Source organism: Curtobacterium sp. BRD11 (assembly GCF_031844345.1).
Classification (GTDB): domain Bacteria; phylum Actinomycetota; class Actinomycetes; order Actinomycetales; family Microbacteriaceae; genus Curtobacterium.
This window is the reverse complement of record NZ_JAUZUZ010000001.1, coordinates 1-57,671: the sequence shown is the minus strand read 5'-3', so window position 1 is coordinate 57,671 and position 57,671 is coordinate 1. Positions and strand designations below refer to the sequence as shown.

General features: G+C 70.1%; 41 protein-coding genes (1 of these 41 running past the window's edge). 14 read left to right on the top strand and 27 right to left on the bottom strand.

The window, feature by feature from the left end:
• The 6 genes in view from Q9R28_RS00205 to Q9R28_RS00180 are tightly spaced (at most 2 nt apart) and all read right to left on the bottom strand, a layout consistent with a single transcriptional unit that may run on beyond the window.
• Positions 1 to 1,977, bottom strand: partial view of a DEAD/DEAH box helicase gene (locus Q9R28_RS00205; protein ID WP_311205224.1) — the 5' portion only. The gene continues 114 nt to the left of window position 1, outside the view; the window shows 1,977 of its 2,091 coding nt (coding positions 1-1,977); the start codon lies at positions 1,975 to 1,977; the stop codon falls past the left edge of the window.
• Positions 1,970 to 3,280, bottom strand: coding sequence for a BREX system ATP-binding protein BrxD (gene brxD, locus Q9R28_RS00200; protein WP_311205223.1), 1,311 nt, complete (start codon positions 3,278 to 3,280; stop codon positions 1,970 to 1,972). Before brxD ends, Q9R28_RS00205 begins: the two co-directional genes overlap by 8 nt.
• Positions 3,280 to 5,958: a BREX-2 system phosphatase PglZ gene (gene pglZ, locus Q9R28_RS00195; protein WP_311205222.1), complete on the bottom strand. Its 2,679-nt coding sequence runs from the start codon at positions 5,956 to 5,958 to the stop codon at positions 3,280 to 3,282. The genes brxD and pglZ overlap by 1 nt, the downstream gene beginning before the upstream one ends.
• Positions 5,959 to 5,960: 2 nt before the next feature.
• Positions 5,961 to 9,545 carry a hypothetical protein gene (locus Q9R28_RS00190; RefSeq protein ID WP_311205221.1) on the bottom strand — a complete coding sequence of 1,195 codons (3,585 nt, stop codon included), beginning with the start codon at positions 9,543 to 9,545 and terminating at the stop codon, positions 5,961 to 5,963.
• On the bottom strand, positions 9,542 to 13,105 hold the full coding sequence (gene pglX / locus Q9R28_RS00185; RefSeq protein WP_311205220.1) for a BREX-2 system adenine-specific DNA-methyltransferase PglX: 3,564 nt from the start codon (positions 13,103 to 13,105) through the stop codon (positions 9,542 to 9,544). The genes Q9R28_RS00190 and pglX overlap by 4 nt, the downstream gene beginning before the upstream one ends.
• Positions 13,102 to 17,157, bottom strand: a complete 4,056-nt coding sequence (locus tag Q9R28_RS00180; protein ID WP_311205219.1) for a protein kinase domain-containing protein — start codon at positions 17,155 to 17,157, stop codon at positions 13,102 to 13,104. The genes pglX and Q9R28_RS00180 overlap by 4 nt, the downstream gene beginning before the upstream one ends.
• 923 nt (positions 17,158 to 18,080) lie before the next feature.
• Between Q9R28_RS00180 and Q9R28_RS00175 the strand changes: the two genes are divergently transcribed.
• The 4 genes from Q9R28_RS00175 (at position 18,081) to Q9R28_RS00160 (ending at position 24,827) form a co-directional block, all read left to right on the top strand.
• Positions 18,081 to 20,171: a UvrD-helicase domain-containing protein gene (locus Q9R28_RS00175; protein WP_311205218.1), complete on the top strand. Its 2,091-nt coding sequence runs from the start codon at positions 18,081 to 18,083 to the stop codon at positions 20,169 to 20,171.
• Between the two features lie 75 nt (positions 20,172 to 20,246).
• Positions 20,247 to 22,925, top strand: a complete 2,679-nt coding sequence (locus tag Q9R28_RS00170) for a DEAD/DEAH box helicase (RefSeq protein WP_311205217.1) — start codon at positions 20,247 to 20,249, stop codon at positions 22,923 to 22,925.
• A gap of 91 nt (positions 22,926 to 23,016) precedes the next feature.
• Positions 23,017 to 24,213: a hypothetical protein gene (locus tag Q9R28_RS00165; protein WP_311205216.1), complete on the top strand. Its 1,197-nt coding sequence runs from the start codon at positions 23,017 to 23,019 to the stop codon at positions 24,211 to 24,213.
• On the top strand, positions 24,210 to 24,827 hold the full coding sequence (locus Q9R28_RS00160) for a GIY-YIG nuclease family protein (RefSeq protein ID WP_311205215.1): 618 nt from the start codon (positions 24,210 to 24,212) through the stop codon (positions 24,825 to 24,827). Before Q9R28_RS00165 ends, Q9R28_RS00160 begins: the two co-directional genes overlap by 4 nt.
• An 80-nt stretch (positions 24,828 to 24,907) precedes the next feature.
• On the opposite strand, the gene Q9R28_RS00155 is transcribed toward Q9R28_RS00160, so the two are convergent.
• The 5 genes from Q9R28_RS00155 to Q9R28_RS00135 all read right to left on the bottom strand — a co-directional run bounded on the left by Q9R28_RS00155 (position 24,908) and on the right by Q9R28_RS00135 (position 28,461).
• Positions 24,908 to 25,435 carry a DUF6998 domain-containing protein gene (locus Q9R28_RS00155; RefSeq protein WP_144411271.1) on the bottom strand — a complete coding sequence of 176 codons (528 nt, stop codon included), beginning with the start codon at positions 25,433 to 25,435 and terminating at the stop codon, positions 24,908 to 24,910.
• Between the two features lie 78 nt (positions 25,436 to 25,513).
• Entirely contained in the window at positions 25,514 to 26,023 is a 510-nt protein-coding gene (locus Q9R28_RS00150) for a hypothetical protein (RefSeq protein WP_311205214.1), read from the bottom strand.
• Between the two features lie 56 nt (positions 26,024 to 26,079).
• Positions 26,080 to 26,823: a hypothetical protein gene (locus tag Q9R28_RS00145; protein WP_311205213.1), complete on the bottom strand. Its 744-nt coding sequence runs from the start codon at positions 26,821 to 26,823 to the stop codon at positions 26,080 to 26,082.
• A gap of 26 nt (positions 26,824 to 26,849) precedes the next feature.
• Positions 26,850 to 27,341, bottom strand: coding sequence for a hypothetical protein (locus Q9R28_RS00140; RefSeq protein ID WP_066653513.1), 492 nt, complete (start codon positions 27,339 to 27,341; stop codon positions 26,850 to 26,852).
• A gap of 133 nt (positions 27,342 to 27,474) precedes the next feature.
• Positions 27,475 to 28,461, bottom strand: a complete 987-nt coding sequence (locus Q9R28_RS00135) for an AraC family transcriptional regulator (RefSeq protein WP_311205212.1) — start codon at positions 28,459 to 28,461, stop codon at positions 27,475 to 27,477.
• A gap of 122 nt (positions 28,462 to 28,583) precedes the next feature.
• On the opposite strand from Q9R28_RS00135, the gene Q9R28_RS00130 reads away from it, so the two are divergent.
• The 4 genes from Q9R28_RS00130 (at position 28,584) to Q9R28_RS00115 (ending at position 32,017) form a co-directional block, all read left to right on the top strand.
• A complete protein-coding gene (locus tag Q9R28_RS00130; protein ID WP_311205211.1) occupies positions 28,584 to 29,357 on the top strand; it encodes an SDR family oxidoreductase in 774 nt (257 codons plus the stop codon).
• Between the two features lie 157 nt (positions 29,358 to 29,514).
• Positions 29,515 to 29,766 carry a hypothetical protein gene (locus Q9R28_RS00125; protein ID WP_311205210.1) on the top strand — a complete coding sequence of 84 codons (252 nt, stop codon included), beginning with the start codon at positions 29,515 to 29,517 and terminating at the stop codon, positions 29,764 to 29,766.
• Between the two features lie 95 nt (positions 29,767 to 29,861).
• Complete coding sequence (locus Q9R28_RS00120) at positions 29,862 to 31,508, top strand: alpha/beta hydrolase (protein ID WP_311205209.1); 1,647 nt, start codon at positions 29,862 to 29,864, stop codon at positions 31,506 to 31,508.
• 122 nt (positions 31,509 to 31,630) lie between these two features.
• A complete protein-coding gene (locus Q9R28_RS00115) occupies positions 31,631 to 32,017 on the top strand; it encodes a hypothetical protein (protein WP_144411268.1) in 387 nt (128 codons plus the stop codon).
• Positions 32,018 to 32,057: 40 nt separating this feature from the next.
• Here the strand turns inward: Q9R28_RS00115 and Q9R28_RS00110 are convergent, their stop codons facing one another.
• Positions 32,058 to 32,273 (bottom strand): DUF1653 domain-containing protein, encoded by a 216-nt coding sequence (locus tag Q9R28_RS00110; RefSeq protein ID WP_311205208.1) that lies wholly within the window; start codon positions 32,271 to 32,273, stop codon positions 32,058 to 32,060.
• 219 nt (positions 32,274 to 32,492) lie between these two features.
• Here Q9R28_RS00110 and Q9R28_RS00105 point away from each other — a divergent pair, with 219 nt between their 5' ends.
• The 3 genes from Q9R28_RS00105 to vsr all read left to right on the top strand — a co-directional run bounded on the left by Q9R28_RS00105 (position 32,493) and on the right by vsr (position 34,370).
• On the top strand, positions 32,493 to 33,245 hold the full coding sequence (locus tag Q9R28_RS00105) for a hypothetical protein (protein ID WP_311205207.1): 753 nt from the start codon (positions 32,493 to 32,495) through the stop codon (positions 33,243 to 33,245).
• A gap of 50 nt (positions 33,246 to 33,295) precedes the next feature.
• Entirely contained in the window at positions 33,296 to 33,817 is a 522-nt protein-coding gene (locus Q9R28_RS00100) for a hypothetical protein (protein WP_311205206.1), read from the top strand.
• Between the two features lie 103 nt (positions 33,818 to 33,920).
• Complete coding sequence (gene vsr / locus Q9R28_RS00095) at positions 33,921 to 34,370, top strand: DNA mismatch endonuclease Vsr (RefSeq protein WP_311205205.1); 450 nt, start codon at positions 33,921 to 33,923, stop codon at positions 34,368 to 34,370.
• A gap of 28 nt (positions 34,371 to 34,398) precedes the next feature.
• Here the strand turns inward: vsr and Q9R28_RS00090 are convergent, their stop codons facing one another.
• The 5 genes from Q9R28_RS00090 to Q9R28_RS00070 form a co-directional block, all read right to left on the bottom strand.
• On the bottom strand, positions 34,399 to 35,043 hold the full coding sequence (locus tag Q9R28_RS00090; protein ID WP_311205204.1) for an ATP-binding cassette domain-containing protein: 645 nt from the start codon (positions 35,041 to 35,043) through the stop codon (positions 34,399 to 34,401).
• Positions 35,037 to 36,923, bottom strand: a complete 1,887-nt coding sequence (locus Q9R28_RS00085; RefSeq protein WP_209683262.1) for a hypothetical protein — start codon at positions 36,921 to 36,923, stop codon at positions 35,037 to 35,039. The genes Q9R28_RS00090 and Q9R28_RS00085 overlap by 7 nt, the downstream gene beginning before the upstream one ends.
• Positions 36,924 to 36,952: 29 nt before the next feature.
• Positions 36,953 to 37,333 (bottom strand): lactococcin 972 family bacteriocin, encoded by a 381-nt coding sequence (locus tag Q9R28_RS00080; RefSeq protein ID WP_066653484.1) that lies wholly within the window; start codon positions 37,331 to 37,333, stop codon positions 36,953 to 36,955.
• A gap of 174 nt (positions 37,334 to 37,507) precedes the next feature.
• A complete protein-coding gene (locus Q9R28_RS00075; RefSeq protein ID WP_209683268.1) occupies positions 37,508 to 38,440 on the bottom strand; it encodes an NADP-dependent oxidoreductase in 933 nt (310 codons plus the stop codon).
• Between the two features lie 74 nt (positions 38,441 to 38,514).
• Positions 38,515 to 39,333, bottom strand: coding sequence for a hypothetical protein (locus Q9R28_RS00070; RefSeq protein WP_311205203.1), 819 nt, complete (start codon positions 39,331 to 39,333; stop codon positions 38,515 to 38,517).
• Between the two features lie 106 nt (positions 39,334 to 39,439).
• Between Q9R28_RS00070 and Q9R28_RS00065 the strand changes: the two genes are divergently transcribed.
• Positions 39,440 to 39,904, top strand: coding sequence for a hypothetical protein (locus Q9R28_RS00065; RefSeq protein WP_209683273.1), 465 nt, complete (start codon positions 39,440 to 39,442; stop codon positions 39,902 to 39,904).
• Positions 39,905 to 39,928: 24 nt separating this feature from the next.
• Here Q9R28_RS00065 and Q9R28_RS00060 read toward each other — a convergent pair whose 3' ends face one another.
• Positions 39,929 to 40,252 carry a hypothetical protein gene (locus Q9R28_RS00060; RefSeq protein ID WP_251154867.1) on the bottom strand — a complete coding sequence of 108 codons (324 nt, stop codon included), beginning with the start codon at positions 40,250 to 40,252 and terminating at the stop codon, positions 39,929 to 39,931.
• Entirely contained in the window at positions 40,227 to 41,069 is an 843-nt protein-coding gene (locus tag Q9R28_RS00055; protein WP_311205202.1) for a hypothetical protein, read from the bottom strand. Before Q9R28_RS00055 ends, Q9R28_RS00060 begins: the two co-directional genes overlap by 26 nt.
• A gap of 215 nt (positions 41,070 to 41,284) precedes the next feature.
• Between Q9R28_RS00055 and Q9R28_RS00050 the strand changes: the two genes are divergently transcribed.
• Entirely contained in the window at positions 41,285 to 43,720 is a 2,436-nt protein-coding gene (locus Q9R28_RS00050) for an excinuclease ABC subunit UvrA (RefSeq protein ID WP_311205201.1), read from the top strand.
• A 188-nt stretch (positions 43,721 to 43,908) separates the two neighbouring features.
• On the opposite strand, the gene Q9R28_RS00045 is transcribed toward Q9R28_RS00050, so the two are convergent.
• From Q9R28_RS00045 to Q9R28_RS00025, 5 genes are read right to left on the bottom strand one after another with little or no spacing between them, the layout of a single operon-like run.
• Entirely contained in the window at positions 43,909 to 44,820 is a 912-nt protein-coding gene (locus tag Q9R28_RS00045; RefSeq protein ID WP_311205200.1) for an ATP-binding cassette domain-containing protein, read from the bottom strand.
• Positions 44,817 to 45,674: an ABC transporter ATP-binding protein gene (locus tag Q9R28_RS00040; protein ID WP_311205199.1), complete on the bottom strand. Its 858-nt coding sequence runs from the start codon at positions 45,672 to 45,674 to the stop codon at positions 44,817 to 44,819. Before Q9R28_RS00040 ends, Q9R28_RS00045 begins: the two co-directional genes overlap by 4 nt.
• Positions 45,671 to 46,693 carry an ABC transporter permease gene (locus Q9R28_RS00035; protein ID WP_311205198.1) on the bottom strand — a complete coding sequence of 341 codons (1,023 nt, stop codon included), beginning with the start codon at positions 46,691 to 46,693 and terminating at the stop codon, positions 45,671 to 45,673. The genes Q9R28_RS00040 and Q9R28_RS00035 overlap by 4 nt, the downstream gene beginning before the upstream one ends.
• A gap of 12 nt (positions 46,694 to 46,705) precedes the next feature.
• Positions 46,706 to 47,695, bottom strand: coding sequence for an ABC transporter permease (locus Q9R28_RS00030; RefSeq protein WP_311205197.1), 990 nt, complete (start codon positions 47,693 to 47,695; stop codon positions 46,706 to 46,708).
• A 28-nt stretch (positions 47,696 to 47,723) separates the two neighbouring features.
• Complete coding sequence (locus tag Q9R28_RS00025) at positions 47,724 to 49,412, bottom strand: ABC transporter substrate-binding protein (RefSeq protein WP_311205196.1); 1,689 nt, start codon at positions 49,410 to 49,412, stop codon at positions 47,724 to 47,726.
• A gap of 106 nt (positions 49,413 to 49,518) precedes the next feature.
• On the opposite strand from Q9R28_RS00025, the gene Q9R28_RS00020 reads away from it, so the two are divergent.
• Positions 49,519 to 52,029: a glycosyl hydrolase 2 galactose-binding domain-containing protein gene (locus Q9R28_RS00020; RefSeq protein ID WP_311205195.1), complete on the top strand. Its 2,511-nt coding sequence runs from the start codon at positions 49,519 to 49,521 to the stop codon at positions 52,027 to 52,029.
• Positions 52,030 to 52,149: 120 nt separating this feature from the next.
• Here Q9R28_RS00020 and Q9R28_RS00015 read toward each other — a convergent pair whose 3' ends face one another.
• The 3 genes from Q9R28_RS00015 to Q9R28_RS00005 form a co-directional block, all read right to left on the bottom strand.
• Positions 52,150 to 54,303, bottom strand: coding sequence for an alpha-galactosidase (locus tag Q9R28_RS00015; RefSeq protein ID WP_311205194.1), 2,154 nt, complete (start codon positions 54,301 to 54,303; stop codon positions 52,150 to 52,152).
• Entirely contained in the window at positions 54,300 to 56,339 is a 2,040-nt protein-coding gene (locus Q9R28_RS00010) for a beta-galactosidase (protein WP_311205193.1), read from the bottom strand. Before Q9R28_RS00010 ends, Q9R28_RS00015 begins: the two co-directional genes overlap by 4 nt.
• A gap of 65 nt (positions 56,340 to 56,404) precedes the next feature.
• Positions 56,405 to 57,568 carry an ROK family transcriptional regulator gene (locus tag Q9R28_RS00005; RefSeq protein ID WP_311205192.1) on the bottom strand — a complete coding sequence of 388 codons (1,164 nt, stop codon included), beginning with the start codon at positions 57,566 to 57,568 and terminating at the stop codon, positions 56,405 to 56,407.
• Positions 57,569 to 57,671 lie beyond the last annotated feature (103 nt).

Below are 57,671 nucleotides of genomic sequence, written 5' to 3'. Positions count from 1 at the left end.
CTCCGGCAGTGCCGCCGAAAACTTGAGACCCTCGACCGCGCGTGGGTCGACGTACGGGAGTACCCCGTCGAGGTCGGTGAGACGCATCGCAGTGAGATCGAACACCGCAGTAAAGCGCATGTATTCGTTGGTGGATCGTGTCTCGAACTCGACCGGGAGAGCGGCGGCGAGGGTCTCATGCGCGCGGAGTCCCGCCATGCTCCAGTAGGTCACCTCGACCTCTCCGCGCTCGAACACGAAAGCGGACGGGTCGACACGCTCCGACCACGTCGAGCGAATCGTCTCCAGAGCGGTGACCGCACGCTGGGACAGCTCTGCCGGCGGATCAGACCCGAGTAGCACGTCCCGCCGAGCACGCATCATCTCAAAGGACTCCGGCAAGGATGACGATGCCCAGCGGACCCTGCCTCGCGAACTGTGTGCTTCGACGTCAACGATGTGGCGCTTCCAATCGACACTGCGCACCCTCCAGGCGCGCCCGGCGAGGAGCAGCGGCTTCGCACCGCGCTGCACGTCGGCATCCAGCGAAATGGGCGAGATCGAGCCAATTTCTTTCCGCCCCTCGTGAACGACAAGTTCGAGGTCGGTGAGAAAGGTGCTGAGCAGCTCCATGAAGTTGCGACCGCCGAACTCTCGCTCCGCGCGCGGCCCGATGAACAGCCATCCCGATTCCTCTGCAAGGAATTCCTCGTCGACTAAGTACGCGAGCACCTCGCCGCCGTCGGCCATCACGGGGCTGCCACCCCACCATTCCCGCCAGGTCGTTCGGGCGAATCGGCCCTCCTGCAGAGCGAGCGCGAGGAACTGCTGCGCCGCGATGTGCCGCGGCGATGGCGGCGGTGTTATCGGCTCGACGAAGCCGGTGCCCCAGAGCTGGAGCAGCCCGGCAGCGCGGAGAAAGGTCTCCTGCTCAGTCGCCAGGAACAGCGCATTGCGCGAAGTTCCGGCACGGCGTCCTGTGCGTCCCAGTCGCTGAAGGAAGGAGCTCACCGACCTAGGCGCGTCAAGCTGAATCATCCGGTCAAGGTCGCCTATGTCGATGCCGAGTTCGAGGGTTGATGTGGAAACGATGACGCAGTCGCGCGCCTCAGCGAAGGCGCGCTCGCTTTGGCGGCGCTCGTCGAGCGACAGCGACGAGTGCGAGATGAAGGTGGTGACGCCCTCGGCGCGGAGACCATACGTGAGCTGCTCTGCCTGCGCACGCGACTCGCAGAAGACGAGCCGCTTCTCACTGGCATGGAGAGCCGCGATGACGACCGCGGCGTTTTCAACGGAGCCGACGTAGTCTAGGGCGAGCTCGGGCTCAGCTGGTGGGTCGCCTGCCGACACGACGGAGGCGACGACACCCGCACCGGCGTTTGAACCCTGGTACCAGCGAAGCACCTCGTCTGGGTTGCCAAGGGTCGCGGACAGCCCGATGCGTTGAATGCGGTGCTCGGCGATGCGCTGGATCCGTTCCAGCACGGCGACAAGATGCCAGCCGCGGTCGCCCGCGGCGAAGGAGTGAATCTCGTCAGCGACCATCGCGCGCAGCCCGCGGAACAGGAGCCGGTGGTCGACGCGGCGCGAGACGAGCATCGCCTCGAGAGATTCCGGTGTGGTGAGCAGGATGTCGGGTGGTTCGCTGAGGATGGCTCGCCGGGCACTGACGCCGATGTCGCCATGCCAGAGTGCGACGCGCCGTCCGAGCCAAGCCGTATACTGCTCCAAGCGCGGCAGCAAGTTGTTGAGCAATGCTTTCAGCGGAGCGACATAGACGACGGAGAGTCCTGTCCAGCCTTCCTCCGTCATCCGGGTAAGCAGCGTGAACGTCGCGGCCTCGGTCTTGCCGCCTGCGGTCGGCGCGATGAGCAGGCAGTCTGCCCCGGAGCGCAGCGGCGCGACGGCCGCCCGCTGGAGCGGCCGCAGGTCCGGCCAGCCGAGGGTATTCGCGACGTGGTACTCCAGCGTCGGGGCGATGCCGGTCGGTTCAGACATCGATCTGGATCGCGTCCAGGCCACCGAGGGCGGCACGCTCGTCGTCGTTGAGCCCATCGGCGGCGACCTGCACAGCGCCGGCCGCGTCGGGCACGAAGTCGGGGAACTGCTCGACCTTGTCGAGCAGATCGACGAGCTTACGCAGGAACACGCGCGGCGCAATCCCGACCCGCCCGCCGAGCTGTCCGGCTACCGCAGTCGCGTACCCGCCGAGATAGTTGTCGGTGATCAACGCCCCTATCCGATCTACCGCGGGGCTGCCGTTCGCATAGATGTCGCGAATGCGCTGTCCGAGCTCGACGAGGCTTGCGTGCTGGAATCCGAGCAGGCGGACCTGCGGCGCACGAGGGTTGTCCCACTTTGGGTCACTCGAGAAGTCGACGCCCACGCGTGCCGCGAGTGGTGGGAGCCGCTGGACGCCCTGGGTCCCGTCGAAGAACGCGGGTGTGCCGGTGATGACGACGTACAACCCGGGGAATCGCCCTGCGTCGACTTCGTCGATGAGCTGCCGGAGCGCGTTGAGCGACTTCTCGCGTACGTCGCTGCGTACCCGCTGTAAAGTCTCGACCTCATCGAGGACGAGCACGAGTCCGCGGTAATCCGAGTCGCGGAGCACGGCGAGGAGGCCCTGGAGGAATCCGAAGGCCGCGAAATGGTCGATGTCCCCACGGACGCCGGCCACGCGACGAATGGTGGCGGCGACGGACGGCTGCCCGCCGAGCCAGGCGACGAGTCCGTCGGACGTCGGGACGTCGCCTAATCGGACGGCACTGTGGTAGCCGCGGAGTGCTGCGGCGAATGCGGGGGCGGCGCGGCTTACAACGGCAAGCCGCTGCTCCAGGAGCGCATCCGTGCGTGTTGCAACAGCGGAGGGGTCGCGCGGGTCGGCCCCGGCCGCGATGGCGTCTTGCTCCAGGACTCGAAACCAGCCGTCGATGATGTCGCGAAATGCGCTCGGTCCGATCGCCTCGGTGGCGAGGCTTTCGGTGATTCGCCGGTAGACGGTCTCCAGTCGGTGCAGCGGAGTCTCGGTCTCGGAGATCTGCACCTCGGCGGTCGCGAAGCCCTGCTGCTTGGCAGTCTCGGTAAGCCAGCGCGCAAAGAACGTCTTGCCCGCTCCGTATTCGCCGCGGATGGCCTTGAAGTTCGCCCCACCCTCGGCGACGGTGGCAAGCTCGTCTGCAATCGCGGTCGCGAAGCGGTCGAGGCCGACAGCCATTACGTCGAGTCCGCGCTGCGGGACGGTCCCGCGGCGCAGGGCGTCGACTATCTCGCGGCGACGGCGCGGGCTGATGTCGGCCATCAGGCGCTCCCGAGCTCGAATTGCTCTCGGAGCAGCGGGACGTCGAGCACGACCGTCACACCATCCGCATCGGTGTCGAGGACCGGGTAGCCGTCGACATTCAACACGCGGCGCAGCGTCGTCAGGAGCCCAGCGAAGGTGTGGGCGGCGATGCCGACCTGCCCCGCCAGCGTGTCTCGGTGCGCCCGACCCCCACCGGCGGCGAGGGTGTCGACGATCGTCACGACGATGATGTCCTCAACCGGATGGCGTCCCGCTAGATTTCGGCGTGCGCTGTACGTTTCCGCGTCGACGAGCGAAGCGCCAAGGCTGGCCACCGCGTGCGCAGTCCCCACCACGGGCCGCTCAGGCTCAGTGTCAAACAAGGTCGGTCCGGTCGGCGCAGCCGCCTTGGCCGACTTTGTCTTGGCCTTCGGAGCCGGAGGTACAGCCAAGGCACCTGAGTTCTCGTCACGACTTGGTTCATTCCACCAGGTAGGCGCCTGCGGCGGGGCCTCGACCCAGCCGACTGGGTCATCGGCGCCCTGCGGCTTCAGCACGATGACGGGAATCGTCAGTTCGGCGAGGGACGCACCACCGTGATAACCGGCCCTCTTCGCCGCGTATCGGAGATCGTCCGATACGGCCAGGATCGCCTGCCCGCCAGGAGCGAGCACGCGCGGCCCCGCCACGAGCACCTCATCGGAGCCGGCCGTGGCGCCACCCGCATTCCGCCAGCGTGCTGCGGACCCCGGCAGGTTTCGCATCTCACTACCGCGCTCGACGATGTGACCGTGGTCCGAGGTGAGGATGACGAGACGCTCGGCGTCCTGAGCGGCCGCGAGTAGCGCCTCCAGGTTGGCAATCGAGTGCGCCGTCCAGCGCAGCGCGTCGACATCGGCGCTGGAAAGGGCGTCGTCGATTGTGTTCAGCACGGCGGCGACGATCTTCTGAGTCCGACTGCCGATCGCATCGGTCACCGCTTCCGGGAGCGCGAAACCGGGCCTCGACCGGAGGTCGTCCTTGTGGAAGACCACCCCGTTCGCGCCACTGGTGAACCGCGACTTCTCGATCTGCTGATTGCCGTCGAGCAGTTCCCCGGCGAAGAGGGAGGTCCTCGAGTACTGCGTTACCGTCGGCAGCGCGGCAAGCGCGACCCCACGGTGCCGCTGCCCCTCGCGGACAACTTCTGCCCAGCCGAGATTCGTGAGCTCGGGCACGAGTTCGGCGGCGCTCGGCACGCTCATGCCGTCGAGCACAATCAGTAGCACACGGTTCCGAGCTGCGAGCGGCACAACGGTCGCAGCGAGCAGGTTTTCGACGGGCGTGACCTGTTCGTCGCTGATGATGGCGCCGGTAAGCAGCGCTGCGGCCACGCGATCCTGGTCGCGCCGCACCGCCTGTACGGCGAGTGCGAGCGAACCGTAGGCTCGCGCGAGACCGTGATCGGTGTCGCCATCCCAGATGTCGCCGAGAGCACGCTCCGCCCAGGCGCCGTCCGTGGCGTAGTCTTGGAGCGCCCCACCGAGTCCCGCCGTCGGGGTCGCACTGCTGACGAGCCAACGCACGAGCCGGGCGGCCATCTGTGCGGTCGGTCGCGAGCCATTGAAGGACGCCCGGAGGGTGTGGGCGTCGATCGCAGCCAATGCCTGCTCGACCGCGCGCGCGCTCTTTGCCGATGGTGCAGCCACCGCGGCGTCGATCGCGGCGGCGAATGCGGCGATGCGCACTCGGAGACCAGAGGGAAGCAGTGTGGAGTCCGCCGCGCCTTCCGCCCAGCCCCACTCGCCACACAGCGCTTCGGCCTGCTCGAGCACCTCGGTGGCATGTCGGTCCCCACTCGCGAGCCAGCGTTGGGTGATGAGCTTCGCGCCTGCACCGAAGCGCTGCACGGCAGCGGCACTCGGCGCCCGCCCCAGATACTCTTCGGCACGGACACGGGCGGCAGCCACGGTGGCGTTCGGTGCGACGGCACCGGCGGCCCAGAGCTCACCGGCGGCGACGCCGACGGCGATGGGTGACACATTGCCGGGCCGGCTCGCAGCCGCGAGCGCGAGTGCCAGGTGCGGCTCGGTGTGCGCGGCGACCGCCTGGACGAGGCCCAGGCGAGCATCCGCGGCCAGTGATTGCAGCCGCACCCGCGCTGTCGCGTCATCCAGCGGGGCGAGCGCCGTGGACAGGTCAAGGTCCTCGGCACGCCCGAGGCCGAGGAGCGCGAGCAGCAGCGAACGGATGACGTGTCCCGTCGTAAGCACCGCTCCCGACGGGAGCTGCGGGTAGTTCCGCTCTCGTCGCCAATCGGCCAACAGGCGCGGCACCCAGCTCCCGAGTTCTTTCACCGGGCGCGGGACCGAGTCGTCCCGCACTCCGAAGGCGCTGGCGACGAACGCCCACTCGTCGAGGTCGGTGAGCTGCTGCGGCGACGCGTCGAGCACCACCGCGCTGCCGAGCTGCGCCTCCGTGAGGTCAGTAAGCACCGCGACATAGTCGCCGGCGGGCACGGAGCGCATCGCATCCAGCGCGGCGAGCCCAGACACGCCTTCGATGACGTGCACCCTCGCCTCACCAACGGTGAGCACCCGCTGCCCCGACCAAGCGGGCTGCGCACGCACTAGGACGGTACGAGCGGGGCGCGGCTTCCTCAGCCAGAGCGCCACGTGGTCACGGAGTGCGGTTTCGGTCGCGATCGGAATGGCCACGGTCAGTCGATCTGCCAGCTGATCGTCACATTGCCTTCAACGCCGGCTTCCTGCTGGATCTCACTGCGGAGGTCAGCGAGGACGCTCCCCAGGTCAGCGAGCGCGCCGGATCGGCTGCCGTGCGGCTTGGTCGGCGCGGGCTGTGGAAGCCGCGGTGTAGCCGGTGCCTGCACAAGCAGCGCCTCCGCCTTCGCGGCAACTTCCCGCAGGCGCGGCTCAAGGAGTACGACCGACTCGTCGACTGCGGCAGCATTCCGAAGCGCCTCAAGAGACGCGTTAAAGCCCGCGTCGCCTCGGCTCGCCGCCGCGGCGACGACCCGCCAGTTGAGCCCCTGCAGCTCCCGCGCGAGCCGCTCCGCCGACGCATGCGCGCTGCCATGGGCCGTCAGCTCGGTCGGCAGGTCGAACGTCGCGATCGTGTCGATGAGGGCCTTGTCGCCGCTCGTTGACGACCCGAGTGCCCTCACCAGCTCGCCGACGCGACGCGCGGTGGCGAGTCGCCCGGTGACTGCCGTGACGTCGATGCCGAGGGTCGCGGCGTTTCCTTCCAGCTGCGCCGCAAGATCAGCAACTTTGCTCGACGTCGCCTGGTGACGGACGGCCTGGGCGAAGCGACCGACGGCGCGCGGGGTGAGGTGTGCCTCGGGCGGCACGCCGAAGATCGCGCCAGCACGACCCTGAGCGGCCTTCCAGTCGGCGTCGCTTGGCAGGTTCGCGTGCCGAGGCGCCGCGGCGTCCAGCAGCGAGCCGATGCGCGGGGTGCCGCTGCCGAACTCGATGTTGTGCAACAGTCCCCAGGTGAGGAGAATCGTGTCTTGCATCGGCTGGGACATTCCCCAGGGGGCGAGCTTCGACCGCAGCCGTCCGACGGTAATTCCGGCACCGAGCTCGCCCTGCCAGCGAGCGAGATCGGCGGTCCAGCCGAAGTGTGCTGCGTCGACGACGAGTACGTTTTCATTCAGCGCCCCGAGCTTGAGCGGCACGATGAGATCACGCGCCGTGCGCTGCTCACCGGCGGCGAGGCCTTGCCTGCGCCCGCCCTGCTCGATCGTCGACGTGATGAGGTCGAGCGCCGGGCTGAGCCTGCTCGCGGTAACTTCCTCGGCACCGAGGTCGGGATGCTCCGGGAACTCGTCTGCCCAGGCGGTGTCCAGCGCGTACCGGAAACCGGTGAGGAGGGTGCCGGTCGCTGGTGGGGCGATCGTGAGCCCGGCGAGAGTCGAGAAGATCTCGTTGCCGCCCAGATCGTTGCCGACGTTCGTGTCGACGGGTGTGTTGACTCCGTAGGCCTGCCGGAGTGCCACGACCATCGCATCGCGCAGGGTACGCCGCTGCGATTCGAGCGTCTGCCGGGCCGGTCCACGCTCGGCCACGGCCAGGTGGTCGGCGTTCTGGTCAAAGCGTCCGCCGGTCAGGAGATACTCCAAGCGCACCAGCTTGCCCAGCTCGTCCTGCTTCGCGGCGGTGAGGAAGTTCGGGATCCAGGCAATGGTGTTTGCCCTGCGTCCGCCGTCGCCGAGCTTGCGCAGCCGCGCGACATCGTCGGCCGGGCTGTGACTCCCGCTGTCGTAGGGGAAGTCGATGACGGCCCGCCACTCCGGGTCGCTGTGGATGAGGTCGCTGTCGAGTATGTCTGTCTCGTCGCGCACGTTGCCGAACTTCACGGTGACGGTGCGCTTGTGGCCGCGCCACACGTGGGTGAGCTGGCGGCCGGTGAGGTTCTCCGGCGGGAGGTTCAGCTCCTCCGCGATGAGCTTGCGAACGAGCTCCCGGCGGGTCTGCAGATTGTCCTCGGTGGCGACGCGCTCCAGGATCGAGTCGTAGTCGACGCCGCTCAGAGTGGCGCTGATGATGGGGTCCGAGCCGTCCCCAACGTTGATCTCGCCGAACTCGGCGGCCCAGGCGCGCACAAGTCCGAGCGCCTGGTCGGCCTCGGCTCCGGGGATGAATGCGTCGATGGTGCCGTAGTTGAGGGCGGCGAGCTTCGCGGCGGTGAGGGTGGCCAGCGACTTCGCTTCGGGCGCGAGCGCCGCAATGAGGACCGTCTTCGCGAGCCGATCCTCGGTGACGAAGGCATGCGTGCGCGGCAGTGCTGCTGCCTCGGCTTCCGACAGCCCGTGCTTCCGCAGCAGGTACGGAAGCATCTTCTGCCGGTAGAAGGTCCGGGAGATGCGGAAGTGCTGCTTCATCTCCTCGGTGAGCGGCTCGGATCCGCCGAGCACGACCGGTTCGTAGAGGTCACCGACAGGGATGAGGTCGCGGACGAGCAGGGTGTCGCGCCCGTCGGCGAGCAGCTCGGCCATGAGCTTCAGCGCGGTGCGCTCGCGCTGCATGAGGCTGGAGAGGGCGACCATCGTGTCAATGAGGGCGGGTGAGAACGGGTAGACGTCGGCGAACGCCCGCTCGTCCGACCGCGCCTCGTCGTCGAGGAGGTAGCCCCAGGCGGCATAGTCCTGCTTCACTTCGGCGACGGCGGCGGCGAGGACGGTCGCGGCCGCGATGGACTTAGGCCGCAGCAGCCGCTGCTTAACGATCTTCGGCAGGTCGGCCGCCTGCAGTTTGATCTTCGTGAATCGGTCCTCCCAGTAGGCGAAGAGCTGTCCCTGGGCGACTCGCTGGGCGCCGGAGACGTTCGTGCCGAGGAAGTCGCTGAGCGCCCGCTGCCTGGCGAGCAAGGAAGTGACCGGGATGGCAAGGTTCGCGGCGGCGTTCTCGCCAACCATGACGACCTTCTCGACTTCGCGCTCCACCCACGCCTGGTCGCTGAGGTGCTGACCGAGCCAGAGCACGACCTCGTCGATCAGGAAGACGAGCCCTTGGTAACCGAGCTGCTTGGCGTGGTTCGCGAGGGCCTTCAGTCCGTCGGCCATCGGCAGCCACTCGCCGGCGCGGGCGTAGCCGGTGAACACCTTGGCAAGCAGGTCGCCGACGAGGCGGTCCCGGTCGGGGTGGCCCGGCGCCTCGGCAGCGGCCGCCTCGAACGTCTCCGCGTCCCACCCTCCGGCCAGGTCGCCCCAGCCGGTGTCGCCCGCGACGCCGAAACGCTGGAAGAAGAGCTCGTCGCCGTAGGCCTCGCGCTCGGCACGCGCGTCCTCCAGCACTGCGTCACTCGTGTGCAGCACGGGCGCGGGGGCGTCGGGGTGAAGGCGTGCAACGGTGGCGATGTAGCCACCGAAGATCGCATCTTCGAAGGACCTGGCGCCGAGCAGGTTGAAGTCGAGGACGAGCAGCGGCCGGTCCAGGGTATCCAGGTACCGCGCAACCACAGCCTCCAGCCCAGGAATTTGCCGGGCTGGGACGTGGCCGGAGAGCAGCAGGTGGAGCACGGCCATGTAGTGCGACTTGCCGGAGCCGAAGGAGCCGTCGAGGAAGGCACCACGGGAGGACTGCTGCTGCAGCGAGCTGGTCACGAGCCCGAGTCCCTCGCCGACCGCCGCCGCGATGGCGTCGGTGACGACGTAGTCCTGAATCGTCTGGGCCTGCTTGGCGACGCCCTCGTCGAGCTTGATGACGAAGTCGGCGGCTTCGACCCGCTCGGGCAGCTCAATGGCGTCGCTGAGCAGCGCGTTGAGAGTGACTTCGGTCATGATGCGCTCCTCCGTCCGCGCCTGATTGTCGGCGGTCGCCAGGCGAGGACCCGGTCACGCCCGACGCCGAGGCGTACGAGCAGTGTCGTTGTGATCCCGGCGATGGCGGCGGCCGGGCTGACGCCCAAACGGGCGTCGATGTCATCGTGCCACTGCTGCAGCCACGGTTCGAGTTCGAGCAGTACCCCCACAAGGGGCACGACCTGCTCGTAGGATGCCCCAGCACGGCTGAGCTCGTTGGCGAGCCGAGCGACCGCTTGGCCGCGCTCGGAGTGATCCCACCCCGCCCAGCCGTAGACACCCGTCGAGTCCTCGGGGTAGTGAGTGCCGGGGAAGGCGATGAATCGTTCCTTCGGCACATCGAGCTTGCCACGCGCCGACCAGTAAGAGACCTTCGGGAAGTCCACGGGCTTGTACTTCGGCGGCACGGGCACGTCGACTCGCTCGCCGCGGTCCTCGGCGCGCTGCAGCTCCCAGGTCTGCTCCCAGGCACGGAACTTCTCCAGCCCGGAGGGTTTGTACCGTTGCGGTGCGAAGGCGGGCACGGCCTCCGGCTCGATCAACCGGCCGATCTCAGCGCTAAGGTCAAAGTCCTGAGAGCCGGTGTGGATGGCGAGCAATTCCCGCAGCCGCTCGTCGCGGCGCAGCGTGTCGGCGAGCTGGGCGACTGACCGGACGACCGGGCGGCCCGAGGCGTCCTGCCACAGTTCAGGCGCCTCGAGCTGGTCGAGAATTTCCTCACGGACCGCGCCGGCGACGAGCGTCTCCCAGCTCGCACCGGCCCAGCGGCGCTTGTATTCGGGCTGCTCCAGCAGGCGCAACGACGAATTCCCGTCCATTGCCTCAAGGCGCCGCTCGACGAGATCGCGGTACCAGACCGGCCACGATTCTGGAAGATCAGTGAGCGGAGAGCGCCCATGCCGATCGAACCATGCTGTCTCCGTCTCACCAGCCGCGACGGCGCGGGCGAGCTTGATCTCGAACGCGCGCTCGTTAGGCTCGATCGCGACGAGCTCGGGATACGCGGGCGCGAGCTCAGGGACCGCGAGCCCGTAAGCGGCATACATTCGCCAGTCGAGCTCCTCTTGCAGAAACGCCATTTCGCATCCCCGCGCACGCCATTTGTGCTCGGCGGTCCGCAGCTCGGAGGGGCCACGGGTCGCCAGTATCTTGGCGGGCGTTAGCTCGTCTCGCTCGCGCGCCGCCATGTCAATCTCGCGAACGAGGTCCCGTCCCCGCTCGAGGGGCAGTGGGAATTCCTGAAGCTTTGTGCCCGTGAATTCGTATCTAGGCTCCCAAGCCTCATCGCCGATGCCTCCGCCGATTCCCCCATTCCCCTTGTTCTGGCTTACCTGTTTAAGCCAGAAGCAGGCGACGGAGGAGTTGAGCACGCCGAGCAGATCGTAGTGGTCGTCCTCGGTCGCGCCCTCCGGCAGCTTGATGACCGGCGCGGATCGATTGAACACCTTCCCGCCCCGGTCGAGCACGAAATGATTGTGCGTTGCGACAAACGCAAAGGTGATCAACATTCCGGCCGCAAGGCGGCGTTGATTCGGCAGAATGTAGGTGCCCCACCACTCACCTCGGTCTTCGCGGGTCTGCCGGAACGCGAGGCCGGCGCGAAGGGTACGGCGGTACGGCCAGAAGGTGCGCAATGACTCCTGAGCCTTAGAAACTGGATATGGGAAGATCGCAAGTGCGTCGGCGGACAAGCCGAAATCCCGCACCCTGTCGCCCTCGACGAAGAGTCGCATAGGAGTTCCCTCCCAAGCAGGAGCTCCAGTTCGATGACGACGCACAAAAAACTCGTCGTCGCCAGTGATTGCAGCGAATCCCATCGATTCGACCGCGGCAGAAAGCTTGCCATCGCTTCGAGCTTCGATGCACTCTTTCAAGTTCCCGGCACCGCCCCCAGACAGCGACCACGGGAACTGTGCGTAGCTGGAGCGCGTCATGTCTGCGACAGAAACGTAGGGGCCGTCATAGCCCGGCTGGTCGAGATGATGAATAATGTCCTGCCACACGAGCCCCTCGGCCGGTACCGCGGGCTGGCCCGGCTCGCCGCGAACCCCGAGCACCGCCCGGACGACGTCCGACTGCGGCTTTCGCGGCCGCCCGGCGAGGATCACCGTCGGCGTACCGTGCCCGGGTATGTACGCGCCAGAGGTGTCGATGATGTGGCTCAGGTCGACATGGTCTGGCGAAACTCCCGTGAATCCACCTGAGAGGAATTGCTCGATGAGGTTCTTGCCGAACTCCCGTTTCATGAAGGAGTTCGAGGTGATCTGGCCAACATATCCGGCACCGCTCGCGTTCGGACGCATTGCGAGCCGGAACAGCAGCTCCATGAACGGTACTGAAAGGGCGTACTTGCCACGGCAGGTCGAGTACAGCGCTCGGTAGGTGTCGCGCAGCTTCGCGTCCGGCGGCTGAATGTAGGGCGGGTTTGCAACGACGACGTGGTATTGGCCGTGCTCCAAGATGCCTTGGTAGTCCCGAAGATCTTCGGCGCTGTACTCGAAGTACTTGTCGTCGCCGAGGTCAAGTCCGGCGTTCGGGTTGACGCTGCCGAGCAGCGAGTCGCCGACGGCGAGGTGGTACCGGAAGGCAGGCGCGCCGACAAGCGAAGCGAGATCGGACGCCCGCAGCGCCGCGACCGTGAGGCGGAAGCGGGCGATGGCGATCGCGAAGGGGTTGAGGTCCACGCCGTGAATGGAGTCGAGCGCCTTCTGCACACGGGCACCCTTGTCGTCCCCGGGTGCCTTCTCCGCCCATTTCGCGACGAGCCGCTCGAATGCGCCGAGCAGGAAGTGCCCCGAGCCGCACGCCGGGTCGATGAGCTTCAGCCCGGTGAGCCCGAACTCAGCGATGGCCGGGGTGAGGGTCAGGTCGAGGATGAACTCCTCGACGAAATCGGGGGTCTGTAGCAGCGCGTAGGTCTTCTTCGCGTAGTCGGAGAGGTCCTGGTAGAGGTCGCCGAGGAAACGAGTGCCGAGGTCCGGGTCGCTGAAGTCGTAGACCAGTGTGCCGTCCGGCCCGGTACGGCGGAAGAAGTCGCGGAGCGCGTCGGCCGCCGACGCCGAAATAGGCGCGTGCCACACGGCCGAGTGGTCCGGGTCGACGAGCGGACGGCCGGCGGGCAGGTCGGCGAGCACGCTGAATGCCACCTTCAGCCAGTCTCGACTCGTTGCCGTCGGCGTCGCAGCGTAGAAAGCCGACTCGTTCTCCACTGCTCGGTCCAGTCCGTCATCGGGACCGGCGAGCCACGGCAGCGAGACCGGCTTGCCATTTCGGCTCGCTCCGGCAAGTAGGCCGTTGTCTTCGGCGAAGCGGATGAATACGCAGGCGAGAATCCACGCCACGGCCGCCTGCGCGACCTCACCGTCGCGCCAGTCGACCCAGCTCTGCCCGGTGCGCTCTTGCGCGGACGCGCGGCGGTACTCGTCGCGAAGGCGGGTGCCCCACGGTTCCGCGACGTCTTCGGCGCGCAGAGTGAGGTCCGCCTGTAGCAGCTTCAGCTGGCGCTGCAGGTCGGCGAGTAGGGCGGCGGAGTTGATCACGAAGCGGAGGCCTTTCGGGTGGATGCGACCGCGGCGGCCAGCGGGTCGATGCCTCGGACGCCTTCCGACGCGGTCGCGGGCAGGTGGTCGAGGGAGAGCTCCAGGTAACCGTCAGGCCCGAACGGAAATGGCACCCCGTCGAGATCCGGCGTGCCGACTCCGGCCGGGCGCGGCAGCAGGAACCATCGCGCGGCGGCACGCGGTGTCGCAAGGTCCGTCACCGCGGCGACCAGGTCGACAAGGCCGAAGCGCGCGACCACCGCCGCGTTCACCAACAGCAGAGGCTCCGTTGTCGCGAGCAGCTCCGTCCACGCGGGCTCGATCGCGAGCCGAGCGAGCTGGAGCAGATTCCGGCGGTCCTGGGAGCCCTCCGCCTGACCATCCGCACGCAGTACGGTCGGCCACTGGATATTCTTCGCCGTGGCGGTGGTCCGTAGCGCATCCAGCGCCAGGTCGGCGAGGTCGACGACGTGCAGCCCGTGCTCGCGACCGAGGCGTTGCGCACTGGCGAGCAGACCGTGGCGGCGGGAGACGACGACGGTCAGCGCGCCCCGGTTTTCGATCGACTGGCGCAGCCGTGCGGCCATCGCCGGGTCAGCTTCCGTGCGTCCCCAGGTCGTCGACGAGCCGGTGACCGTGAGCGAGGCGGCATCATTCGCCCGGATCACGTACTTGCCCAGGTCCGCGCGCCACTCCAGATACGGCATCGCCAAGCGCACCGGCTGATCGAGGTCGGGGCGCAGCGGGACCGTGCTGATCTCCGGGAAGCGGGCACGGACCCGGTGCTCGATAGTGACGATCGCCAGTTCACGGGTCGCCGCCCCGCGCAGAGCCAGCACGACTGCGCGGGTCGACGGCAAGTCCGCTCGGTACGCCTCGCCCAGTGAGGAGATGCGGCCCTCCTTCGACAACCCGATCGCTAGCTGCGCCGTGCGGGTGTCTGGTAGGCGCAGCGCCGGCATGCCGCTGCCGAGCAGCGACTCTCGCAGCTGCGGCCCGGGGACGACGTCCGACTCGGCGAGCAGCTGGTCCACGAGGTCGGATGCGGAATGCAGCGCCTCGAGGTGCAGCTCGGCCTCGTCGAACGTGAGCCCCGCGCCGTCGTCCGGCGCGTACGCGATCACAGTCCGCGGCCGGTCGCGGAACTGCTCGTAGACGAACTTCGGCGCTCCAGAGCGGATGTCGACCTCCAGGACTGCGCGGAGCACCTCCGCCGCCGCCTTCTGACGAATGTCGTCCGTCAGCGTCGAGCCGTACTCGCGCAGCAGCTTCATCGCCAACTCGTCCAGCGTCGCGACGCCGCCGAGGTCCCGCACCCAGCGGGCGGCGTCCTCGGTCGCGGCACGCAGCGTACCGTTCTTCTTCAATCGCTTGTAGCGGTCCTCTGAAGACTCCTCCGACTTCACCTTGATGGCGCCGAGGAAGTCCTCCACGGAGCGACGCCCGACCTGCACCGGCACGTCGGTCTGCGTATCCGACTTCGCGAGCCGCTGTCGCCACTGGCGGATGCGGCCCTGGATCTCCCGCCGGATCTGCTCGCCGAGACCGCGGAGCTGATTGATCGTCATCGGCGGCACGCCGAGCAGTTCGCCGACCGTCGTCGCCGGGACGCGCGCCAACGCGGACAGGGCGCGAGCGCTGAGACCCGACTCGCGCAGCGACGTATCCAGCGTCGCGGCGCTCGCCCGCGACTCGTTCGCCGCGGCATCATCCACACCGACCGTCGCCCCAGCGAGTGCGAACGTCCACGCCTGCTGCATAGCATGTAGGGACGGGTGCCGGTCGGCGACCGCGGGAGCAAGTGCCGCGGTGAAGAAGCGCCCGAGACCCTCCGCGACCGCGGGGTCGAACATGGTCGCCTGCAGCACCGGCGCGTCCGTTGCGCTACTCGGTGCGTCGCCGTCGCTCCACCAGATCGGGTCACCGGTCGCCAGCTCGAACAGCGTCGTGGCGACCGAGAATCGCTCCGCGGCGCTGTCGTACTGCGCGCGGCCGCCGTGGCCGAGGTAGGGGTCGAGGTATGCGCTCGAGCCGGAGCGGATGTTAGTCAATGGCTCGTCGGCGAGCGAGAAGTCGAAGAGTGTCAGGCGGGGCTTGCGGTTGCCGGGATCGGGCTTGATAGCGAGGTTCGACGGCTTGATATCGCGATGGAACACACCCCGACTGTCGAGGTGCGCGACCGCCTCAAAGAGGTCGGCTCCGTATCGCTCGAGCTGCTCGATTGTCGCCTTGCCCTCGATACGGATGCGGTCGGCGAGCGTCTCCTCACCCGCATCGGTCATCAGCAGACCCTGCCGAGTGCCGACCGCGAGCGGCCCGTCGAGGTGCCTGACGATCCGCGGGCTGTCCAATCGCTGCAGCACGTCGGCCTCGACGGCGAGCCGCGCCGCCGCCGAGTCATCCTTCGCGAGCTTCAGGATCACGCCTTCGCGTCCGCTGTCGTAGTCCGCGACCTCGAGTGCCACGCCCGTCGAGCCCGACCCGCGGCGGCGGACGATTTCGAAGCGGTCGCCGACGATCTCCCCCTCCGCGGCGTCCAGTGGATCGGTCAGCGCGGGTACTGGCTCGGCGTCACCACGCTCGTACACGCGGGCAGCCGCGAGCTGCACCAGAAAGTCGCCGATGTCGAGTGTGCGGTCCAGCTCCCGAAACGCCGCCGCGTCCCGCACCAACTGGGCGTGCATGTCGGGGATTTCGGGCATGACGGCGCGCGGGTCGAGCCCGGTCGCCTGGGACGCGACCAAACCCTGCAGCGCGGCAACATTCACTGCCGGGGGCTTCCCCGTAAAGATCAGGTAAGCAACCGCTCCCACGCCGTAGACGTCGAGCGTCTGCGGTGAAGCCGGCGTCTGCCCGCGCTGGGTCTCCGGCGCCAAGTAGAGACTCGCCTCGCCATCGACCGCCGCGGCGACGTCGGTGAGTCCACGTCCGACCTCGGTTGACGTCGAGGTGCCGGGAACGGGACGGCGGGCGAGGTCCCAGTCGCGGATGCGCAGCGTCGTTGTCTCGCCCGTCACACGAACCCGGACGCTAAGTGGAGAGAGCGCACGATGGGTGAGCCGCTGTCCGTGGGCGAAACGTACCAGCTCGGCGAGGTCCTGCACGAGGCGATCACGGGCCTCAAAGTTCAGGTCCTCATGCTGCGCCATGTACGCCGCGAGACTTAACTCGTCGGCGTCGTAAGGGAAGACTAGGGCGGCCCCTTCGTCAGGGAAAAAGGTTTCGGCCGGGCCGACAATGCCGTCGTGCCGGATGCCGTCGGTCAGACGCATTTCTCGGGCCGCCCGCAGGTCGACTGCGGCGCGTACCTCGCGCGAGGCACCCTTCGGGTACGGGAAAAGGCGGATACGGCGCTGCAGCTTCGTACGAGGATGCGTGACGAGGAAGTCCTGCCAGCCGGGACCCTCGCCAAGCGGCTCGCCGGAGTCGAGCGCGTAGTCGCCGATCATCCGCTGTCGAGCCCGCGGCATAAGGCCAGCGGCCTCCATAAGGCGATCGACGTTGTTCGCCTGAGCCCGGTCGATTGGGGCACGCCGTGGGGCACGGGTGAGCAGGTCGGAAAACTTCTTTCCCTGGCCAAGCCCGCGGACGTTGTATCCGTCGAGCGCCCACACCGACTCGACACCGTACTGGTCGAGGCGCACCTGCGGGTCCTCATGGAGGACGACAGCCTCCGCCACATACGGGACGGCGCCGCTCGGAAGGCGAGCGGCGTGAGCGACATCTTTCAGGACTGAGGCCAGGCGTTTTGCCTTCGAGTTGGCCAGCTTCCGCGGGTTGTCCACGGCTCGCCCGTTATGGTGCCAAGTGGACTGATCACCGACAATCTGCCCGTGCCAGCCTTTCAGCTCGACCAGGAGCAGTCCGGAGCGGGTAACGACCAGCGCGTCGACCTCATTGAGACGACCGTCGGCGTCAGTGAAGGTGACATTCACCCAGGCGCGGGCGATCCCGTCGTCGGGCAGGAGCGCCCTCACCCTGGCCAGCGCGGCGGCCTCCTGCGCGTGCGCAGGGTCGCCCATCACCCGCCACAGTCGTGAGTCCTCCCGCATGTCATCCCCCTCTCACGCGACCCTTCGCGCCAAAGTCTCAACTATGAAATGGCCGAGTCGAACTTGATCCCGCCGGTTCGTTGCGCATCGTGCGCGGGCGATCAGAATCCTATCGGGTCAGGATTCACACCATCGAGCAGGAGCCTGGAAGCCTAACTCAGGGGCGGCCTGAGTCCTCGTTCACCAGATCGCGCCTCTGCTCGACTTTGTGCCTGGGCATGAGATCTTCCTCCGTACGACCGACACAATCACGGGACTTCACGAGCTATGCTCACTCGCTCGCCAGACTCGCTCGCTGACGCGGGTAGCCTCGAAGTGCCGCGCGTGCTTTTCGGGATCCTGCCGCGCACGCCGCGAGGATTCGCGAGACGCGCTCGGCCTGCTCGGGTGACGAACGCCGATGCTCGGGGTCCGCGTCGCGGAGTGGTTAGAAGCGCAAGCGCCCCCACTCGGATGTAGCGGCAGGTCGACTCGTCGGCCGCTCGCGACTGCTCCCCGGCGCCCATTGCCGCCACGGATGGCATACCCACCCGTCATGGGTACAGTGTCCCCAGACACCGTCGCCAGGTGCGTCAGCGACTGGCAGGAGCGGGCGCGGGCGCGGATGACTTTGTTATCATCGCCCTCGCCGGCCGCCCCCATCTCGCAGCTGGTCGGACAGTCCGATGAACCTCGCGGCGAGCCCTATAGAGGTCGTGCTGAGATCGCTGCTAAACAATTGGACTCGACGTCGCGCTCGTGACCGATCGAGTGAGGAGCGTTCCGTCACTTCCCCAGCCCGGCCGGGCAACTTTGCCGCAAAAGCTTCGACCCCAGAAGAGGTGCTAGCAACCACGTCACCCCTCCCGCGAGGCTGATCCAGCACCGCACGCCCAGGGGACGACGAGCGCTGCGCCACGAGCAAGATCCCCCGGGGAACCATCATGACGCTCGCCGGAGAATCGGCAGGCACCGAAGCCCGCCGCCAACGAGGCCTCGCAGCCGAACACCGCCGCCGCGCCGACGACGCCGAGCAGACCGCCGTCCGCTACGAGATCGCCGAACGCACCGAGAGCGAGACCGCCCGCGTCCTCGCCCCGCTCGCCGGCATCGGCTACCACCTCCTCGCCGACCGCCGCTGGCCCGGCAGCCGAACCGCCCAGGTCGACATGGTCGTCGTCGGACGCTCCGGCGTCTTCATCGTCGACACGAAGGCGTGGCGCGACGTCGCCGTCCACAACGACCGCATCACCCGCGGCCAGGAGGACGTCACCGACGACATCGCCCGCCTCGCCGACCTCGCCTACAGCACCGAGGCCGCCCTCGTCGACACCGGTCTCGCACCCGGCGAGGTCCACGCGGTCGCCGCCCTCGCCGGCCAGAAGAAGATGCACGCCAGGGTCGCTTCCGTCGACATCGTCGGCGTGCACGACCTGATCGGACACCTCACGAAGCGCGGCGCACGGCTCTCCGCGAAGCGCGTCGACGAGGTCCTCGCCGCGCTCCTCGAGCACTTCCCCGTCATCGGCGAGGCACCGGCGGCGGCGCAGCAGCTCGTCGTCCCCGCACCGGTACTCCCCCGTGAGCAGGTTCCGACGCTCGACGACGAAACAGTCGACCACCTCCTCGACGGCGTCCTCGAAGCACCCATCGAGGACTGGATGGCATTCCTCGACCCCGCTCAGGCCAAGCTCGTCCGCCGCAACTTCAACGGCCCCGCTCGCATCCGCGGTGCCGCCGGCACCGGCAAGACCGTGGTCGGCCTGCACCGCGCCGCCTACCTCGCGCGCGCCACCGGTGGTCGCGTCCTCTTCACCACCTACATCCGCACTCTTCCCGCGGTCCTCGAGTCACTGCTCGAGCGGCTCGCACCCGACATGGTCGGCCGCGTCGACTTCGTCAACGTCCACGCCTTCGCCAACCGTCTCCTGAAGGAGCGCGGGGTCACCTTCGCGATCGACACCCTGGAGGCACAGCGCGCGTTCTCCGATGCGTGGAACGTGATCAGCGCGTCCAGTCCGCTGAAGGCGGCGCGCTTCACGCGCCGCTACTGGGAGGACGAGGTCGCCTACGTCATCAAGGGTCGCGGTCTGACGCGCTTCGACGAGTACGCCGACCTCGCCCGTGTGGGCCGGAAGCACGCGCTGCCCGTCGAGGTCCGCCAGGCGGTCTGGGACCTGTACGAGGCGTACTCGTCGAACCTCCGCCGTCGGGGCGTCTGCGACTTCGAGGACACGGTGCTCCTCGCGCGCGATGCGCTCCGTGAACTGCCCCTCGACCGCTATGACGCGGTCATCGTCGACGAGGCCCAGGACCTGTCGTGCGCGATGGTCTCGCTCCTGCACGCCCTCGTCGGCGACCGCCCCGACGGCCTGACCCTGATCGGTGACGGGCAGCAGACGATCTACCCCGGCGGCTACACCCTCGGCGAGGTCGGCATCAGCCTCACGGGCCGCGGGGTCGTGCTCGACGTCAACCACCGCAACACCGCCGAGATCCTCGACTTCGCGAAGCAGATGGTGACGGACGACCAGTTCATGGACATCGAGGGCATCGACGGGACCGGTGACGCGGTGTCTGCGGTGTCGCGCTCCGGCGAGCAGCCCGGAGTCCACCACTTCGCCGATCGTGACGCGCACGACGCAGCGTTGCTCGCGCGGGTCGAGCAGGTCCTCCGGCTCGTCGGGACGGGCCACGGCGACGTCGGGATCCTGACGGCGACGAACCCGCAGGCCGACAAGGTCCGGGCGGTGCTCGACGCCGCTGGCGTGCCCTCGGTGTCGCTCAAGTACTACGCCGGCAAGAGCTCGGACCAGATCCGCGTCGGCACGATCAAGCGCGCGAAGGGCCTCGAGTTCAAGCAGGTGCTCCTGCCCCACGTCCCGGCGAAGCTCCTCGCGGATGCGCCGGAGACCGAGTCGGTCGCAGATCGCGAACGGCGCGAGCTCGACCGACGGGAGCTGTACGTGGGGATGACGCGGGCCCGTGACGGGCTCTGGGTCGGATCGCTCGGGAAGACCCTCGCGAGCCGCTGACCGACGGCCGGGCTCCCGGTACCGTCGGAGCACGCCGCATCCCCTCGTTCCACCAACGACACCTCGGAGCACGCCATGGCCGACAAGGCAGCACGCAACCGGATCGACGCCCTGAGCCAGGCAGCCATCGGCGTCACGGAACACCGGACCGCCGTGCGGGCAGCCGCCGATGCTGCCGTCGTCGCGCTCCGCCAACGGCGAGCATCCCTCCACGTCGACGACGTCCGGGCCGATTTCGTCCCGCTCGTTCCGTCGGATGCCGACCTCGCAGCTGACCTGGTCCGCCGGCAGATGTTGCCGCGCGTCGACGACGCGGCGAGCTCGGTCGTGCGTGTGCTGTCTGATGACGTCCCGCAGGCTCTCGAAGACGCGCGCCGCGGAAGCGGCTTCAACGCCTTGTTCTCGGGCCGTGAGCGCCGCGAAGCGGCCGCTCGGGGCGATGCGTTCCTCGACCAGACGCTCGAGTGGTTGGACCGTACCGGAGCCGTACAGCGCCTCCAGTCCGTCGACGACCGGCACGTCCCCAAGCCGGCCGTCCCACTGGAGGCGCTGACCGACCCACGCGGTCCGCTGGCGACGGTCGCACCCGACCTGAGCGGTGGCGCCCCACTCGCACTCGACGGCATGAGAGACCTTCCCGCGATCGTGACGCGACTCGCTGACGCGATCACGCGCGAACGCATCGCCCACGCCGACGTCGTCGAAGCGGGCCGAGCGGACCGCGAAGCGGCAGCACGGCACGAGCTCGACCGCATGGACATCGACCGGCTGCGCGATGCGACCGGCGACCGCCTGCGCCTCGGAGCACTGCGCGACGCCGGGGTGACCACCGTCGGTGCCGTGCTGCGGAACCCGGTGTTCCCCGGACAGTTCGCCGGGGTCGGCGAGGCGACGGCATCGCGCATCAACGGTGCCGCCCGCGCGCTGGAAGCGGCAGCGAGGGAGGACGCGGTCGTCCGCATCGACCCCGCACGGCGTGACGACCAGTCGCTCGCGCTCGTCCGTGCCCTGCTCGAGTGGGAGGTAGCGAAGGCCGTCGTCGGCCCGCGCGAACAGAACCTCGTCGACGGACTGCGACCTCTGGCCACGATGATCGAGCGCGGCGCATCGATCGCTCTCGTCATCCCGGACCAGCGCGCGGCGGACCCGACCGCCGTCCGTCAGACGATCCTCGCGGCGGCCGAGGATGCCTGGCACCGTACGCAGCGGGTGGATGAGCGTGCTCGGGCGACACCGGGCGACCCGTGGCAGGACTTCCTGCAGCGGCCCGCCGCGTTCTTCGCCCTGCTCGACGAAGCCGGACTGACGAAGCCAGCGGGCGCTGCTGCCCGCGGCGACCTGGGCGACGAGTTGATCGCACAGGTGGAGGGCTTCTCGCTCGACACCTCGCGGCTGTCCGCGTCACTCCGCGGGTACCAGCGGTTCGCGGCGGCCTTCGCGCTCGTGCAGCAGCGGGTCGTCATCGGCGACGAGATGGGCCTCGGCAAGACCATCGAGGCACTTGCGACGATCGCACACGTCGCCGGCACGACACCCGGTCGGACTCCGCACTTCCTCGTGGTCTGCCCGGCGGCCGTCGTCGCGAACTGGGTCCGTGAGGCCGAGCGGCACACTGACGTCCGCGCCTTCCGGCTGCACGGTCCGGCTCGACTGCTCGGTTTGCGGCTCTGGACGGACGAGGGCGGCATCGGCGTCACGACGTACGAGACGCTCGAGTGGCTCCGCACCCGTGTGCCCGAGGAGCTGCGGTTCGCCTCCGTCATCGTCGATGAGGCGCACTACGTCAAGAACCCCGAGGCGAAGCGCACGATGAACACACGTGCGCTGCTCCGGCGAACGGATCGAGCGATCCTGATGTCGGGCACACCGCTCGAGAACCGCGTCGACGAGTTCCGGGTGCTCATCGACCACATCCGACCGGACCTCGTGGTGGACCAGTCCGACGACAGCCCGATGCTGTTCCGGAAGCAGATCGCGCCGGTGTACCTGCGCCGTCGTCAGGAGGACGTGCTCACCGAGCTCCCGGAGCTGGTCGAGGTCGAAGAGTGGACCGACCTGACGGACACCGAGGCAGCGCAGTACGCCGACGCAGTTGCCGCAGACGACTTCCACGCGATGCGTCAGCTCGCGATGCTCGGCGGCACACAGTCGAGCAAGGTCGAGTCGCTCGTGGAGATCGTCGACGAGGCGCGGGCCAACGGCCGGAAGGTGCTCGTCTTCTCGTACTACCGCTCCGTCCTCGCCGCGGCTGTCCAGGCGGTTGCTGACGGCGGCGCGGTGTTCGGTCCCCTCACCGGGAGCACGCCCGCCGCGGCACGCCAGGACCTCGTCGACGAGTTCGCCGCCGCCGAACCAGGAGCGGTGCTCGTCGCGCAGATCGAGGCTGGCGGCGTCGGTCTCAACATCCAGGCCGCATCGGTCGTCGTGATCTGCGAGCCCCAGCTCAAGCCGACCACTGAATGGCAGGCAATCGCCCGGTCGCGGCGGATGGGGCAGCTGCAGTCGGTGCAGGTCCATCGGTTGCTGTCCGAGGACGGCGTCGACGCCGCACTGGTGCGGATGCTTGCACGGAAGGCGCAGACGTTCGAGGACTTCGCGGCGGTCAGCGAAACGGCCTCGGCGTCGGCGCAGGCGGTGGACGTGTCGGACTCGAAGCTGATCGCGCAGGTGTTGCGAGAGGAGCGGGAGCGACTCAACGTCTCGGAGCTGGTTCCCGAGCGAGCTGACGAGGGCGCCGGCGCCGGCGCCGTATGACTCAAGGCTGGCTCCGTAACGTCTCTCGTTCGTGCAACCATGTGCTTCATCACCGCGTACCCGAGCGCGGCTCAAGACGAAGGACCCCGCGATGACCGACATCGACGCCCCTGACGAGACCCTCGAAGCAGAGGTCCCAGCCGAGGAGGCGACCCGGGAGATCGCCAAGGCCGTCACCGGCCGACGCGCGCTCGCCCGTCAGTACGTGAAGTGGCTCCGGCGACGGAACCCGTCGGCGACGCCGACTGAGATCGTGCAGATGCTCGAGCGTCACTACGTCACCTCGATCACCACCGCTGGTGCGGCGATCACGGTCGGCTCGATCGCCGCTGACATCGCGATCGCGTCGATCCCGATTGCCGGCCCTGCCGTCGCCGGAGCGAAGAGCGCCGGCGCACAGGCTGCGAAGACGGGCACGAAGGTGGCCCTGAAGACTGCCGCGAAGAACGCGGCACGCACGGGTGCCAAGGGCGCCGCGGCGCGACTGCTCCCCGCCGGTGACCAGCAGCTGCAGTTCGAGATCACCGCCGTCTTCGGTCTCGCTGTCGCTGACCTGCACGGCATGGACCTCGACAAGGACCAGGCTCAGGCGCTCGTCCTCGGCCTGACCAACGAGCGGGTCAGCCAGCAGCAGATCGCAGCCATGGCGACCGATGTCGCCGAGGTGACATCCGAAGGCACCGTCTCGACCGGCCAGAAGATCGCCGCTGGTCGCGACGACTGGTCGCACTGGGCGACCACGTTGTCGGATGCGCTCCCGGGCGGCGCCGCGCAGAGCCTGATGCGCACGATCCAGACCGGTGAACTCGATCCGGTCCGAGAGGGGCTCACGGGCAAGCAGCGTGCCTCGATCGAGTACGGCGTCGGCGCAGTCACTGGTGGGGTCGCGCGCTTCGTCTTCGGACGCGACGTGGTCAAGTCTGCGAAGACTGCGTTCCCCGAGCCGCCGGCGGAGTTCCCGGATCACCTCGCCCTGACCGTGAAGACCGACGGTGACGACGAAGAGTCTGACAACCGCGCCCTCGCCGCTCTCGAGGACGCCGCTCGGTCGACCGGCACGTGGGTCAGCGGGGCTGCGGGCGCCGTCGGCTCCGGCGTGTCGAGCGCGGCGAGTGGTGCGACGCGGGTGTTCCGCCGAGTCGACCGGGACGGCGATGGCGAACCGGACGAGGCGCAGGCGCTCACTGCGGTGAAGAACGTCGGCGGCAAGGTCGCGGGGGCCGCGGACGCCGTCGGAGGCCGAGTCGCGGGGCTGTTCAAGTCCAAGAAGAAGAGCGACGGAGAATGAGCGCGCTCCCCCCGGCCGCTCGGCCCGAGGACGTGCTCGCTCGAGCCGTCGGGGACGCGGTCCAGGTCCTGGATGGGCAACTTCGCCGGGCAGGCGCAGCGGACGTACCGAACGAGCCGGGGCTCTACGCAATCTGGGCGGACGGGGCCGTGACCGAGCAGCTCGGCATCGGCTCGCAAGGCCGCGCAGCGCCGATCTACATCGGCAAGGCAGAACGGAGCCTGCGCGACCGTGACCTCCGCGCCCACTTCGGCGTCGACGGCGCGAAGGTGCGGTCCGGCTCGTCGACGCTCCGCCGCTCGTTGTCGGCGCTCCTCGCCGATGAACTCGAGCTGCGGCCCGTCCCGAGGGGCAAGACTGCGAGTGACGCGTCGAAGGGCTTCTCGCTGCATCCGGAGGACGAGGGACGCCTGTCCACGTGGATGCAGGACCGGCTCGAACTCGCGACCTGGGCGCTCCCTGTGGGGCTGGGCATACGCCTCGGGGACGTCGAATCGCGGGTCATCCGACACTGGGATCCTCCGCTCAACATCGTGCACGCACCGACTTCTCGGACGGCGCTGCGTGCGGCGCGGGCGGCGTTGCGCTTCAGAGCACACGACACGATCCCCTGAAGGCGGTCGGGGTGTTCGGCGCCAGTCGAGGCTGATCTCCGCGGCTGGTCGGGACCGAACGATCCGGACTATCGCCGCGTTCAACCCAATGGTCGATCGTCGGCGGGACCGTCGATGCGCTCGTAGGCGGCCGCGACCTGGGCGGTCACGTCGACCCCAGCCCCCTGCACCTGCCGTACGAGGATCGCGTACGAGTTCGTGTGCTCCACACGCCGTCCGAGTGCTTCCGTCTCCGCCCGGCCGACCTGGCGTGCCCACGCGAGGTCGTAGGTCGACGCGTCGAACACCAGGAACAGCGCCGCGTCGAAGTCCCACGACCGGAACGCGGAGAACGTCTGCGACCGCTTGTCGTCCGGCCGCACAAGTCGTGCCTTCACCTGTAGCCGCAACCCGTCGGCGGTCTTGAGGTCGAAGCTCTTCTCCGAGTTCGGAGCGAGCTCGCCGCCGTAGGCGCGAAGAGCCAGACTCTCCGCGAGGTCACCGAGCGGTGAGTTCCGTGTCCGGATCAACCCGCGCCGCAACAGTTCGTCGATGACCGCCACCGAGGAGGCGAGGAGCTGCCGCACCGTCAGTGCGGCCGGGTCGAATGGTGGTCGGTGCGCAGACATGCTGCGAGCCTACGAACTGACCAGGCTCGGACGGGAGGCACGCTGCGCCCTGGTACCGCGCCTCCCGTCCGTCGCTGATCACCGCACCGCGGCCGTAGCCCACAGATGCCGCGCTCTTCCCGCAACCCGGGCTCCGACCGGCCGGCACAGCACGACGGCGATCAGAGCGATGCAGACGAACTCGACGACGACGTGCAGCAGGAGCGGGATGGGGTACCAGTTCCCCGTGAGCCAGAGCACGCCGCCGACGACGAGCCCGATGCCGAGCACTCGCCACGATGCACGTCTGATCGTTCGCGCTGCGATGACACCGACCACGATCACCAGGAGCGGTACGGCAAGCGCCAGCGCCGTGACCGCCCAGGCGACGATTCCCTCGGAGGCGCCCACGAGGCCCCGGCCGGCCACACGGACGACGAGGTGCAGGAGCAGCACAACCGTGCTCAGTTGCACCTCACGACTGCCGCGACGCAGCGTGAGCAGGCCGATGCTCAACAGCACGGCACTCACGAGTGCGACGACGAGTGGGACCGATCCGACGAAGAGGCCACCGACCGTCAGCCTGCACAGGTCCTCGGCGGCGAGCACCGCGACCCCGATGCTGCCCGCGGCAAGCGCGAGCCGTGACCCGGTTTCCCTGGTCATCAGCGCTCCTCAACACTCGTCGGGGAGTGCGAGAGCCTCCGAGCCGCGTCGGCGCAGAGGTGTTTCACCTGCGGTCCGAACCGGGAGAGCATCGAGGGCCATCGGTCCTCGTCGCGCTCTGCTCGTACCTTGGCGATCTCGTCCTCGGGAACGACCGACCGGATCTCGCCAGCAACCGAGGGAAACAGCTGCTCGTAGTACTGCGCATCAGCCTTCTCGGTCTTCTCGCGTCGGATCCGCCGCGACATCTCGTCGACGGCGAAGCGCGCGCAGGTGGTGAGGTACTCCTCACGCTGCGTGGGTTCAGCGCCGTGACGATCAAGGAATGCGATCTCGGGGTCGTCCGCAGGGGCCGAGATCTTGGAGACCACTTCCTCGGGCCCGACGATGATCCAGTGATCTCCTCGTCTGCCGGCCCGCCCGGAGCCGAGAGTGTCGGACCACTCGTCGACCAGTTGGTCAACGGCCTCGCTGTGCGAGTAGACGCGGATCGAGGTCGTCGATGTGCCTGCGACGCAGTCGTAGCCACGCATCGTGTCCCAGGAGACCAGGTCGTCCCGGTACACGTCCCGGTCGTTGCACGGCACCTGGTCGACCAGGGCCCGAGCAACGTCGTCGAGCCATGAGACCGGTTCGACTCTCCCCACCGGCGTCGCACTCGCAGTGGGAGTCGGCGATCCCGTCGCTGGCGACGCACAGGCCGCTGTGGACAGGACCGCGAGCGCGGGAAGGATCAGAACCACGCTGATCCGACCGGTTCCACTCCTCCTCATCCCCACTGCACACCGGCGACACCCGACGCAGTCATCCCCTTGATCTGCTTCGTCGCGGAGACGTTGCCCCAGTGGACGCTGACGCCGCGACGGCCGGTCCCACACCCGGCTTGGGTCCAGGTGGTCTGAGCCCGCGAGTTGAAGCCCTTCGCCCACACGCACACTCCGACCTGCCCTCGGTCGCGGTACCAGCTGTAGGTCAGCGTGGTGTTCTTGCTGGCGCCGATGATGCCGCATCCCGGCACGGACAGCTGCATCGTCGGGATCGCGGCGAAGGCACGATCGTGGCACGGGTTTCCGCGGCTGATCGGGTTGCCGTCCTCGTCCACCCGCACCGCGTCAGCGGGGTTGAACGCCGGGTCGACGATCGTGCTCTGGCCGGTGGCCTCGGTCGGCGTCGCTGCCGAGGCGGGCTGCGACACCACCAGTGGTGCGGCCAGCAGGACCGGGAGGGACAGCGCGGTGACGGAGCGACGGAGGATGTGCATCGTGTTCTTTCCTTCTCTCGAGGTCAGGATGACCGGACCCGAGAAAAGTAGCAGTGGTACACAGAATGCGAACGAGTAATATACCAACTGTCTGCGATCGCAACGCAGCCCCGATCGGATCGAGTGAAAGCGGTCAGACCGCCCCCGCCACCGCCAACTGCCCCCGCACCATCACCGCATCCGCCGCCGGCGGCCTCCCGTACGCCTCCCGGTAGTCCCGCGAGAAGTGCGACGCACTCCGGAACCCCACCGCCGCCGCAGCCCGCGCCGCCGTGTCCCCGTGCACCACCATCCGCCGCCGCGCCTCCCCCAATCGCGTCCGCTTGAGGTACTGCGCCGGCGTCATCCCCGTCGCCTCCTTGAACCGGGCGAACAACGTCGACTCGCTCACCCGCAGTTCCCGTGCGAGCCGTTCCATCGACCACCCCTCGGCCATCCGTCCGGTGAGCAGCGCCGTGGCTCCGGCGACCACCGAGGGCCCGGTCCCGTCGAGCGCCGCCGTGATCCGCGGCGCCTGCTCGGTCTGCAGCAACCGCAGCACGATCTCCCGAGAGACCAGCGGGAAGAGCACGGGGACGTCCTCCGGGGCGTCGAGCAGCCCGATCAGCCGGGCGAACGCGTCCGCGAGCGGCTCCGTCCAACTCCCCAGCCGAGGCAACGACGACACCGCACCGGACGGCGACGAACCCGGAGCAACCGCAGCCGCAACCGCCGCGGCAGCCGGCACCGACATCGACGCGACGACCTCCCCGACCACCACCGGGTCCAGTCGCCAGACCACCGCGACGAACCCGTCCTCCCCCGCTGCGTCCACGACCCCGGCGACGACCGGCAGGTCCACCGGCGTGATGATGAACCGCTCGCGGCCCCACACCTGGTCGTCGTCCCCGACGATCGAGCGCTTCCGCCCCCGCAGCACGACCGACAACGACGGCTCGTAGCGTCGGTCGAACAGCCCGGTCGGCTCGTGCACCTTCGACACGGTCAACCCGAGGGTCTCCGCGTGGTGCGCCGTTCCCGCTCGGGCGACGGCGTCCTGCCGGTCCTTCCCGGGGACCGCCGCATGCGCGGACGCGGTCGCCGCCGCACGGTCGAGGTGCTGCGCGATCCGGTCGTCCACATCGTCACGCTACCCACGGGACGGAGACCGCGACAGCGCTCCGAGGTCCTGCTGCGGGATCCGGCAACGTCCTCGTGGATCCGGGCAAGCCGCGGCAACCGAAGACGCCGGACCATCGAGGCATGACCACCACACCGAACGACCAGACCCCATCCCGGACCGCCCTCGTCACCGGCGCCTCGAGCGGCATCGGCGAGGCCATCGCCCGCGAACTCGCCGCCGCCGGCCTGACCGTCGCCGTCCACGGCCGAGACGAGCAGCGCACCCGCGCCGTCGCCGAGGACATCGAGCACCAGGGCGGGCGCGCCGTCGCCCTCACCGCCGACCTGTCGCAGGGCCCCGACGTCGTGCGCGCACTCGCCGCCGAGGCCCGGGACCAGCTCGGCGGCCACGTCGACGTCCTCGTCAACGACGCGGGCGTCTACCCGGGAGGCCCGACCGAGTCCCTCGACGACGACACCGTCGATGCCCTCCTCGCCACGAACATCCGCGCACCCCACGTCCTCGTCGCGGCCCTCGCCCCCGGCATGGCGGAGCGCGGCAGCGGCCACATCGTCAACATCGGCTCGTGGATAACCCGCGTCGGCGTCCCCTTCATGGCCCTCTACCCCGCCACGAAAGCCGCCGTCGAACAGCTCACCCGCGCCTGGGCCGCCGAGTACGGCCACCGCGGCATCCGCGTCGTCACCGTCGCCCCGGGAGCGACGGCGACCCCGGGCAACGCCGACTCGGCCGACGTCCTCGCCGCGATGACGCAGGGCACCCCTGCAGGCGTCCCGGTGCAGCCGGTCGACATCGCCCGCGCCGAGCGCTGGGTGGTCTCAGACCAGGCCGCGTTCGTCACCGGCGGCACCATCGACGTCGACGGCGGGATCGCGTCGACGGGACTGGACTGACCGGACCGACGCACGCGGACAAGCGGAGTCTCTGACGGACAGGAGGCGCGGTGCCGGCCGACACCGCGCCTCCCGTCCGCGCAGCGCGCTGATATGCTGCCGGACGTACCACTTCGGGGGAAGGAACACCGTGACGGATGTCGTCATCGACGCGAGGGTGATCCGCGGCATCGCTGGCAGGATCGAACAGAGTCAGACGCAGCTGAGCAGCATCGCAGTCACCGTGCTCGGTAGTGCGGACTTCGGCGCAGCCGAGGTGCGCTCCGCGTTCGAGACCGCACTCCGCGTCCAGGCCGATACGATCGCCGTCCTCGAGAACAACACCTGCGCAGTCGCGAAGCAGGCGCACGGGGTCGTCTCTGCGTTCGAGGACTGGGACGCTTCCCGAGCTCGCGCGGCCGGCCGGTGATCGCAGATCCGACCGCTGGCGATCCACGGTCCATTCGTTCCGTCGCACTGCGTCTTCAACAGCGATCGTCGGGGATCCGCTCAGCCTCGAATGAGGTGCGCCAGCAGGCGGCGGTCATCACTGACGGCGAGTGGAAAGCGAAGAACAAGACGTCGTTCATCGCCGCAGCAGTCGAAGTCGGCGCCGGCGGCGAGCGCATCGCCAGCCATGTCGATCGAGCTGCCACAGTCCTGATCGCCTACGCGACGAGGATCGAGCAGATCCAGTCTGAAGCCCAATCGATCAAGGCGGCTCAGGACCGGAACCACGACGACCTGAGTGCGAATGCCCGGGCGGTCGAGAAGTTGCGGGAGTCGGACGCCGATGACGCCTCGGTCCGCATGCTCGGTCTCTCCGCGGTGGCAGCCGGACTGCAGGTGTCGAAAGTTGCGCTCGAACAGTCGTGGCAGGACCTCGTCGTTCGCCGCCGGGCGGCTGATGCGGAGGCCGCGTCGAAGCTCGGTGAGTCCGAGGTGATCGGCGCGTTCGCGACGAGTGCTGCCGCGATCACGGGGATGACCGACGAGCAGCTGCTCGCCTTTCTCAGCGGCTTGGGACCCGAGGAGATCGCCGCGTTCGCCGGCAACACTGCACTCGCTGACCGGCTTCGCAAGGTCCTCGATCCGAAGGCAGTAGCAGATTGGTGGTCCGGGCTCGGCGGCGACGACGGGAAAGGCTCGCGGGATGCGCACTCGGCCGTCCAGGAGGCGTTCATCGCGGCCTTCCCTGTTGTGGTCGGCAACCTCAACGGCGTCGCCTACTGGGCGCGTGACTCCGCGAACAGGATCACGCTGAAGTCTGCGCTCGCCGACGCAAAGCAGCGAGTGCAGGCACTGGAAGCGCAGCGCAACAGACCCGGATGGTCTCCTGCCCTGGAGGCGCAGCTGGCTGACGCCACGAAGTACCGCGACCAGTTGCAGAACTTCGACGCGGGTCGCAGGAAGCACTACGACCTCAACCGGGAGGGCGTCCGTCAGCTCACGTCCCTCACGCTGGGTCCTCCCCCACTCGGCGCGATAAGCATCGGCGATCTCGACACCGCAGCGAACGCCACGTACGTCGTGCCCGGGATGGGGACGACCCTGCAGGACTCCACGCGGCTCCTCCTCGCTGCGGCGAACCTCCGGAATGCGCAGTCCCTCTTCACGACCGACGACACCGCGGTCGTCGCATGGATCGGATACGAGACGCCCGGACCGATCGCGGGCGGCGACCCCTCGGTCCTGTACGACGGCAAGGCGCACAAGGGCGCTCCGCTGCTCAGCGCCGAACTGAAGGGCTACCGCGCCTCGGTTGGTCCGGACACGAAACTCAACGTCGTCGCGCACTCTTACGGAACGACGATGAGCAGCATAGCCGTCAGCCAATCGCCAGACCTCGGCGTGAACAGCTACGTTGCTCTCGGCTCTGCGGGCATCCCCATCGACGTCCCGAATGCTGCTTCGCTGCATGCTGACCACGTGTACGCGGGCACCGGCGACGAATGGGTCGCTCCGGGTGGGCGCATCGGAAGTGGTCGGAACGACCCTGACTCGTTCGGCTTCGGCGCCGAGCACCTCGATGTGGGTCCTGGCAGCGGGAACGAGGGCGTCAACGCTCATGATCCGCTGCGGCACGATGACGACGAGAACCGAGACAAATGGGGATACTTCGATGAAGGCACGAAGTCACTCCTGAGCACGGCGGAGGCCACAACTCGATGAACGCTCTCCAGAGACACGGAGCGACGGCACTCGTCGTCGCCGCTGCGCTTCTCACGGGCGGCTGCGCGGGCCAGCCAGGAACTCCACAGACCACACCGACAATCACTCGATCGGAATCGCGCATGACCCCGGACGAAGTTCGCAGCGAGAGCCTGACGATCGTCGAGAAGCTCCGCGCACTGGATGAAGCGGCCCTACCGGAGCTGCGGCAGCCGACCGCGACCGAGTGCGGACCACGCTCCGACGAAGGAGTGCAGTTCAGCTGGTCGGTCGAAGGCAAGTCACCCTCCGACCCGCAGGCCTACATCGACCGCGCCGAGGCCGTGCTCAAGGAGAACGGCTACTCCACGCACCGGACCACGACCTCGCTGAACGACGGCCGACCCCTGCACTACCTCGGCGCCGACGGCGACGGACGCCCGAAGATCGGGTTGGGCTCCAGCGCCCTGAACACCGTCCTCCAGCTCTCGTCGGACTGCGCCGACGGCAATGCCAGCGACTTCGGGTGAGCCCTGCACCGGCGCACTCGTCCTGACGGGCGACCCACGCTCAGCCGTGGCGGACGAACCTCGGCCCCTCGTACCCGTCCCGCGACACGTGCGCCGTGAAGTCGGCAAGCGACCGCACCCAGTGCCCCTGCTCCCCGTACAGCGCCTGGTACACGACGACCGGCTCCTCGGTCTCGACGTGCCTCGCCACGAGGACCACCTCGTACTCCCCGCCCTTGAAGTGCCGGTACCGCCCAGGCATCACGTCGCTGCTCACCCGCACGATCGTAGGGCTCCTCGCGGGCGCCGCCAGCCGTCGAGGGGTGACCACCCGTCGGACGGGAGGCACACAGCAGTCCGCCACCGCGCCTCCCGTCCGCCACCCGGTCACGTCCGATCCGACAGACCAGCACCGCCAGTCCTGCTTGACTGGACACACCAGGGGAACAACGGCGGGCGCTGCGCGCCGCAGCTCGACAGCACGAGGGGGAACGACATGGCCACGCTCAGCACCCGCGAGCGAGACCGGCGCGGCGGACGCATCGTGCTCGCCGTCCTCGCGCTCATCGCCGCGGCCGTCTCGGTCTGGTTGCACTTCCACACCGGCACGATCCGGCCGTCTGCGTTCTGGGTGCCGACGCTCGTCGGGCTGGCGTACGGAAGTGTCGTGTGGCCGATCGGTCAGCGTCGCGGCTCCGGGTGGTGGCCCAACCTGGTGTGGGTCGGATTCCTCGGCGTCTTCTTCGTCCTGCTCGCGACCAAGACGTTCTCCGCGCCGGCATGGTTCCTCGCCGTCCTCGTCGGGGCGCTGCTCACCGAGGCCGTCCACCCAGCGAAGCGTGCCGCACCGTCCGCGGTCGCGAAGCTCCCCCTCGACCAGGTCCGCCCCTGGTCCGGCTCCGGCGTCACCGCGGCGGTGACCGAGCGCCCCTTCGGGCAGCCGCGCGCGAGGCCAGCCGTCCTCGTGACCACACAGGACGGGAGCACCGTCTTCCTCGTGATGGACCTCGCAGCGTTCTTCGACGGCGAGACCGGCATCGCGGAGTCCGCGAACGGGGAACAGCTGACGTTCCTCTCGCGCAAGGGTGTGGCGCCGAGGTCCTCCGTGCTCGACGATGCGACGCCGGGGCTGGCAGACGGGACGCTGTTCTTCTTCACCGGCCGACAGGACGCCCGGCCGTCCGCCGTGTTCAGCAACGAGGACGCGCTCGCCTTCGAGCAGTGGGTCCGGACGATCCCGGAGGACTGAGGGGGCGAGCGGAGGACCCGTTCGGTACGGTGGCCCTCGGAGGGGGAACGATGAGCGACAGCATCAACACGTGGGGTGGCACGGAGGCGAAGGCGGACGGCGAGCCGCTGTTCGTCGTCCAGCGGCCGAGGTTCCCCCAGCAGATCCTCATCGTGCTCGGCGGAGCCGCAGTCGTCTTCGGGCTGCTCGGAACCGTGATCGAGCAGTTGGTCGTCCCGGGCGCGGACAGCACCGCGTTCGTGCTGATCGGCCTGGTGGGTGCCTTGTTCCTCCTGATCGGTCTCGCACTGGCAGCCGGACGCGTGACCGTGTTCGACCGGCACTACCTCGTGAAGTCCGGCTTCGGGAAGGCCCGTCGTCGCGAGGTCGACGACATCCACGTGCTCCGGTACGGGACGCAGTCGGCCGGCGGTGGGCCGACCTTCATCAGCCTGACCGCGTGGAACGACCGCAAGAAGAAGCAGTTCACGGTCTTCACGAACTTCCGCGGGTACGACGAGTTCACGGCGTGGTTGGCGGAGCGGCGACCCGAGCAGTGGACGGAGTGCGAGCGGCTCGGGCTACCGGAGTGAGCAGCGGCTTCGGTCGTTCCTGCACAGCCGGCAAGCGGCGCACCTCCCCCACATCGTCGTCGTCCGCGACCGCGATCACGCCTCGGCACGACAGGCTCGAGTGGTGGAGCAGTGGGAAGCCGACGACGCACGCCGTCGCCACATGGCCCGCTTCGGCCGGCGTGACACGGCACCCGAGCTCGCACTGCGCCGGGAGCTGCACCGCCGCGGCCGTCGATTCTTCATCGACCGGCAGGTCAGCCGCCGGTGCCGCGTCCGCCCCGACCTCGTGTTCCCTCGTGCTCGAATCGCGGTCTTCGTGGACGGCTGCTTCTGGCACCTCTGCGAGGAGCACACGCACCTACCGAAGGCGAACGCCGAACTGTGGCGGCGGAAGCTCCTCGCGAACCGGCAGCGCGACGCCCGGAACCAGGCGATCCTGACGGCCGAGGGCTGGCGGGTCCTCCGCTCGTGGGAGCACGACGATCCCGCAGCGGTCGCAGACCTCGTCGAGGACGAGCTCGACCGCTGGGCCGCCATCGTCGGCCGACCGGAAGGGCGGGGACGAGAGTGACGAGTGGCTGTGCTCCGACCGACGGGCGTCAGAGGGCGATCCGACCGCCTGCCCACGCCTGCATCGTGGCATCGTGCGTCGCCACCACGATCGCGCTCCCCGCACTCCGGAGCTGCTCGAGTGCGTCCCGCACCAGCGCCGCGCTCATCTCGTCGAGCGAGGCCGTCGGCTCGTCCGCGAGCACCAGCAACGGCCGTTGTACGAGCACCCGCGCGGCGGTGACCCGCTGCTGCTCCCCACCGCTGAGGAACCCCGCCCGCATCCGGAGGCGGCCCCCGAGCCCCACCGCGTTCGCCGCCTCCTGGACCCGCTCGTCGCGCTCACGCCGAGGGACACCGCTCGGCCGCACGACGCCGAGGTTCTGCTCGATCGTCCACTGCGGCACGACCGCGTGGTCCTGCACGACGAACCCGACGCGGTCCCGCCGCATCAGCCGCCGGGCGCGACGAACACTCCGGTGCACGTCCTCGCCCCGCAACCGGACAGCCCCTCGCGTCGGGGTCTGCAGTCCGCCGAGGCATCGGAGCAGCGTGCTCTTCCCCTGCCCCGACGGTCCGAGGACTGCGACGGCGTCCCCCGGACGGACGGACAGGGACAGCTCGTCCCACAACTTCCGGGGCCCGATGTCGAACCCCAGTCCGTCGACTTCGAGCACCGGCGCTCCGATCACCATGTCTTCCTCCACGCTTCCGCTCGACGCGTCGGCATCACGGCGGACACCACGCCGAGCAACACGAGGGCTCCCGCTCCGCTGGCGACGCCTGCGGTGAGGATCACGTCCCCACGAGCTCCCGACAACGCACTCGTCACCGCGGCGGTGGTCAGGGCTGTGCCGCTCGCGCCGACGAGGAACCACCGGTGCCGGACCAGCGGGTGCCGTCCGACCAGGTACTGCACGCGCCCGAGTCGAGCAGTGCGGACGCGGTGTTCACCCACGAGCGAGATCGCTGCGAGCACGAGGGCCGACAACGCAGCACCGACGGCCAGCAGCAGCGTGTGGCGCTCGGTCCGGAGTTCTCCGAGTTGCCGTTCCACGCGGGCCCCCACGCGGTCGACCTGCAGGACGATGTCCGCGAGCCCGGCAGCTCGCAGCTGGCGTTCGAGAGCCGCACGGTCGGCGAAGCGCACCTCGCCGTTCGCGACGCCGGTCCCGACCTGGTTCGGTGCGAGGTCCTTCGGGTCGGGAACGACCAACACGGGGATGTCCGGCCACGTCGGCAGCAGCGGTTCGATCCCGTTCGTCCAGAGGATCGCGGACTCGGTGACGGCTGCGGTCGAGCGCACCGGTCGGATCCGGATGTCGAGTGGTCGCGGAGGCTGACGTCCTTCCACCTGCCAACCGGTTGCGATGTCCGCCGCTGCCGCATCGCGGAGCGCGTCGCTCTCGCTGGCGAGGGCATCGGGCACGAGCAGGAGTGGTTGCCCGTGCGGAGGGAGGCCGCCCGGCACGAGTGCACGCAGGGACGCGCTGGCGTCGCCGACCAGTGTGAACCGATCCGTGAAGGAGGAGTAGGCCATGCTGGCGTCCCCTCGCGCGAGTGCTCCGGTCGCGATGGCCCCCAACGCCTGGTCCTGCTCGAGGGTCGTCGACGCTGTCCCGAGCACGACGTCGTCCCCGTGCGCAGCTTCGGCGACCAGGATCCGTTCGGCCTCGGCGGTGGTCCGCTGACGGTCCTGCAGGCACTGCACGTCGGCGACGGCCACGATGACGAGTGAGATGCCGGCGGCGGCGACGAGGACCATCGGCCATCGAGCCTCCGCAGCGCGGTGGGTCGCGGCAGCGCTCAGCAGGGCGCAGCCGACGTGCAGCACGAGGGCGGCCAGCAACGCCGCGAGGACGCACACCACGACGACGACCGTCGTGAACCGGAGCGCCGGAGCGCCGGCCCCGTGCACCGCGAGCGCCACCGGCGGACCGACGCATGCTGCGGTCGCCACCGGGCCCGCCAGGCGACCGAGGTCCAGGGCTTCCGCGCAGGCCACGCTCCCTCCGGACCAGCCCGCTCGCAAGCGAAGGTCCTGCCGTCCGGCACGGCGTCTCGACTCGGCGACGAGCGCGATCCCCAGTCCGAGCAGGACGGCGACCGCGACGAGCGCGATGGTCGGCCGTGCCAGGACCACGACGAGCGCCTCGACCGGAGCGGGCGTCGTGTCGACCGTCGTGTACCCGGCCTGCCGCAGCTCCTCGGTGAACCGTCGGACCGACCGTCCGTCGCCCTCGACCGCCATCGGACCGAGCAGGTCGAGCGTGCCACCGTCACCGATCGGCCGTGTGCTGATCGCCGCGCCGATCCCGGGTTGCGTTGCCGGCCCCCGGAACGTGTAGGCGGTCCACACCCCGGGCCGTCCGTCACGATCCGGAACCAGGAGCGAGACTCGCACCCCGGAACGCTCAGCCGCAGCGGTGATGTCCCGGATGTGTTCGACCTTCGTCTCGCCGACCGGCAGCTCAGCGAGCTCGAGCGTCGCCCGCCCGGCGAGGAGCCCGAGTGCCTCGACCTCGCCGACGACGGACACCGCGAGCACTGCCGACAGCGCGAGGACGGCTGCCACCGCCAGGACGGTGGCAGCCGCGAAGTTCCTCATCCGCGGCGGGCCCAGAACGCCTGGTTTCCGGAAACCGCCTTCGGCCGGTGGGCGTACGCGACCTTCGTCGGTGGCTGCCACGCCGATCGGGTCACGACGCCGTGCGACTTCACCGATGCACGGTGCGTAGAGCCGTTGTGCTGGTAGACCGAGTGCACCTCGCCGCTCCACACGCCGTAGGTCCACGTGCCGCCCTCCGGGTAGGCCGTCCCGTTCCGGGTCTCGCCGACCCGGTCAGCGGACGCGCCTCCCTCGACCACCCGTCCGGACGACGCCGGAGAGTCCGACGCCACCGCCACCGCCGCGGTCGCTCCGACCGGCCCGATGGCGGCCACGACGACCGCGGCGGCTGCGATCGAGATCAACTTCTTCCCCACGCTTGCTCCTCCTCCACTCCTGACGGGTTCCCGTCAGGAGCGCCACCGTAGCAACCGGAACACCGCGGGTCACGCATGGTATATCAAGCTGGTGCGAGGAGAACGGACGGGAGGCGCGGTGCCAGCCGGCACCGCGCCTCCCGTCCGTCATCCGGTCGCGACCGCGACCCGCACTCACCAGGTGAGCACGAACCGCCCCCGCGTCCCGCCGACCTCGAGCCGCTCGTGCGCCTCCGCAGCGCGCGACGCGGGCAGCACCTCGGCGACCCGCGGCACGAGCACCCCGTCCTCCACCGCCTGCCGCAGCTCCTCGAGCAGGTCGAACGACGTGTACTCGGAGAACACCATGATCCGCTCGAACCGGATCCCGCGAGCACCGTTGCCCTCCCAGCCCCGCACGTCCGCGAAGAACCCGCCGTCGCGCACCGCGTCGACGACCTCGTCCCGCTGCACCGCGGCATCGGCGAGCGCGTCGACGCCGTCCGGCACGATGCCGCGCACGGCTGCGGCGAAACCGTCCCCGCGGCGCACCATGTGGTCCGGCCCGAGGGACCGCACGAGGTCCTCGTCCTTCGGCGCTGCGTCGGCGATGACCGTGATGCCCCGCTGCTTCGCGAGCTGCACGACGTAGTTGCCGAGCAGCCCCGCGGATCCGGTCACGGCGAGTGTGTCGCCCTGCGAGAGCTCCGCGCGGGCGAGGATCTGCAACGCGGTCAGGCCGTTCATCGGGACGGTCGCGGCTTCCTCGATCGACAGCCCCGCCGGGATCCGTGTGAAGGACCCGACCGGCGCGACGAGGTGCTCCACGTAGGCGCCGCCGTGCTCGGAGAGCGGCAGGGCCATCGCCATCACCTGGTCCCCGACCTGCCAGCCCTCGACGTCGTCGCCGACCTCGTCGATGACGCCGGCGGCGTCCATGCCCGGCACGTACGGCGGCGAGGCCTCGGACGAGTCACGCTGCCCTGCGCGCACGCCGGTGTCCGTGGGGTTCACGGCGAACGCCTGCACCCTGATGCGGACGGTGCCGGAGCCGGCGTGGGGCTCCGGGACCTCGTGGACGGCGAGGGCTTCGGGCCCTCCGAACGTTTCGACTCCGACGACCTTCATGTCCCCCGGTCTACCCGCCCCCGGGTCCGTGGACTCAGCGGACGTTGCAGGAGCGAACAACCGCTCGGGTACCGTCAGCCGCCCGTGTCGACCAGGCAGGGCGATCCGAGTTCGACGCGGTCAGCGCTGTACAGGTCGACGGAGACCCCCTGATCACGGTCGAGCATCACGACGCCCCCGCCCACGAACCGGGTGCCGACCGCGAAGTCTTCGGCCTGCAGGAACCGGACCGCCGGTGCGATGGCAGCCTTCGTCTGCTCGGGCGTCCCAGCCGAGTCGTCGGCGCCGGGACCACGCCAGGAGTAGTGGACCAGGACGCCGTCGTCGGAGTTGTCGAGCCGACACGGCTGGACGTCGACGCTGACCTGGTCGTCGGTCGGTGCCTCCTGTCCGAGCGCGTCGACGACCCGTCCTCCCAGCGCGACGAGTCCGGCCCCCGCCTGCTCGGGCGTCCGGCTGGTCTCGAGTGCGGTCGGCGGTGCTGCCCGTCGCGCTGCGTCAGCCTGCGCCTCGCCCACGGACAGCAGCGCGAAGGGCACCATCGTCAGCATCGCGACCGCGCCGAGCGCCCCGCAGACGGCGATGCCGGCAGCGGCCCCGGTCCGCCCTCGCTTCGCGGCGATCACCAGGGAGACGATCGCGGTCGCCGGGACGAGCACCGCGATGAGTCCACCGGTGACGAGCGCCGCGGCGAGGCCCTGCACGGTGGCCCGCTGCTCGACCGTCGGCGCCGCCGTCGTCGCGATCGCGTACACGATGACGAGGCTCCCGACCACGAACGCCAGGATGCTCCCCGCGATCCACGCACCGCTCGGCGCCCGTCGCGACGGGTGGTCCGAGCGCCCGGTCCCGGCTGGCTCCTCGGTGCCGGCCGGCTGTCCCGCGTCGTTCATCCGTCCCCCTCGCTCGTCGAGCGCCCCGCCTCCACGCTACCGAGGGATCGGCGCTCCGGCCGCGCTCCCAGACTGCACCGCCAAGCTCGAGCACAGGGGGGTCCACATGCACGAACACCGCCGCCACTGGCCGTGGCCCGTCGTCCTGCTCGCCGGCGCGCTGATCGGCGCCGCCGAACCGTTCGGCATCATCGGTGAGGCCTGGATCGCCGACCCGACCGTCGACGAGCCGATCGTGACCCCGACCGACTGGTGGCCGCCGGACTCGTCGTTCCTCGGCCTGCTCGCCGTGCTCGGAGTCCCCCTCGGAGCAGTCCTCGGCGTCCTGGTCGCGGCGACGCTGTTCGCGCTCGCCCGGGTCGTCGACGATGCGCTCGGTGTCCTGCCCGCGGCCGTGGTCTGCGGTGTGCTCGCGGCGGGTGTGGCCGGGTTCCTGGGCCTGCCCCTCGCCGCCGTGGTGCAGCCGCCGCCGGTGACGATGCCCTTCGTCCTCACCGCCGCAGGTCTCGCCGGCTTCCTCCTGACCGCGGGGGCGCTGGGGACCCTCCGCCGCCCCGTCGCGAACGACTGACCACGCTGAGCCGATCGCCACCGCTCAGTGCCACGTCCGCATCGCCACGACCACCGCGACCGGCAACGACACCGCGAGCACGATCCCCACGACGATCGCCAGTGCCCGCGCCACCCGGATCCCCTGCTGCCCCACCCAGATCAGCAGCAGGATCGCCGCCAGGTAGAGCGGCGGCACGAACAGCAGCGGCACGAAGCCGAGCCCGGTCCACTCGACGAGAGCGCCCGCGAGCAGCTCGTACACGGTGCAGCCGGCGGCCACCACGAGTGCGACCCACACGCTGACGGGTGCTCGACGTCCCGGCGCCGCGGCCGTCACGCGCTCACGCATCGTCGTCGTACCCGTCACCGGGCCCTCCGGCCAGACAGGTCGTCTCGATCATCACGTCACCCGAGGTCCGGGTCACGCCCGCGTTCCCCTCCGCGAGCCAGTCGTCACCGACCACCCTGATGTCCCACCCGAGCGGATCGGCGTCACGGAGCCCGGCGTCGAGGAAGACCTCGCGGACCGGAGCCAGACGCCCTTCGGCCTGGTCCTGCGGCAGGAGGTCGGCCTTGCGCTCCGCCTCGGTCTGCGGCTCCTCGTCCGCGTCCTCATCGGCAGGGAACGACCACCGCCACGTGTACTCCGTGCCCTGCTCGAGGTTCGACAGCGAGCAGCCGCGTGGGAACTGCACGACGTCGCCGGTCTCCGGGTCACCGCCCATCGCCCGCACCGCGCGCTCCCCCACGGCCGCGAGGTCCCGCTCGGCCTGCGCCGGCGTCCGGCTCGTCTCGGTCGCGGTCGGCGGCTGCGCCCGCTGCTCCTCCTCCGCCGCCCAGCTCTGCGCGACCCGCGTCGTCGGGTACCCGAGCGTCACGGCCGCGAGGACCACGAACACCGCACACCCGATCGGCCCGACCAGCGTCACCGACCGGTCGCGCCGACGCTGCACGAGCAGCAGGACCAGTCCGGTCAGCGGCACACCGGCGCACACGACCGTGACGACGATGCTCCCCCCGGTCTGCCCCGAGAGCGTGTGGGTGGAGTTCCCCGCGCCGTTGTACCCGGCGAGCGCGACGAGCAGCCACGCGATCCACCCCGCGGGCAGCAGCAGCCCGCTCGCCACGATCCACCAGATGCCGTTCCGCCGCCTCGGCGGCGACCACGCGACGTCGTCGACCATCGATCCCCCGTCCCCCACGACCACCGTACCGACCGGCCGGGAGGCACGTGACCAGCCCGCCCCGCGTCTCCCGTCCGCACGCACCGGCCGGGAGGCCCGCTGCCAGCCCGCCCCGTGCCTCCCGTCCGTCTCCCGGTCGCCTGCCGAACAGCACCCGCCGGGTGCGGACGAGCGGTCCGGAACGGCGCCCGGCCGATCCGCCTACGCTCGAACGAATGCCCGCCCCGCACCACCCTGCCGACCAGCCGTCGTCGTCCGACGGGTTCATCCGCGTCCGTGGCGCCCGTGAACACAACCTGCAGGACGTCGACGTCGACATCCCCCGCGACCGGATCGTCGCCTTCACCGGTGTCTCCGGCTCGGGCAAGTCGAGCCTGGCCTTCGGCACCGTCTTCGCCGAGGCACAGCGTCGCTTCCTCGAGTCCGTCGCGCCGTACGCCCGACGGCTCATCGCGCAGGGTTCGACACCGCACGTCGACGAGATCACGGGTCTGCCCCCGGCGGTCGCCCTGCAGCAGCGCCGCGGCGCCCCGAGCACCCGCTCGACCGTCGGCACCCTGACGACGTTGAGCAACTCGGTCCGCATGCTCTACTCGCGCGCCGGCACCTACCCCGAGGGCGCCGAGCAGCTGTACTCCGACTCGTTCTCGCCGAACACCGTCGCCGGGGCGTGCCCGCGCTGTCACGGCCTCGGCACCGCGCACGAGGTGACGGAGGCCTCGGCGGTGCACGACCCGTCGCTGTCCATCCGTGAGGGCGCGATCACCGCCTGGCCCGGTGCGTGGCAGGGCAAGAACCTCCGCGACGTGACGGCGGTGCTCGGCTACGACATCGAGCGTCCGTGGCGGGAGCTCCCGCAGGAGGACCGCGACTGGCTGCTCTTCACCGAGGAGCAGCCCGTCGTCGAGGTCCACCCGAAGCGCGACCGGGTGGCGAAGCCGTACAAGGGCCGGTTCTGGAGCGCCCGGCAGTACACGCTGCACACCCTCGCCGACTCCCAGAGCGAGACCCAGCGGAACAAGGCCCTGCGCTTCGTCGAGTCCGGCCCGTGCCAGCTCTGCCACGGCTCCGGGCTGACTAGGGCAGCCCTCGCGGTGACGTTCGGCGGCCTGTCGATCGCCGCGTTCAACGCACTGCCGCTCGCACAGGTGGCCGAGGTCCTGCGCCCCGCAGCCGAGCTGAAGGACCCGTCGCCCGCGCAGAGTCGTGTGACGTCCGGGGAGCGGTCCGAGGTCGCGAAGTCGATCGCCACGGACCTGCTCGGTCGGGTCGAGGTGCTCGTCGGACTCGGCCTCGGGTACCTCGGGCTCGACCGGGCGACGCCGACGCTCTCCCCCGGTGAGACGCAGCGCCTGCGGATCGCGACGCAGCTCCGGTCGGGGCTGTTCGGCGTGGTCTACGTGCTCGACGAACCGAGCGCAGGGCTGCACCCGGCGGACGCGGAGTCCCTCGTGCAGGTCCTCGACGACCTCCGCGCCAGCGGCAACAGCGTCTTCGTGGTGGAGCACGACATGGACATCGTCCGGCGTGCGGACTGGATCGTGGACGTCGGCCCCGGTGCCGGTCCGGGCGGCGGGCGGGTGCTGTACAGCGGCCCGCCCGAGGGCCTGGCCGGCGTCCCCGAGAGCGTCACGCGGCGCTACCTGCAGCCCCGGACCTCGCCCGTCGAGCACGAGCAGCGCGAACCCGTGGGCACGCTCGAACTCCGTGGCCTCACCCTGCACAACCTGCGCGGCCAGGACGGGAACGGGCTCGACGTCGACCTGCCCCTCGGGGTGTTGACCGCGGTGACCGGGGTCTCCGGCTCGGGCAAGTCGTCGCTCGTCGGTGGGGTGCTGCCGTCGGTCGCGACGCGGCACCCGCTCGTGTCCCGCGTCGTCGAGGTCGACCAGAAGCCGATCGGCCGCACACCCCGCTCGAACCTCGCGACCTACACGGGCATGTTCGACGCAGTGCGCCAGGCCTTCGCCGCGACCGACGACGCCCGGGAACGCGGCTGGACCGCCGGCAGGTTCTCGTTCAACGTCGAGGGCGGCCGCTGCGAGGTCTGCCAGGGCGAGGGCTCGGTCTCCGTCGAGCTCCTGTTCCTGCCGGGCAGCTGGGCGCCGTGCCCGGAGTGCCACGGTGCCCGGTACAACGCCGAGACGCTCGAGGTCCGCCGGGCCGGCTCGACCGTCGCGGACGTCCTCGGCATGACCGTCGACGAGGCATCGGACGCCCTCGCCGACCTGCCCGCCGCCGCCCGCGCGCTGGATGCCCTGCGCAGCGTCGGCCTCGGCTACCTCCGACTCGGGCAGCCCGCGCCGGAGCTGTCCGGCGGCGAGGCCCAGCGCATCAAGCTCGCCACCGAACTCCAACGCGCACGGACCGGTCACACGCTCTACCTGCTCGACGAGCCGACCACGGGCCTGCACCCGGCGGACGTCGAACTCCTCACCGCGCAGCTCCAGCGGCTCACCGACGCAGGGAACACCGTCGTCGTGGTCGAGCACGTGATGACGGTCGTCGCGCAGGCGGACCACGTCGTCGACATGGGTCCGGCCGGTGGTGACGAGGGCGGCCAGGTCGTGGCATCCGGGACACCGCGCGAGGTCGCGGCGTCCGCCACGAGCCGCACGGCGCCGTACCTGCGGGCAGCGCTCGGGAGCTGATGGACGGGAGGCGCGGTGCCTGCCCGCACCGTGCCTCCCGTCCACCGTGACGCACGCCGACTGCCATCCGGCGCACGCCCGCCGGCGTCCCGTGTCCGCCCCCTCGGTCCGGACACGAGGCGCCCGCGCGCACGGCACCGGGACCGACGACGTCCCGGCGTCCGCACGCCCTGCCCGCTCGGGGCCGGTCAGCGCACCCCCGCCGGCGCGGCAGGTGCGGCAGGTGCGGCAGGTGCGTCCACCCACGCCCCCAGGGTGTGGTCGTAGCAGGTGCTGTTGTCGATCGTCGACCGGTCGACCACCGGCCCGGCCGTCACCCTCCGGTCCACCCGCTCGGGGTCCGGCGCAGCGTCGGCGAGCAGGCGTGTGTAGTCGTGGTGCGGGTCGAGGATGACCGCGTCCGACGGACCGCGCTCCACCACGCGACCGCGGTAGAGCACCAGGATCTCGTCGGAGAAGTGCCGCGCGGTGGCCAGGTCGTGCGTGATGTACAGGACGGCGAGGTGGTCCTCGCGCTGCAGCCGCCCCATCAGGTTGAGCACGCTCAGGCGGATGGAGACGTCGAGCATCGACACGGGTTCGTCGGCGATGAGCACCTGCGCACCGGGTGCCAGCGCACGGGCGATCGCGACGCGCTGCCGCTGTCCACCGGAGAGCTCGTGCGGGCGTCGCTCGGCGAAGTCCTCGTCGAGGTTGACCCGGTCGAGCAGTTCGCGGACGCGTTCCCGGGTCTCGTCCGCACCGCGCGTGCGGTGGTGGAGCTGCAGCGGCCGGGCGATGTGGTGCTCGATCGAGTGGAACGGGTTGAGCGACGCGAAGGGGTCCTGGAAGACCATCTGCACGTGCCGCCGGTACATGCTCCCGACGACGGGCGTGCCGTCCTCGAGCCGGACGTCGATCGTCCCGCTCGACACGGACTCGAGCTTCGCGAGCATCCGGGCGATCGTGGACTTGCCCGAGCCGGACTCCCCCACGAGCGCGACGGTCCGGCCGGGCAGCAGCTCGAAGGACACGTCGTCGACGGCGCGCAGCGTGTTCCGGCGCAGGCCCTTGCGGACGTGGAAGTCCTTGGTCAGGTGGTTGACGGTGACGCTGGTCACGATGCGACCTCCTCGAGACCGAGGCCCGTGCGGATGAAGTCACCGCGGGCTCCGGACAGGCTCGGGAACGACCGCAGCAGGCGCTGCGTGTAGGGGTGCTGCGGCTCGTGCTGGATCCGCGCGGCGGTGTCGCACTCGACGACCTCGCCGCGGAGCATGATCGCGATCCGGTCGCTGATCTCGAGCAGCAGCGGCAGGTCGTGCGTGATGAACACGACCGCGAAGCCGAGCTCGTCCCGCAGCCGGACGATCTCGCGCAGGATCTCGCGCTGCACGACGACGTCGAGCGCGGTGGTCGGCTCGTCCATGATCATCACCTGCGGCTCGAGCAGCATCGCCATCGCGATCATGACGCGCTGCCGCATGCCGCCGGACAGCTCGTGCGGGTAGGCGGTGATGCGTGACGGGTCGACGCCGACCCGTCGGAGCGCGTCCTCGGCGATCGCCCGACGCTCCTTCCTCGGCATGCCCTTCCGGTGCTCGACGAGGGCGTCGTCGAGCTGCGCCCGGATCGTGGTGACCGGGTTGAGCGCGTTCATCGCGCCCTGGAACACCATGGACAGCTTCGACCAGCGGACCGCCCGGAGCCGCTCGTCGCTCAGTCCGAGCAGGTCGACGTCGGTGCCGTCGCGGTCGTGGAACGTGATGCTGCCGGACGCCACCTTGGCCGGCGGCTTGTGCAACCGGGTGATGGCGTAGGCGAGGGTCGTCTTGCCACAGCCGGACTCCCCCGCGAGGCCGAGGATCTCCCCCGGTGCGAGCGACAGCGACACGTCCTTGACGGCGTGCACCGGTCGCTCGGTCTCGTAGACGACGTCGAGGTGGTCGATGGTGAGGACGGCATCTCGGGTCACGAGGCGACCCCCTTCCGGTCGGTGGTCTTGACGTCGCGCCGCGCCTTCCGCTCACGTCGACGCTGAGCCCGCACGTTGGCGAGCCGCGGGTTGATGACCTCGTCGATGGAGAAGTTGACGAGGGACAGGCCCATGCCGAGCAGCGCGATGAGCAAGCCCGGCGGTACGAACCACCACCAGGCGCCCTGGGCGAGCGCGAACCCGTTCTGCGCGTAGAAGAGCATCGTGCCGAGCGTCGACGAGTTCGACGCGCCGAGCCCCAGGAACGACAGGCCGGCCTCGCCGAGGATCGCGGCGATCACCGCGAACACGAACTGCGATGCGAGCACCGGCAGCAGGTTCGGCAGGATCTCCACGGCGATGACCCGCCACGGCCGTTCACCGGCGACCCGCGCCGCCGAGACGTAGTCGCGGCTGCGGATCGACATCGTCTGCGCGCGCAGGACGCGGGCGGACCCGGCCCACGACGTGATCGCCAGGACGATCGCGATCGTCCACAGCCCACGCGCCTCCTGCGGGACCAGGCCCGAGATGACGATGACGAGCGGCAGACCGGGGATCACCAGGAAGACGTTCGAGAAGAGCGAGAACGCCTCGTCCATGATCCCGCCGAGGTACGCGCCGAGGATGCCGAAGAACGCCGACAGCACGGTCGCGAGCACCCCGACGATGAGCCCGATCTGCAGGCTGCCCCGGGTGGCGTAGGCCAGTTGCGCGAGGACGTCCTGACCGGTCTGGGTGGTGCCGAGCAGGTTCTCGCCGGTCGGCGGCTGCATGCCGGAGTCGCGGATCGCGTTCGGGTCGCCGACCAGGAACGGGCCGAGCAGCCCGAACGCGGTGACGCCGAGGATGAGCACGATGCCGGTGACGAGCCACGGGGTCATCGTGGGCAGGAAGCGGCGGAGGCCGCCGCGGGTCTTCGCCGAGCGTGCCGTCGCGATGCTGCGCGTCGAGTGGCCGTCGGCCTCCTCGGCGAGCGCACCGACGGTGGGCTCGGTCTCCTCTTGGATGTTGGTCACGGTCGAGTCCTCCTAGCTCCGGGCCCGGGTGCGCGGGTCGATGAGCCCGTACAGCAGGTCGACGACGAGGTTGGCGCCGAGCACGGCGAGGGTGATGAACAGGAAGATGCCCTGCATGAGCGCGTAGTCGTTGTTCGTGACCGCGGACAGGAGCTTCGACCCGATGCCCGGGTACGAGAACACCTGCTCGGTCACGACCGACCCCGACACGATGAAGCCGAGCGAGATCGCGAACCCGGCGACCGACGGCAGCACGGCGTTGCGGGCGGCGTAGTTGCGGAGCACCTTGCCGGGCGGCAGGCCCTTCGCGAGCGCCGTGGTGATGTAGTCCTCGGACAGCGTCGACACCATCATGTTCCGCATCCCGAGCAACCAACCGCCGAGCGATGCGAGCACGATCGTCGCCGCCGGCAGCACGCCGTACTCGAGCGCGGACATGAGGAACGGACCGTTGAACCCCGGGTCCAGGACGACGTCGTAGCCGCCCTGGGCCGGGAACAGGTGGATCCCCGTGGCGAAGAAGTACACCAGGATGAGCGCGAGCCAGAAGTACGGCACCGCGGCGAGCAGCGTGGTGGCCGGGACGAACGAGTCGAGCCAGGTGCCGGGCTTCCAGCCGACGAAGGCCCCTAGGGCGACGCCGATGACCGCGGCCAGGACGGTCGCGATGCCGACGAGGGCGATGGTCCAGGGCAGCGAGCTCCCGATCACCTCGGTGACGGGTGCGGGGAAGTAGCTCACCGACACCCCGAGGTCACCGCGGAACACGTTGCCCAGGTACTGCCCGTACTGCGCGATGAGCGGCTGCGAGGAGTCGCCACCGAGGAGCAGCTGGTACGCCTCCCTGGTCTCCGGGGTGACCTGGCCGCCGCGCTGCTGGAGCTTGGCGAGCAGGATGTCCACCGGGTTCCCGGGCAGGAGCCGGGGGATGATGAAGTTCAGCGTCAGCGCCGCCCAGAGGGCGACGACGTAGAAGCCGATCTTGCGCAGGAAGTACTGCATGCGCGTGCTCCTCGGTCGCGGTCCGCCGTCAGCCCTTGACCGGCTTCAGGGCCTTGAACACCTCGGCGTTGTCCGGGCTCGCCCAGATCGCGGGGAAGGCGTACAGGTCGTCCTGGGTGGGCCAACCGGTGAACTTGGCGGTGTGCACCTCGCTCGTGGTGCCGCCCGTCATGATCGGGATGTAGGGCATGTCCTCGACGAGGTGCTGCTGGATCGTGTCGAACTCCGGCTGCGTCGCGGCGGTGTCCTCGGGGTCGATGGTCTTCAGCTTCGCGAGCGCCTCGTCCACCGCGGGGTTGCTGTACCGCGCACGGTTGGTCGACGCGGCCTCGCCGACCTCCGCGGTGTTCGACGTCGCGAGGTTGTTGTTGTACAGGTAGTAGGGGTTCGCGGTCGGACCCTGACCGAGCGAGTCGATGACGAGCTGGAACGTGCCCTTGGTCTTCTTGTCCGTCCACTCGTTCCACGACGACTGCTGTGCCTTGAGCTCGATGCCGGCGGCCTTGAGCTGCTGGGTCATCGTGTCGATGGCGGTGATGTAGTCCGTCCAGCCGGTGACGACCTCGACGGTCATGGACAGGCGCTGGCCGTCCTTCGCGTAGATGCCGTCGGAGCCCTTCGCCCACCCGGCGTCCTCGAGGGTGGCGGCTGCCGCGTCGAGGTCCGGCGAGTTCGCCATCACCGCCGGCTCGACGTCCTTCGAGATCATGTCCTCCTGCAGCGTCGTCAACGCGAAGGTCGGCGAGATGTCGCTGGCGGTGTTCGCGAACGCCAGCGAGTTGAGCTGCTTGCGGTTGATCGCGTCGGCGACGGCGTGGCGGACGGCCGGGTCGGTCTGCGGGCCGGAGCACCCGAGCGCCGTGTCGGCGCAGGTGATGAGTGCCATCTGGTTCTGCCCGATCGTGATGCCGTCGTAGCCGGGGTAGTTGCCCTTGATGTCGTCCATGTTCGGGACGGGGCCGGTCTGCCAGTCGATCGAACCCTGCTTCAGGGCGTCGGCACCGGCCGTGTTGCCGGAGAGCGACAGGTAGCGGACGGTCTTCACGGCGGGTGCGCCGCCCCAGTAGTCCTCGTTCGCCTGCAGGGTGAACGCCTGCGCCTTGAAGTTCCCGAGCGTGTACGGCCCGGTGCCGACGGGCTCGCGCATGACGTCGGTCGCCGGGTCGACGTCCTTCCAGAGGTGCTCGGGCACGATCCAGGTCTTGCCGAGCAGGTTCGGGCCGAGCACGAACGACGGCTCGTCGAACGAGACGACGACGGTGGATTCCCCCTCGGCCTTCGCCGTGCCCGAGTAGCCGATCGAGTTGATCGACTTGTTCTCCGCGAGCATGTCGAGCGTGAACACGACGTCCTTCGCGGTGAAGGGCTCGCCGTCGCTCCACGTGACGCCGTCGCGGAGCTCGATGGTGAGCTGCGTGCCGTCGGCGTTCCACTCGTAGCGCTCCCCGAGGAGCGGCTTCGGCTCGTTCGTGTTGGCGTTGGTGACGAAGAACAGGCCCTCGTAGATCGTCCCGATGCCGCCGATGTTGGACGGGGACCACGGGTTGAAGTTGATCTGGTAGTCGCCGGACTGTCCGGTGTAGGCGACGAGGGTCGATGCGGAGTCGGACGACGCCGCGTTCCCGCTCGAGCTGCACCCCGTGAGTGCCAGTCCTGCGGTGGTGACGAGGGCCGCGGCTGCGATGGCGAGCCGCCGTGAACGGTTGAGTGCTGACATCGTTGTCCTCTCGGGCTGCTCCGTCGCAGTCCAGTTCGTTGACGGCGATTGTTACACGGCTAAACTAACCCGGTCAAGCATCCGCACGACGATCTGAGGAGGCGCGATGGAGCGCACTACACTGGACGGCCCCTGGACCCTCGAGGCGGTGACCGGACCGGCGGAGTCCGAGCCCTTCCGGTCCCCCACCGAGGCGGTGGTGCCGGGGTGCGTGCACACCGACCTGCTCCGCGCGGGACGGATCCCGGACCCGTTCGACGGCGACGGCGAGGCGGCGACGCAGTGGATCGGCGACACCGTGTGGCGCTACCGTCGGACCTTCACCTGGGACGGCGAGCGCACCGAGGAACGACACGACCTGGTGGCAGGGGGGCTCGACACCCTCGCCACGATCGAACTGAACGGGCTCGTCGTCGGCACGAGCGCGAACCAGCACCGCTCGTACCGGTTCCCCGTCGGGCACCTGCTCCGACCGGGCGACAACGAGCTCGTGGTCACGTTCGACGCGCCGGTCCCGGCCGCCGTCCGCCTGTCGGAACAGCACGGAGGCGAACTCCCCCACGTCAACCACCACCCGTACAACGCACTCCGGAAGAATGCGTCGAACTTCGGCTGGGACTGGGGCGTCGACGTCGCGACGAGCGGCATCTGGCGGTCGATCGGCATCGAGTCATGGAGCGGCACCCGCATCGCAGCAGTCCGCCCCCTCGTCGACGTCGACGGCACCAACGGCGTGCTCAGCGCGCACGTCGACGTCGAGCACGCCCGTACCCCGGGCGGGTTCCGCCAGCACATCGGCTCCGCGCCCGAGGTCGCGGGCACCACCGGCACCGGCCTGGAGGCGCGGGTCACCGTCTCCGGACACGGGACGTCGGTCACCGGGTCGCGTCCCGTCACCGGTGGTCGTGCCGCGGGGTCCGCAGCCGTGCGCCTCGAGCTCCCCGACGTCGCGGTCTGGTGGCCGCGCGGCCACGGCGAGCAGCCCCTGTACGACGTCCGCGTCGAGGTCGGCGACGACGTCTGGACCGGCCGCGTCGGCTTCCGGACGGTCACGCTCGACACCGCTGCCGACGCGGGCGGTGCACCGTTCCTGCTCCGGGTGAACGACGAGCCCGTGATCGTGCGCGGAGCGAACTGGATCCCGGACCACGCGTACCTCACCGAGATGAGCCCGGAGCGGTACACCGAACGGATCGACGACGCGGTCGAGGCGAACGTCAACCTGCTCCGGATCTGGGGCGGCGGGATCTACGAGTCCGACGACCTCTACGACCGCTGCGACGAACTCGGCGTGCTCGTGTGGCAGGACTTCCTGTTCGCCTGTGCCGCCTACGCCGAGGAGCCCTGGCTCGCCGTCGAGGTCGAGCCCGAGGTCCGCGAGGCCGTGACCCGGCTCAGCCCGCACCCCTCGCTCGTGGTCTGGAACGGCAACAACGAGAACCTCGTCGCGTACGCCGAGTGGGGCTGGCGCCCGTCGCTCGTCGGGCGGACCTGGGGCAACGGGTACTACCGGTCCCTGCTGCCCGCGATCGTCGCCGAGCTCGACCCGACCCGCCCGTACACGCCCGGGTCCCCGTTCTCGTTCGACGAGTACCTGCACCCGAACGACGACCGCAACGGCACCGTGCACATCTGGGACGTCTGGAACACCAAGGACTACACCGCCTACGCCGACTGGCACCCCCGGTTCGTCGCCGAGTTCGGGTACCAGGGGCCGCCGGCCTGGTCCACGCTGACCGCGGTGGTGCACGACGAACCGCTCGACCCGGACGGCCACGAGATGCTCGTGCACCAGAAGGCGCACGAGGGCAACCGGAAGCTCGCCGACGGCATGCGCGGACACCTGCCCGAGCCGCGGAGCATCGAGGACTGGCACTGGGCGGCGCAGCTGAACCAGGCGCATGCGATCCGGTTCGGCATGGACTGGTTCCGTTCCCGCACGCCGGACAACACCGGCATGGTGGTCTGGCAGCTGAACGACGACTGGCCCGTCGTCTCGTGGGCGTTGGTCGACCACGCCGGCCACCGCAAGCCGGTCTGGTACGCGGTCCGGCAGGCGTACCGTCCGGTTGTCGCCACCGTCCAGCGGTCGGAGGACGGCACCGGCACCGAGGTCGTCGTGGTCAACGCCGGCGCCGGGCCCGTCGTGGACGACCTCGTCGTCGAGCGGTGGTCCTTCGACGGCACGGTCCTCGCGACGACGAGCGCGTCCGTGACGGTCGCGCCGGCGGACGCGGTCCGGGTGCCGCTGTCGGCCGAGGTCGCCCGGTCGGAGGACCCCGCCGGCGAGGTCCTCGTCGTCACCGGCACCTCCTCCGGACGACGGGTGCACGACCTCACCGAGGTGGTGGACCAGCGCCTCGCACGCCGACCCTTCACGACCGAGGTGGAGCCGACCGACGACGGCGCCCGGGTCACGGTCACGGCGACCGGCTACGTCCGCGACCTGTCGCTCTTCCCGGACCGGCTCGTGGCGAGCGCCCGGGTGGACGAGGGTCTGGTGTCCCTGCTGCCGGGCGAGCAGGCCGTGTTCACCGTGTCGCGTGCGCCGGGCGTCGACGCCGGTGCGCTCGTCGGCCCGCTCGTCCTCCGGCACGCCGGCGACCTGCTGCACTGAGGGGCGGCCGCAGACGGCCCCCTCCGGCCGAGGCTCGCGCAGCCGGACACCTTCGCGGTCCTGGACCGCGAAGGTGTCCGCCTGGCCGAGGCTCGGCGGCCGTCGGATGGGAACCGCGACTCAGACCGCCTGCGCCTCGAGCACCAGTGCGGTCCCGGGCGCGAGCGACGGCAGCCGGACGCCCAGGTCCTCGAGCACGGCTCCGGACAGCTCGACGCTCCCCCGCTCCAGCCACGGCGTCCGCGTGACGTCGACGCCCTCCGGGACGCGCAGGCCGCTCACCGGCGCCACCCGGTAGCGCCGCTCGCGGTCGAGCCCGCGGAAGCGCAGCGGCACCGCGAGCGCCCGCGGTCCGGTCTCGGTCCGCACGACCCGCGCGAGTGCCCGGTCGCGGTCGGCACCGACGACGACCGTCGTCGCGAGACCGGCGTCGCCGAGGTCCACGTGGTGCACGCGCCCGGAGTGCAGCAGCCCGCGCTCCCGCTTGTACAGCGCCGTCCACTCCCGCAGCCGGTCCCGCTCGGCGGGCGTGCAGCGCGTGACGTCGGTCTCGATGCCGGCGCTGCCGAACAGCGACACCGCCATCCGGAAGTCCAGGTCGAGGTGTCGGCCCGTGGTGTGGGAGACCTCGGGGCCGACGTGCGAGCCGATCAGCTCCGGCGGCAGCAGCAGCTCCGTCCACCGCTGGATCGCGAGTCGCTCCATCGCGTCGTTCGAGTCCGAGGCCCACACCCGGTCGGTCCGCTCGAGCACACCGAGGTCCACCCGGGCACCACCGGACGCGCACGCCTCGATCTCGATCCACGGGTGCCGTCGCCGCAGCTCGTCCATCACCGCGTACACCCCGCGGGTGTGGGCGCCGAGGCCGACCCGTCCCGCATGCACGGTCTGCACGACGTCGCGGTTCTGGTCCCACTTCACGAAGTCGACGTGGTGCTCCTCGATCACCGCGGACATCCGGTCGAGCACGTGTTCGCGGACCTCGGCGCGGGCGAAGTCGAGCGTGTACTCGTGCCGCCAGGTCCGCGATGCGCCGGGGTCCTGCAGGAACCAGTCCGGGTGCGCCTCGGCGAGCGCGGAGACCGGGCTGACGCACTCCGGCTCGAACCAGAGCCCGAAGTCCATGCCCAGCGCCCGGACGCCGTCGACGAGCGGGCCGAGCCCGTCCGGCCAGACCGCGGCGTCGACCGTCCAGTCACCGAGCGACGTGGTGTCGGACCTGCGGCCGGTGAACCAGCCGTCGTCGAGGACGAACCGTTCGACCCCGACGTCCGCCGCCGCTCGGGCCAGGTCGAGCAGCGGCTCCAGCTCCTGCCGGTAGTACACCGCCTCCCACGTGTTGAGGACGACCGGTCGCGGGGTGGTCGGGTGCCCGGACCGCGCTCGCAGCGAGTCGTGCAACCGAGCGGACAACCCGTCGAGCCCGGCGTCGCTCCAGACGAAGACCGTCTCGGGAGCGGAGAAGGTCTCACCTGGTCGCAGGACCACCTCGCCCGCGCGCACCAGTTCGCCCGCGCCGAGCAGGGTCCGCGCCTCCGCCAACCGGTCGATGCGGTGCACGGTGTCCGCGCTCCACGCGGGGTGCACCGCCCACAGCTCGCCGAGTGCGTCGTCGAACCCGGCCGTACCGAGCGCCGTCAGCGTCGGGGCGTCGTGTCCGGTGCGGCCACGACGGCTCTCGCGCACGTGCACCCCGTCGGTCAGCCTCCTCCGCTGCGGGGTCCGCTCGCGCGTCCACTTCCCCGCCAGGTCGAGCACCTCGGCCGCACGGTCCCCGATCGGCAACACGGCTTCGAGTGCCGACAACTCGACGTCCTCGTCGCCGGTGTTCGTCACCGTCTGCCGCACCCGGAGCACACCAGCGGCGTCGAGGGCGAGGACGATCGACAGCGTCAGCTCGTCCGACGTCGCGTCGACGACGAGCTCGGCGTCGGTCCCGGCGACCGCGGCCTCGTCCCAGACCGGCACGAGCGGCCGTCCGCCGACCTGCCCCGCGATCCCCGGCCGTCCCTCCCACCCGTCGTGCTCGGTGGGCAGGAGCGTGAGCGGCCACGCGGCGTCGTAGGCACTCGGCGACACCGCCCGGTCCTGTGCGAGCACGAGGTCGGCCGTGTCGGACGCCGGCAGCGCTCCGGTATCACGGCCCCAGTGCAGCACCTCGGGCAGCCCGTCGGGTCGGGTCGCGAGCACCAGCCCCACGCCACCACCCCGCAGCGCGTGCACCACCCGTTGCGGGACCCCGGTCGCGGAGCCGACACGATCGACGACGGTCATGCCGTCGCCGCCTCGAGCAGCACGCGGACGCCGCCGGCAGGCACGACGGTCTCCGGACCGTGCTCGGAGTCGTCCAGCAGGTCGGTACCGGACGCGACGACGGTGACGTCGTCGTCGCGGTGGTTGAGGAGGAACAGGAGGCCGGAGCCGTCGTCGCGGACGCGACGCACCGCCTCCAGGCCGGGAGGCGCGGTGACCGTCCGCGGGACCGCCCGCTCCTCGACGATCCGGTCCACGAGCCGCTGCACGCCGTCCTGGTCGAGCATCGCGGAGACGTACCAGGCGCCGCCGCCGACGGCGCGGCGGGTGACCGCCGGGCGACCGGCGAGCGGACCGTCGACGTGGCCGAGCACCACGTCGGCGTCCTCCACCACGAGGTCCTCGGCCCAGTCGGTGACGCGCGTGCCGTCGTCGAGCCGCGCGTGTTGGTCGCGTTGGAGCGGGACGAACTCCTCCGCCCAGACACCCAGGACGTCCCGGAAGGCACCCGGGTACCCACCGGTCAGCACCCGAGCGGTCTCGTCCACGATGCCCGACGCGTAGGTGACGAGCAGGGTCGCACCGCGGTCGACGACCGCACGGATCCGCGCTGCCGAGGCGGCGTCGACGACGAACAGGGTGGGCAGGACGACCACGTCGTAGCCGCTGAGGTCGGCGTCGAGGGGCACCACGTCGGTGGTGACCTGGCGACGCCAGAACGCGGTGTGCCACGCTCGGACCTCGTGCCCGTACCGCAGCCCGCGGTGCGGCTTGAGCCCGGCCTGCAGCGCCCAGCCCGAGACCTCGTCGACGACGATCGCGACCCGGGCTGGTTCGACCGGTGCGCCCTGCGCCGGCGCCAGCGCCGCGAGTGCTCGGCCGAGCTCGCACACCTCCCGCCAGACCCGCGTCCGGGTGCCGGCGTGCGGGACCATCGCGGAGTGGAACTGCTCCGCCCCGGCGGTCGAGGCGCGCCACTGGAAGAAGAGCGCGCCGTCGGAGCCCCGAGCGACGTGCGCGAGGGAGTTCCGCACGAGCTCGCCGGGCTCCTTCGCCCGGTTGCGCTGCTGCCAGCTCGGGCCACCGGTCGAGTGCTCCATGAGCAGCCACGGCGTGCGGCCGCGCGCGATGCCGCGCATCCGGTCGGCGGCCACCGCGAGGTCCTCGGCCCGGTCCGGGTCGTCGACGAGCGTGTAGTGGTCGTTCGCCGGGATGGCGACGTGGCGAGCCCACGCGGCGTAGTCGACGACGTGCGAGCCGGCCCCGACCATGAAGTTCGTCGTGACGGGCACGTCCGAGTACTGCTCGATGACCTCCCGCTCGGCGCTGTAGTGCGCGAGGAGGGCGTCCGACGAGTACCGCTCGAAGTCGAGTGCGACGCCGGGGTTCGGCGCGCCGCCGACACCGCGCGGCGGCGAGACCTCGTCGAACGACGTGTAGGTGTGGCCCCAGAAGGCCGTGCCCCAGGCCGCGTTCGCCGCGTCGACGTCGGTGTACCGCTCGCGCAGCCACCGCCGGAAGTCCGATGCCGACACCTCGCAGTAGCAGCGGGCGTTGCCGCCACCGAGCTCGTTGCTGACGTGCCACAGCCGCACCGCCGGGTGCCGGCCGTAGCGCTCGGCGATCGCGTCGACGATGCGCAGCGCGTGCGCCCGGAACACCGCGGACGCCGGGCACCAGCCCAGTCGGCCGCCGGGGCGTTCGCGCCGTTCGGTGGCGTCGACCGGGAGCACCTCGGGGTGCGCCGTGAGCAACCAGTTCGGCGGAGCGGCCGTGGGGGTGGCGAGGTCGACCGCGATGCCGTTGGCGTGCAGCAGGTCGAGCACCTCGTCGAGCCACGACCAGGTGTACTCGCCCGGCGATCGTTCGAGCAGCGCCCAGGAGAACACGCCGACGGTGACCAGGTTCACCCCGGCCTCGCGCATCAGGCGGACGTCCTCGTCCCACACCTCGCGCGGCCACTGCTCGGGACTGTAGTCACCACCGAAGGAGAGCCCCCCGGTGGGCCAGGGCACGGAACGAGCAGCGGTCACGACATCTCCTTCGACGGTGGACACGACCAGCATCCCGTCCGCCGAGGACCTTTGTCAACTTGTGTAACTAAGCGGTTGCACGAGCCCGTTCAGGAGCGAAGCGACCGCCGGATCGCCAGCACGGCGGCCGCCCTGGCCCACTCCGAGAACTCGAACGGCTGCACGACGACGGTGACGGCCGCCTCGTACGGACGCAGCCCGCGCCGGAAGGCCTCGTCGACCTCGGCCCGAGCGATGTCGTACACCGGCAGGCCGTCGCCGGTCAGGACGATCGACTCCGGGTCGACGAGCGTGACGACCGTCGACAACAGCGCGCCGAGGGCGGTACCGGCGTCCCGGAGCGCCTGCAGCGCCCTCGGCTCGCCGGTGCGGGCGCGCTCCACGACCTCGTCGTAGCCCTCGTCGACCGCCCCCGCGTTCCGGGCGATGATCGAACTCGGCAGGTAGCTCGACACGCACCCGTGGTGCCCGACCCCGCAGTCGGGGCCGCCGCCGTAGACCGGCAGGTGGCCGACCCGGCCGAAACGCCCGTGCGCACCCTCCGACACCTCGCCGTTGGTCACGAGGCCGAACCCGACGCCGGTCCCGACGGTGACGAGCGCCATCGACCGCACCCCGTCGCCCGCACCGATCCAGTGCTCCTTCGCCGTGAGGGCGTCCACGTCGTTGGACGCGTACGTGACCAGCCCGGTCGCGGTCTCGAGGAGACCCGACAGCGGGACGTCGCGCCACCCGAGGAACTGGGACACCTCGACGACGGAGACACCGCCCCGGGTGACGACGTCACCGGGCACGGACACGCCGAGCGCACAGATCGCCGGCGACGCTGCGCGGAGCTCCCGGACCACCTCGGTCACCTGCCGCACCAGCGCCTGCGGTCCGGTGTCCGTCACGGCCTCCTCGTGCAGGGCCAGGACACGTCCGCCGAGGTCCGTGACGGCAGCGTAGAGGCGGTCCGCGGTCAACTTGATGCCGAGGAACTCCCACGCGCCCGAACTCGCTCGCAGCAGCTCCGAGGGACGCCCGGTGACGCCCCGGAGACCCGTGCCGACCTCGGTCACGAACCGGTGCTCCTGCAGGGTCCGGACGGCTCGTGTCAGACTCGCGCGTGAGAGCCCGAGCGACCGGGCGATCTCCGCACGCGACAGCACTCCGTGCACGAGGATCTCCCGCAGTGCTGCTCGCGTGGCATCGGTCAACGCCGGCCATGCGGCTCCCGGCTCCGGCGGCGCGACCTCGCGGTGATCGCTCATCGCTCTCCTTCGTCGTCGGCCGATCATACTGCCGACCGCTCCCCCGGCGATCGCGCTGCAGTTCGCCGGGGTCGGCCCGTTAACGCAGGAAACCCCTGACCGG

Coding starts and splice junctions, on each gene's coding strand:
- Q9R28_RS00050 (WP_311205201.1), top strand. CDS start 41,285: ATGCCCGCCCCGCACCACCCTGCCGACCAGCCGTCGTCGTCCGACGGG.
- Q9R28_RS00140 (WP_066653513.1), bottom strand. CDS start 27,341: ATGCACATCCTCCGTCGCTCCGTCACCGCGCTGTCCCTCCCGGTCCTG.
- Q9R28_RS00160 (WP_311205215.1), top strand. CDS start 24,210: ATGAGCGCGCTCCCCCCGGCCGCTCGGCCCGAGGACGTGCTCGCTCGA.
- Q9R28_RS00065 (WP_209683273.1), top strand. CDS start 39,440: ATGCACGAACACCGCCGCCACTGGCCGTGGCCCGTCGTCCTGCTCGCC.
- Q9R28_RS00015 (WP_311205194.1), bottom strand. CDS start 54,303: ATGACCGTCGTCGATCGTGTCGGCTCCGCGACCGGGGTCCCGCAACGG.
- Q9R28_RS00100 (WP_311205206.1), top strand. CDS start 33,296: ATGAGCGACAGCATCAACACGTGGGGTGGCACGGAGGCGAAGGCGGAC.
- Q9R28_RS00165 (WP_311205216.1), top strand. CDS start 23,017: ATGACCGACATCGACGCCCCTGACGAGACCCTCGAAGCAGAGGTCCCA.
- Q9R28_RS00180 (WP_311205219.1), bottom strand. CDS start 17,157: ATGCGGGAGGACTCACGACTGTGGCGGGTGATGGGCGACCCTGCGCAC.
- Q9R28_RS00025 (WP_311205196.1), bottom strand. CDS start 49,412: ATGTCAGCACTCAACCGTTCACGGCGGCTCGCCATCGCAGCCGCGGCC.
- Q9R28_RS00190 (WP_311205221.1), bottom strand. CDS start 9,545: ATGACCGAAGTCACTCTCAACGCGCTGCTCAGCGACGCCATTGAGCTG.
- Q9R28_RS00170 (WP_311205217.1), top strand. CDS start 20,247: ATGGCCGACAAGGCAGCACGCAACCGGATCGACGCCCTGAGCCAGGCA.
- Q9R28_RS00115 (WP_144411268.1), top strand. CDS start 31,631: ATGACCCCGGACGAAGTTCGCAGCGAGAGCCTGACGATCGTCGAGAAG.
- Q9R28_RS00030 (WP_311205197.1), bottom strand. CDS start 47,695: ATGCAGTACTTCCTGCGCAAGATCGGCTTCTACGTCGTCGCCCTCTGG.
- brxD (WP_311205223.1), bottom strand. CDS start 3,280: ATGGCCGACATCAGCCCGCGCCGTCGCCGCGAGATAGTCGACGCCCTG.
- Q9R28_RS00055 (WP_311205202.1), bottom strand. CDS start 41,069: ATGGTCGACGACGTCGCGTGGTCGCCGCCGAGGCGGCGGAACGGCATC.
- Q9R28_RS00070 (WP_311205203.1), bottom strand. CDS start 39,333: ATGAACGACGCGGGACAGCCGGCCGGCACCGAGGAGCCAGCCGGGACC.
- Q9R28_RS00020 (WP_311205195.1), top strand. CDS start 49,519: ATGGAGCGCACTACACTGGACGGCCCCTGGACCCTCGAGGCGGTGACC.
- Q9R28_RS00105 (WP_311205207.1), top strand. CDS start 32,493: ATGGCCACGCTCAGCACCCGCGAGCGAGACCGGCGCGGCGGACGCATC.
- Q9R28_RS00175 (WP_311205218.1), top strand. CDS start 18,081: ATGACGCTCGCCGGAGAATCGGCAGGCACCGAAGCCCGCCGCCAACGA.
- Q9R28_RS00130 (WP_311205211.1), top strand. CDS start 28,584: ATGACCACCACACCGAACGACCAGACCCCATCCCGGACCGCCCTCGTC.
- Q9R28_RS00075 (WP_209683268.1), bottom strand. CDS start 38,440: ATGAAGGTCGTCGGAGTCGAAACGTTCGGAGGGCCCGAAGCCCTCGCC.
- Q9R28_RS00090 (WP_311205204.1), bottom strand. CDS start 35,043: ATGGTGATCGGAGCGCCGGTGCTCGAAGTCGACGGACTGGGGTTCGAC.
- Q9R28_RS00155 (WP_144411271.1), bottom strand. CDS start 25,435: ATGTCTGCGCACCGACCACCATTCGACCCGGCCGCACTGACGGTGCGG.
- Q9R28_RS00005 (WP_311205192.1), bottom strand. CDS start 57,568: ATGAGCGATCACCGCGAGGTCGCGCCGCCGGAGCCGGGAGCCGCATGG.